Annotated in this window: 57 protein-coding genes (2 of these 57 cut by a window edge); 30 read left to right on the forward strand and 27 right to left on the reverse strand. The window is 66.7% G+C overall.

Translation table 11 applies throughout. From position 1 onward, the window contains the following. A protein-coding gene (locus tag F9K07_RS21680; RefSeq protein ID WP_159595391.1) for a LysR family transcriptional regulator crosses the window boundary here: on the reverse strand, window positions 1–589 show its 5' portion. 350 nt of this gene lie to the left of the window's left edge; the window shows 589 of its 939 coding nt (coding positions 1–589); the start codon lies at window positions 587–589; its stop codon lies off the left edge, out of view. Between the two features lie 133 nt (window positions 590–722). Between F9K07_RS21680 and F9K07_RS21685 the strand changes: the two genes are divergently transcribed. From F9K07_RS21685 to F9K07_RS21710, 6 genes are all read left to right on the forward strand, one after another. Then, window positions 723–1712: a zinc-binding dehydrogenase gene (locus F9K07_RS21685; protein WP_159595392.1), complete on the forward strand. Its 990-nt coding sequence runs from the start codon at window positions 723–725 to the stop codon at window positions 1710–1712. A gap of 77 nt (window positions 1713–1789) precedes the next feature. Then, complete coding sequence (locus F9K07_RS21690; protein WP_159595393.1) at window positions 1790–2776, forward strand: Bug family tripartite tricarboxylate transporter substrate binding protein; 987 nt, start codon at window positions 1790–1792, stop codon at window positions 2774–2776. After that, a complete protein-coding gene (locus F9K07_RS21695) occupies window positions 2773–4482 on the forward strand; it encodes a thiamine pyrophosphate-requiring protein (RefSeq protein WP_159595394.1) in 1710 nt (569 codons plus the stop codon). The genes F9K07_RS21690 and F9K07_RS21695 overlap by 4 nt, the downstream gene beginning before the upstream one ends. 15 nt (window positions 4483–4497) lie before the next feature. After that, window positions 4498–6048 carry an AMP-binding protein gene (locus tag F9K07_RS21700; protein ID WP_159595395.1) on the forward strand — a complete coding sequence of 517 codons (1551 nt, stop codon included), beginning with the start codon at window positions 4498–4500 and terminating at the stop codon, window positions 6046–6048. A 10-nt stretch (window positions 6049–6058) separates the two neighbouring features. Continuing rightward, complete coding sequence (locus tag F9K07_RS21705; protein ID WP_159595396.1) at window positions 6059–7228, forward strand: thiolase domain-containing protein; 1170 nt, start codon at window positions 6059–6061, stop codon at window positions 7226–7228. After that, window positions 7225–7647, forward strand: a complete 423-nt coding sequence (locus F9K07_RS21710; RefSeq protein ID WP_159595397.1) for a Zn-ribbon domain-containing OB-fold protein — start codon at window positions 7225–7227, stop codon at window positions 7645–7647. The genes F9K07_RS21705 and F9K07_RS21710 overlap by 4 nt, the downstream gene beginning before the upstream one ends. Window positions 7648–7676: 29 nt before the next feature. Here F9K07_RS21710 and F9K07_RS21715 read toward each other — a convergent pair whose 3' ends face one another. The 3 genes from F9K07_RS21715 to F9K07_RS21725 form a co-directional block, all read right to left on the reverse strand. Next, complete coding sequence (locus tag F9K07_RS21715; RefSeq protein ID WP_328793993.1) at window positions 7677–7940, reverse strand: helix-turn-helix domain-containing protein; 264 nt, start codon at window positions 7938–7940, stop codon at window positions 7677–7679. 243 nt (window positions 7941–8183) lie between these two features. After that, window positions 8184–8915 (reverse strand): aminoglycoside phosphotransferase family protein, encoded by a 732-nt coding sequence (locus tag F9K07_RS21720; protein ID WP_328793994.1) that lies wholly within the window; start codon window positions 8913–8915, stop codon window positions 8184–8186. Window positions 8916–9081: 166 nt separating this feature from the next. Beyond that, window positions 9082–9411: a polyhydroxyalkanoate granule-associated phasin gene (locus F9K07_RS21725; protein WP_442907448.1), complete on the reverse strand. Its 330-nt coding sequence runs from the start codon at window positions 9409–9411 to the stop codon at window positions 9082–9084. A 142-nt stretch (window positions 9412–9553) separates the two neighbouring features. Between F9K07_RS21725 and F9K07_RS21730 the strand changes: the two genes are divergently transcribed. From F9K07_RS21730 to F9K07_RS21775, 10 genes are all read left to right on the forward strand, one after another. Next, on the forward strand, window positions 9554–10234 hold the full coding sequence (locus F9K07_RS21730) for a TetR/AcrR family transcriptional regulator (protein ID WP_159595399.1): 681 nt from the start codon (window positions 9554–9556) through the stop codon (window positions 10232–10234). Between the two features lie 7 nt (window positions 10235–10241). Then, entirely contained in the window at window positions 10242–11393 is a 1152-nt protein-coding gene (locus F9K07_RS21735) for an efflux RND transporter periplasmic adaptor subunit (protein ID WP_159595400.1), read from the forward strand. Window positions 11394–11406: 13 nt separating this feature from the next. Further along, entirely contained in the window at window positions 11407–14580 is a 3174-nt protein-coding gene (locus F9K07_RS21740; RefSeq protein ID WP_159595401.1) for an efflux RND transporter permease subunit, read from the forward strand. Window positions 14581–14631: 51 nt separating this feature from the next. Then, window positions 14632–15330, forward strand: coding sequence for a protein-L-isoaspartate O-methyltransferase family protein (locus F9K07_RS21745; protein WP_159595402.1), 699 nt, complete (start codon window positions 14632–14634; stop codon window positions 15328–15330). Between the two features lie 13 nt (window positions 15331–15343). Further along, complete coding sequence (locus F9K07_RS21750; RefSeq protein ID WP_159595403.1) at window positions 15344–15694, forward strand: rhodanese-like domain-containing protein; 351 nt, start codon at window positions 15344–15346, stop codon at window positions 15692–15694. A gap of 82 nt (window positions 15695–15776) precedes the next feature. Further along, complete coding sequence (locus F9K07_RS21755; protein WP_159595404.1) at window positions 15777–17111, forward strand: TolC family outer membrane protein; 1335 nt, start codon at window positions 15777–15779, stop codon at window positions 17109–17111. A 76-nt stretch (window positions 17112–17187) separates the two neighbouring features. Then, a complete protein-coding gene (locus tag F9K07_RS21760; RefSeq protein ID WP_159595405.1) occupies window positions 17188–17928 on the forward strand; it encodes a glycosyltransferase in 741 nt (246 codons plus the stop codon). Between the two features lie 5 nt (window positions 17929–17933). Beyond that, window positions 17934–19937, forward strand: a complete 2004-nt coding sequence (locus tag F9K07_RS21765; protein ID WP_159595406.1) for a 3-deoxy-D-manno-octulosonic acid kinase — start codon at window positions 17934–17936, stop codon at window positions 19935–19937. After that, window positions 19934–21157, forward strand: a complete 1224-nt coding sequence (locus tag F9K07_RS21770) for an O-antigen ligase family protein (RefSeq protein WP_159595407.1) — start codon at window positions 19934–19936, stop codon at window positions 21155–21157. The genes F9K07_RS21765 and F9K07_RS21770 overlap by 4 nt, the downstream gene beginning before the upstream one ends. Then, complete coding sequence (locus F9K07_RS21775; RefSeq protein WP_159595408.1) at window positions 21154–22218, forward strand: hypothetical protein; 1065 nt, start codon at window positions 21154–21156, stop codon at window positions 22216–22218. The genes F9K07_RS21770 and F9K07_RS21775 overlap by 4 nt, the downstream gene beginning before the upstream one ends. A 6-nt stretch (window positions 22219–22224) precedes the next feature. On the opposite strand, the gene F9K07_RS21780 is transcribed toward F9K07_RS21775, so the two are convergent. Genes F9K07_RS21780 through F9K07_RS21810 form a run of 7 tightly spaced genes read right to left on the reverse strand, consistent with a single transcriptional unit; the run spans window position 22225 to window position 27919 of the window. Next, complete coding sequence (locus F9K07_RS21780) at window positions 22225–22572, reverse strand: RidA family protein (RefSeq protein ID WP_159595409.1); 348 nt, start codon at window positions 22570–22572, stop codon at window positions 22225–22227. A 33-nt stretch (window positions 22573–22605) separates the two neighbouring features. Then, window positions 22606–23400, reverse strand: coding sequence for an ABC transporter permease (locus tag F9K07_RS21785; protein ID WP_159595410.1), 795 nt, complete (start codon window positions 23398–23400; stop codon window positions 22606–22608). Continuing rightward, window positions 23397–24191, reverse strand: coding sequence for an ABC transporter ATP-binding protein (locus tag F9K07_RS21790; protein ID WP_159595411.1), 795 nt, complete (start codon window positions 24189–24191; stop codon window positions 23397–23399). Before F9K07_RS21790 ends, F9K07_RS21785 begins: the two co-directional genes overlap by 4 nt. Before the next feature lie 4 nt (window positions 24192–24195). Further along, complete coding sequence (locus F9K07_RS21795; protein WP_159595412.1) at window positions 24196–24993, reverse strand: ABC transporter permease; 798 nt, start codon at window positions 24991–24993, stop codon at window positions 24196–24198. Continuing rightward, window positions 24990–26063 (reverse strand): hypothetical protein, encoded by a 1074-nt coding sequence (locus tag F9K07_RS21800; protein ID WP_159595413.1) that lies wholly within the window; start codon window positions 26061–26063, stop codon window positions 24990–24992. Before F9K07_RS21800 ends, F9K07_RS21795 begins: the two co-directional genes overlap by 4 nt. Window positions 26064–26106: 43 nt before the next feature. Continuing rightward, on the reverse strand, window positions 26107–26922 hold the full coding sequence (locus F9K07_RS21805) for an alpha/beta fold hydrolase (protein ID WP_159595414.1): 816 nt from the start codon (window positions 26920–26922) through the stop codon (window positions 26107–26109). Beyond that, a complete protein-coding gene (locus F9K07_RS21810) occupies window positions 26912–27919 on the reverse strand; it encodes an ABC transporter substrate-binding protein (protein WP_159595415.1) in 1008 nt (335 codons plus the stop codon). The genes F9K07_RS21805 and F9K07_RS21810 overlap by 11 nt, the downstream gene beginning before the upstream one ends. 159 nt (window positions 27920–28078) lie before the next feature. On the opposite strand from F9K07_RS21810, the gene F9K07_RS21815 reads away from it, so the two are divergent. Beyond that, entirely contained in the window at window positions 28079–28849 is a 771-nt protein-coding gene (locus tag F9K07_RS21815) for an IclR family transcriptional regulator (RefSeq protein WP_159595416.1), read from the forward strand. Between the two features lie 3 nt (window positions 28850–28852). Here the strand turns inward: F9K07_RS21815 and F9K07_RS21820 are convergent, their stop codons facing one another. Continuing rightward, window positions 28853–29275, reverse strand: coding sequence for a MarR family winged helix-turn-helix transcriptional regulator (locus tag F9K07_RS21820; RefSeq protein WP_159595417.1), 423 nt, complete (start codon window positions 29273–29275; stop codon window positions 28853–28855). Between the two features lie 214 nt (window positions 29276–29489). Between F9K07_RS21820 and F9K07_RS21825 the strand changes: the two genes are divergently transcribed. Together F9K07_RS21825 and F9K07_RS21830 are read left to right on the forward strand one after the other, a co-directional pair. Further along, window positions 29490–29978, forward strand: coding sequence for a tripartite tricarboxylate transporter TctB family protein (locus F9K07_RS21825; protein WP_159595418.1), 489 nt, complete (start codon window positions 29490–29492; stop codon window positions 29976–29978). A 6-nt stretch (window positions 29979–29984) separates the two neighbouring features. Next, window positions 29985–31499, forward strand: coding sequence for a tripartite tricarboxylate transporter permease (locus F9K07_RS21830; protein ID WP_159595419.1), 1515 nt, complete (start codon window positions 29985–29987; stop codon window positions 31497–31499). Window positions 31500–31505: 6 nt separating this feature from the next. Here F9K07_RS21830 and F9K07_RS21835 read toward each other — a convergent pair whose 3' ends face one another. Genes F9K07_RS21835 through F9K07_RS21845 form a run of 3 tightly spaced genes read right to left on the reverse strand, consistent with a single transcriptional unit; the run spans window position 31506 to window position 34698 of the window. Then, window positions 31506–32408: a hypothetical protein gene (locus tag F9K07_RS21835; RefSeq protein WP_159595420.1), complete on the reverse strand. Its 903-nt coding sequence runs from the start codon at window positions 32406–32408 to the stop codon at window positions 31506–31508. Between the two features lie 35 nt (window positions 32409–32443). Then, window positions 32444–33313: a glycosyltransferase family 2 protein gene (locus F9K07_RS21840; protein ID WP_236581425.1), complete on the reverse strand. Its 870-nt coding sequence runs from the start codon at window positions 33311–33313 to the stop codon at window positions 32444–32446. 2 nt (window positions 33314–33315) lie between these two features. Continuing rightward, window positions 33316–34698 (reverse strand): phosphomannomutase/phosphoglucomutase, encoded by a 1383-nt coding sequence (locus F9K07_RS21845; protein ID WP_159595421.1) that lies wholly within the window; start codon window positions 34696–34698, stop codon window positions 33316–33318. 115 nt (window positions 34699–34813) lie between these two features. Between F9K07_RS21845 and F9K07_RS21850 the strand changes: the two genes are divergently transcribed. The 3 genes from F9K07_RS21850 (at window position 34814) to F9K07_RS21860 (ending at window position 37822) form a co-directional block, all read left to right on the forward strand. Next, window positions 34814–36319, forward strand: coding sequence for a DNA-3-methyladenine glycosylase 2 family protein (locus F9K07_RS21850; protein ID WP_159595422.1), 1506 nt, complete (start codon window positions 34814–34816; stop codon window positions 36317–36319). Next, window positions 36316–36825 (forward strand): methylated-DNA--[protein]-cysteine S-methyltransferase, encoded by a 510-nt coding sequence (locus tag F9K07_RS21855; protein WP_159595423.1) that lies wholly within the window; start codon window positions 36316–36318, stop codon window positions 36823–36825. The genes F9K07_RS21850 and F9K07_RS21855 overlap by 4 nt, the downstream gene beginning before the upstream one ends. A gap of 82 nt (window positions 36826–36907) precedes the next feature. Further along, window positions 36908–37822 carry a DMT family transporter gene (locus F9K07_RS21860; protein WP_159595424.1) on the forward strand — a complete coding sequence of 305 codons (915 nt, stop codon included), beginning with the start codon at window positions 36908–36910 and terminating at the stop codon, window positions 37820–37822. Window position 37823: 1 nt separating this feature from the next. Here the strand turns inward: F9K07_RS21860 and F9K07_RS21865 are convergent, their stop codons facing one another. Then, window positions 37824–38792 (reverse strand): LysR family transcriptional regulator, encoded by a 969-nt coding sequence (locus F9K07_RS21865; protein WP_159595425.1) that lies wholly within the window; start codon window positions 38790–38792, stop codon window positions 37824–37826. 169 nt (window positions 38793–38961) lie between these two features. On the opposite strand from F9K07_RS21865, the gene F9K07_RS21870 reads away from it, so the two are divergent. The 3 genes from F9K07_RS21870 to F9K07_RS21880 all read left to right on the forward strand — a co-directional run bounded on the left by F9K07_RS21870 (window position 38962) and on the right by F9K07_RS21880 (window position 42686). Next, window positions 38962–39921: a Bug family tripartite tricarboxylate transporter substrate binding protein gene (locus F9K07_RS21870; RefSeq protein WP_159595426.1), complete on the forward strand. Its 960-nt coding sequence runs from the start codon at window positions 38962–38964 to the stop codon at window positions 39919–39921. Between the two features lie 134 nt (window positions 39922–40055). After that, on the forward strand, window positions 40056–41210 hold the full coding sequence (locus F9K07_RS21875; RefSeq protein ID WP_159595427.1) for an iron-containing alcohol dehydrogenase: 1155 nt from the start codon (window positions 40056–40058) through the stop codon (window positions 41208–41210). A gap of 3 nt (window positions 41211–41213) precedes the next feature. Further along, complete coding sequence (locus tag F9K07_RS21880; RefSeq protein ID WP_159595428.1) at window positions 41214–42686, forward strand: aldehyde dehydrogenase; 1473 nt, start codon at window positions 41214–41216, stop codon at window positions 42684–42686. A gap of 6 nt (window positions 42687–42692) precedes the next feature. Here the strand turns inward: F9K07_RS21880 and F9K07_RS21885 are convergent, their stop codons facing one another. The 7 genes from F9K07_RS21885 to F9K07_RS21915 form a co-directional block, all read right to left on the reverse strand. Continuing rightward, window positions 42693–43274 carry a hypothetical protein gene (locus tag F9K07_RS21885; protein ID WP_159595429.1) on the reverse strand — a complete coding sequence of 194 codons (582 nt, stop codon included), beginning with the start codon at window positions 43272–43274 and terminating at the stop codon, window positions 42693–42695. A gap of 109 nt (window positions 43275–43383) precedes the next feature. Continuing rightward, window positions 43384–44790 (reverse strand): TRAP transporter large permease, encoded by a 1407-nt coding sequence (locus tag F9K07_RS21890; RefSeq protein WP_159595430.1) that lies wholly within the window; start codon window positions 44788–44790, stop codon window positions 43384–43386. Next, window positions 44791–45381 (reverse strand): TRAP transporter small permease subunit, encoded by a 591-nt coding sequence (locus tag F9K07_RS21895; protein WP_159595431.1) that lies wholly within the window; start codon window positions 45379–45381, stop codon window positions 44791–44793. Window positions 45382–45387: 6 nt separating this feature from the next. After that, window positions 45388–46458, reverse strand: a complete 1071-nt coding sequence (gene dctP / locus F9K07_RS21900; RefSeq protein ID WP_159595432.1) for a TRAP transporter substrate-binding protein DctP — start codon at window positions 46456–46458, stop codon at window positions 45388–45390. Beyond that, window positions 46455–46829, reverse strand: a complete 375-nt coding sequence (locus F9K07_RS21905; RefSeq protein ID WP_159595433.1) for an NIPSNAP family protein — start codon at window positions 46827–46829, stop codon at window positions 46455–46457. The genes dctP and F9K07_RS21905 overlap by 4 nt, the downstream gene beginning before the upstream one ends. Before the next feature lie 10 nt (window positions 46830–46839). Continuing rightward, complete coding sequence (locus tag F9K07_RS21910) at window positions 46840–47634, reverse strand: hypothetical protein (RefSeq protein WP_159595434.1); 795 nt, start codon at window positions 47632–47634, stop codon at window positions 46840–46842. A 12-nt stretch (window positions 47635–47646) separates the two neighbouring features. After that, complete coding sequence (locus F9K07_RS21915) at window positions 47647–48099, reverse strand: cupin domain-containing protein (RefSeq protein WP_201451464.1); 453 nt, start codon at window positions 48097–48099, stop codon at window positions 47647–47649. A gap of 123 nt (window positions 48100–48222) precedes the next feature. Between F9K07_RS21915 and F9K07_RS21920 the strand changes: the two genes are divergently transcribed. From F9K07_RS21920 to F9K07_RS21940, 5 genes are read left to right on the forward strand one after another with little or no spacing between them, the layout of a single operon-like run. After that, window positions 48223–48966 carry a maleate cis-trans isomerase family protein gene (locus F9K07_RS21920; protein WP_159595435.1) on the forward strand — a complete coding sequence of 248 codons (744 nt, stop codon included), beginning with the start codon at window positions 48223–48225 and terminating at the stop codon, window positions 48964–48966. 14 nt (window positions 48967–48980) lie between these two features. Next, window positions 48981–49640, forward strand: a complete 660-nt coding sequence (locus F9K07_RS21925; protein WP_159595436.1) for a GntR family transcriptional regulator — start codon at window positions 48981–48983, stop codon at window positions 49638–49640. Next, a complete protein-coding gene (locus F9K07_RS21930; protein ID WP_159595437.1) occupies window positions 49627–50238 on the forward strand; it encodes an isochorismatase family protein in 612 nt (203 codons plus the stop codon). Before F9K07_RS21925 ends, F9K07_RS21930 begins: the two co-directional genes overlap by 14 nt. Before the next feature lie 14 nt (window positions 50239–50252). Then, the gene (locus tag F9K07_RS21935; RefSeq protein WP_159595438.1) at window positions 50253–51449 is read left to right on the forward strand and encodes a CaiB/BaiF CoA transferase family protein; all 1197 of its coding nucleotides are present in this window, start codon (window positions 50253–50255) and stop codon (window positions 51447–51449) included. Beyond that, the gene (locus tag F9K07_RS21940; protein ID WP_159595439.1) at window positions 51446–52384 is read left to right on the forward strand and encodes a hydroxymethylglutaryl-CoA lyase; all 939 of its coding nucleotides are present in this window, start codon (window positions 51446–51448) and stop codon (window positions 52382–52384) included. The genes F9K07_RS21935 and F9K07_RS21940 overlap by 4 nt, the downstream gene beginning before the upstream one ends. Window positions 52385–52399: 15 nt before the next feature. Here F9K07_RS21940 and F9K07_RS21945 read toward each other — a convergent pair whose 3' ends face one another. From F9K07_RS21945 to F9K07_RS21960, 4 genes are all read right to left on the reverse strand, one after another. Beyond that, window positions 52400–52813, reverse strand: a complete 414-nt coding sequence (locus F9K07_RS21945) for a nuclear transport factor 2 family protein (protein WP_159595440.1) — start codon at window positions 52811–52813, stop codon at window positions 52400–52402. Window positions 52814–52818: 5 nt separating this feature from the next. Beyond that, on the reverse strand, window positions 52819–53592 hold the full coding sequence (locus F9K07_RS21950) for a ferredoxin--NADP reductase (protein ID WP_159595441.1): 774 nt from the start codon (window positions 53590–53592) through the stop codon (window positions 52819–52821). A 68-nt stretch (window positions 53593–53660) separates the two neighbouring features. Beyond that, the gene (locus F9K07_RS21955; protein WP_159595442.1) at window positions 53661–54188 is read right to left on the reverse strand and encodes a nuclear transport factor 2 family protein; all 528 of its coding nucleotides are present in this window, start codon (window positions 54186–54188) and stop codon (window positions 53661–53663) included. Further along, a protein-coding gene (locus tag F9K07_RS21960; RefSeq protein ID WP_159595443.1) for a Bug family tripartite tricarboxylate transporter substrate binding protein crosses the window boundary here: on the reverse strand, window positions 54185–55137 show its 3' portion. The gene runs 46 nt beyond the window's last position; 953 of the gene's 999 nt are visible here — the last part of the coding sequence; its start codon lies off the right edge, out of view; its stop codon occupies window positions 54185–54187. Before F9K07_RS21960 ends, F9K07_RS21955 begins: the two co-directional genes overlap by 4 nt.

Below are 55137 nucleotides of genomic sequence, written 5' to 3' on the forward strand. Positions count from 1 at the left end.
TCTGCAGAAACGCCGGCATCGTCAGACCGCCTTCGATCAGCGGATGGTCGTGCATGGCCACGCACACATAGTCCTCCGAAAACAGATGCTGGAGGGAGAAACGCGTGGGGTGATCGCCATTGGCCACCACCGCCAGATCCAGCTGGCCCGTGTCGAGCCGATCGCGCGCCTCTTCCGGCCCCGCGTGACTGGTTTCGATGTCGATGCCTGGCGCTTCGCGCTCCAGCCGATGCACTAGGCGCGGCAGCAGCACCGATGAGGCGTAATCCGTCAGGCTGATGCGCAGCTGCATCGTGGCGGTCTCGGGGTCGAATCCGTTCGCCGCGTTCAAGGCCTGCTGAACCGCCGCCACGGCGGGCGAGATGAGGCCGGAAAGCTGCACGGCTCTGGGCGTGGGCGTCAGCCCATGGGGTGCCCGCACGAAGAGCTCGTCGTCGAACAACACACGAAGACGCCCCAGCGCATGGCTGGTTGCCGATTGGGTCAGGCACAGAAAACTGCCTGCACGGGTGAGGTTGCGCTCCCGGTAGATGACGTCGAACACCCGAAGGAGGTTCATGTCGACGGTGGTGATATTAATTTCACGCATCTCGCTGTCTCGAAAAATGAGGTGGCTTCGTGGTCTGCAGCTATCGATACTAGGTTCTCTTGAATGTTCCACCCAACCGATAGGAGCCCCGAATGTCCCCGAGACCCGCCGACCCCACCACGGAGATTTCCCCATGAAGGCCTGGACGATTCGCGGCGATGCGGCTTCGCCTGAGCTGGTCCTGGGCGAGAGTCCGCGGCCCGAAGCGGGCCCGAAAGAGCTGCTCGTGCGGGTGCGCGCCATCGGCGTCAACCGTGCCGATCTGGCGCGCCGCACCGGTCACTACGAACAGCTGCAGCGGTTGTCGGATGCGCCGATTCCCGGCCTCGAACTGGCCGGCGAAGTGGCCGCCGTGGGTGCGAACGTCACAGGCTGGCGTGTGGGCGATCGCGTGATGGGCCTGCCTCCAGCCGCGTATGCGGCCTTCGCGCGCCTGCCGGCGGACATGGCGATCCGTGTGCCCTCCTCGCTGAGCTGGGAGCAAGCCGCCGCGCTGCCCATGGCCTACCTCACCGCGCACAACGCGCTCGTCACCGAAGGGCGCTTCGCGCGTGGGGATCACCTGCTGGTGCACGGCGTCTCCAGTGGCGTGGGCTTGGCGACGGTCCAGATCGCACGGCTGCTGGGCGCGGGCGTGATCGCCGGGACGGCGTCGCCGCAGAAGCATGCGGCGCTGGCGCCCTACGGCGTCGATGTGCCACTCGCCCATGGCGACGCGCAGGCCGCGGAACGCATCGGCATCGCGACCGGCCAACACGGCGTGGACGTGATCGTCGACATGGCCGGCGCATCGGCAGCCCAGCTTTCACAACAGGCCGCTGGTCTGCGTGCCCGGTGGGTGCAGGTGGGTCGGCTGGGCGGCGCCAAGGCCGACATCGACCTGGACTTGCTGGCGCGAAAGCGCCTGTCGCTGATCGGGGTGACGTTCCGCACGCGCAGCGTGGAAGAGATCGCGGCGCTGGTGCAAGCGGCCGCGCACGACCTGACCGAGGCCTGGGGCTCCGGACAACTGTCCATGCCGATCGCCAAGGTCTTCCCGTTCGAGCAGGCCGATGCGGCACAGGCGTTCATGCGACAGAACGCCCACGTCGGAAAGATCGTGATCGAGGGTTGCCCGGACTGAGTCCACGCCCCGGTTCGCGTCACCCAGGGCCGCGCCTCGCTCGGCCCCGTTCACAACAGTTCAAAAGGAGACTTCACATGCCGTCATCGCACAGAAGAATTGCGCTTGCCACCGGCCTCGCCGCACTGGTGTTGGCCACCACAGCCACGTGGGCGCAAACCGCATCGTCCTGGCCCAACCGCCCGGTGCGCATCGTCAACCCGGCCAGCCCCGGCGGCACCGCCGATGCCTTGACGCGCATCGTGGCCGACAAGCTGAGCGCGGACCTGGGCCAGCCCTTCATTCTGGATTTCCGCGCGGGGGCCAACGGCATCATCGGCAACGACCACGTAGCCAAAGCATTGCCCGACGGCTACACGCTGCTGCTGTGCAATTCCGCGATGGTGGCCAACGCCTCGCTGTACACGAAGCTGCCTTACGACACGGCCAAGGACTTCGCGCCCGTGTCGCACTTCTTCGAAACGCCGTACTTCCTTTTCGTCAGCACCAAGCTCGAAGCGCGCAGCTTGCGCGAACTCGTGGCCCTGGCGCGCAACGCGCCGGGCAAGCTCACCTATTCCTCGTCCGGCATCGGTAGTACCCCGCACCTGACCGGCGTGCAGTTCGCCCAGAAGGCAGGCACGTCGCTGATGCATGTGCCGTACAAAGGATCGGCACCGGCAGTGACCGCGACCGCGTCGGGCGAGACCGACCTGCTGTTCATGAGCCTGCCTGCCACCCGCAAGCTCGTCGAAGACGGCCGGCTGCGCCTGCTGGGCACCACCTCCGCCGAGCGTTCCTCGTTCGCGCCCGAAGCCCCGACGATCGCCGAAGCTGGCCTGCCCCCGCTGGTGGCCAGCGCCTGGTTCGGCTTCTGCGCACCAGCGGCCACACCCGTGGACGTGCAGGAGCGGTTTGCCGCCGCGCTGGTGCGCGCGATGGCGCAGCCCGACGTGCGGCAGCGTTTCCACGACGCGGGCGCCGTTCCCACGGCGAACAACCCTGCGGCGTTCCGCGCCTTCTTCCAGAAAAGCATCACCGACACCGCATCGGTGGTGAAAGCCTCGGGCGCGCGGCTCGAATGACGCCACGCCCTTCACCCTTTCTCGAACCACACCACCCAAGGAAAATCACAATGCAAGTCATGGACGTCATCGCCGAGATGCTCAAACGGGAGGGCATCGACACGATGTTTTGTTACCCCACCACACCGGTCATCGAGGCCGCCGCGCGCGCCGGCATCCGCCCGGTCTTGTGCCGGCAGGAACGTGTTGGCGTGGACATGGCCAACGGCTACACCCGCACACGCAACGGCAAGCCCTTCAGCGTGTTCGCCATGCAGTACGGGCCGGGCGCGGAGAACGCGTTCTCCGGTGTCGCCACGGCGTACTCGGACTCCGCGCCGATTCTTCTCCTGCCCCTGGGCCATCGGCGCGAAGTCGCACAGGTGCCGCCCACGTTCCGCTCCTCGCGCACCTTCTCGACCGTGACGCGATCGGCCGAGGAGTTGCTGGAGCCCCACGAGATCGGCAACGTCATGCGCCGCGCCTTCAACCACCTGAAGAACGGCCGGCTCGGCCCGGTGATGGTGGAGTTGCCGATGGACCTGGTCGAACACGAGCTGGGCGACTTTCCGATCGTCTATCAACCGGTTCGCGCGACCCGATCGGCGGCCGATGAACGCGACGTCGACGATGCGGCGCGGCTGCTGCTCGACGCGCGCTGTCCCGTCATCCAGGCCGGCCAGGGCATCCTCTACGCACAAGCCTGGGACGAACTGCGGGAGCTGGCCGAGCTGACCTCGATTCCCGTCATCACCACGGTCGAAGGCAAAGGCGCCTTCCCGGAGAACCATCCGCTGTCGCTGGGCACGACCGGCGCGGTACTGACCGGCCACGGCCACCACTTCATGGGCGAGTGCGACCTGCTGTTCGGCGCCGGCAGCAGCCTGACGCGGCACTTCCTGACCAACCGGGTGTTGCCGGTGTCGGGCCGCAAGGTGATCCAGGCCAGCAACGACCCGCGCGATTTCTACAAGGGGTACGAAATGGACGTCGCATTGCTGGGTGACGCCAAACTCGTGCTGCGGCAACTGGTCGAGGCGGTTCGGGACCGCTTGAACGGCAAGCCGCGGGTGAACGACACGCCGCATCAGATCGCAAAAATCAAGCAGAGCTGGCTCGCGGAGTGGGCGGCCAAGCTCACGAGCAACCAGACCCCGATGACGCCCTACCGCGTCGTCGCGGAGTTCAGCAAAGTCGTGGACCACGACAAGACCATCGTGACGCACGACTCCGGCAGCCCGCGCGATCAGATCCTGCCGTTCTACGAATGCACCGTGCCCAACGGCTATCTCGGCTGGGGCAAGTCCCACGCGCTGGGCACAGGGCTGGGCTTGACGATCGGCGCCAAGCTGGCCGCACCCGACCGCTTCTGCGTCAACTTCATGGGCGATGCGGCGTTCGGCATGACCGGCCTGGACTTCGAGACTTCGGTGCGGGTCGATGCGCCGATCTGTACCGTCGTTCTCAACAACTCGACCATGGCGATCGAGACGCGCGCCATGAAGCTCTCGCATTCGATCTACCGCACGCGCGACATCGGCGGCAGCTACGCGGCACTGGCGCGCGACCTGGGCGGCTGGAGCGAAAAGGTCGAAGACCCCAGCCAGATCGCAGCGGCGTTCGAGCGCGCGCGCGAGCAGAACGAGAACGGACGTGCCGCCTTGCTGGAGTTCGTGACCAACGAAGAGACCGACTTCTCCTTCCGCCGCACCCACTTCAGCCACTGAGCACGCAGGCGCGCCATGCATCTCATCGACTGCTTCGAACGCGGCCATCGGCTGGCGCCGCACGCCCCCTGCTTCGTCGAGCCGGACGGCCGCACGCTGACCTACCGGGAAACGGCCGACCTGTCCCACCGCGTCTGCAACGGCCTGCACGCCGCGGACGTGCAGCGCGGCGACAAGGTGGGCCTGCTCGGCGTCAACCACCTGCTGACCTTCCCGGCGGTGCTAGGCGTGATCCGATCCGGCGGCGTGTGGCTGCCGGTGAATGCCCGCAACACGATCGAAGAAACCATCAACATCTTCGCGCGCAGCGGCTGCCGGTTCCTCTTCGTGCACAGCGCGTTCGCGGAACACTTCGCCTTGCTGCGGGCCTCGCTGCCTTTGCTGGACATGGTGTGCATCGACGGACCTTGCGCCGGCGTGCAAGGCCTGGAGGCATGGGCAGCGCCCTACGACAACGCATCGCCGCCGCCCACGGCGCAGCCCGACGACGTGATCGCCATTCGCGGCACGGGAGGGACGACGGGCCTTCCCAAAGGCGTGCAAGCCACGCACCGCATGTACCGCGCCATGCTGGCCAACTGGTTCGCTTCCATGCCCGTGGTGGAAGCCCCGGTGCATCTGGTGGTGGCGCCCATGACGCACGCGGCCGGCACCATCGTCCTGCCGACCTTGATGTACGGCGGCTCGAACATCATTGCCCGCTCCACGGACGCGGCGGAAATCCTGGGGCTGATCGAGCGCTACCGCGTCACCCAGCTGTTCCTCACCCCGACGCTCGTCTACCGCCTGCTCGATCACCCCGGCATCGAAGACAGGGATCTCAAGTCGCTGCGGTACCTGGTCTACTCCGCCGCGCCCATGTCGGTCCACAAGCTGCGCCAGGCATTGCGCATTTTTGGCCCGGTGATGGTGCAGCTGTACGGGCAAACCGAAGCCCCCCTCACGATCACCTGCCTCACCGCGTCGGAGCACGTGACGCACGGGGACGCGCGGCGCGAGGAACGCCTGGCCAGTTGCGGTAGGCCTTGCCCCTTTGTCGACGTCGAGATCCTGGGGCCCGATGGGCGCTTCCTGGGCACGGGAGAGCGCGGTGAGATCGTGGTCAAGGGCGAACTCGTGATGGGGGGTTACCACGACAATCCGCAAGCCTCGGCCGCCGCGCTGAAAGACGGCTGGCTGCACACCGGCGATGTCGGCTACCGGGACGAGGAGGGTTACCTGTACGTCGTCGACCGCTTGAAGGACCTCGTCATCTCCGGCGGTTTCAACATCTCGCCCAGCGAGATCGAACAGGTGTTGCTCGGCCACCCCGCCATTGCGGATTGCGCCGTGATCGGCGTTCCCGACGAGACCTGGGGCGAGGCCGTCAAGGCCGTGGTGGAACTCAAGGCCCATGCGGCCTGGGACGAGCAGGCGGCGCTTGCCACCTTTCGCGCTCAGTTGGGCGGCATGAAGACACCCAAATCCATCGAAGTGTGGGAACAGTTGCCCCGCAGCGCCGTGGGCAAGGTGCTCAAGAGCGAGATCCGCAAACGCTATTGGGACGCCACAGGGCGCCAGGTATGAGGACGCCTTCATGACCCACGCCGGCCAGGCCTTCGTCGTCGGCGCATTCGAGCATCCACAGCGCCACGCGCCCGACCAATCGGTGGCGCAATTGCACGCGGAGTGCGCCCAGGGTGCCCTGCGCGACGCCGGTCTGCAGCTGTCCGACGTCGACGCCTACTTCTGTGCTGGCGATGCGCCCGGCGCGTCACCTGCGTTCATGGCGGACTACCTGAACCTGCGCTTGAAGCACGTCGACGGCACGGAAGTCGGTGGCTGTTCGTACCTGTCGCACATCGGCCATGCCGCCCAGGCGATTGCGCAAGGGAGCTGCAACGTCGCGTTGATCACGCTGGCCGGCAAACCCCGCAGTTCGGGCCAGCGGACCGGCACCGAGCGGCGGCACATGCCGGTCGACCGCCCGAACGCCGCCTGGGAAGCGGCGTACGGATGGACCGTCGGAACGCTCTACGGCAATCTCGCGATGCGCCACATGCACCTGTACGGCACCACCCCCGAACAACTGGCCTGGATCAAGGTGGCCGCCTCCGTGCACGCCCAGCACAACCTCCATGCCTTGCTGCCGAACGTCGTCACGGTGGACGAGGTGCTGGCCTCGCCTCTGGTCGCAGACCCCCTGCACCGGCTGGACTGCTGCGTCATCACCGATGGTGGCGGGGCGCTGGTGATCACCCGGCGGGAGATCGCAAAATCCCTCGACCGGCCCTTGGTGCGGGTGCGGGGCTGCGGCGAAACGGTGAAGACCAGCGGCGGCGGTTACGGCGACATGCTGCAGACCGGCGCGGCGCAGTCCGGTGCCGAGGCTTTCCAGCAGGCGGGCGTGCGACCGCAGGACATCCAATACGCCTCGATCTACGACAACTTCACCATCATGGTGTTGCTGCAGTTGGAAGACCTCGGCTTCTGCGAAAAAGGTCGGGGTGGTCGCTTCGTCGAAGACGGCGGCCTGATCGCCGGGCAGGGCCGCCTGGCCTGGAACACCGATGGTGGTGGACTGTGCAACAACCACCCGGCCAACCGCGGTGGCATTACCAAGGCGATCGAAGCGGTGAGGCAGTTGCGCGGTGAGGCGGCCGCGCCGCTGCAGGTGCCCGGCTGCAGCCTGGCGCTCGCGGCCGGGCCGGGCGGCGTCCACGGGCTGGGCCATTCTCATGCGACAGTGATCATGGAGCGCATATGAGCGCGGCGTCGATCGTTGATGAGTTTGCGGATCCGTATGTGGCGGCATTTCCCGAGACCGCGCCCTTTTGGGAAGCTTCCCGTCGCGGTGCACTGGTGTTGCCCTGGTGCGAGGACTGCGGGCGCAGCCACTGGCACCCACGACCGTTCTGTCCCTTGTGCGGGGCATCCCGGCTGGTGTGGCGTCTCTCCACGGGGCGCGGCCAGCTGTATTCCTTCAGTGTCGACAGGAAGGCAGCGGTACCGGTGGTCGTGGCCTATGTCGCTCTGGACGATGGCCCCCTGCTGATGACGAACATCGTCGGTACCGACCCCGGCGAATTGCAGATCGGGCAGGCGGTGCAAGTCGCGTTCCGCGCAGCGCCTGAGAGTCGGATGGTGCCGGTGTTTGAGGTTTTCCCACAATCATCACCCGATTGACGTCCGGCTCAAGACCTCTTATCGACGCTCTAAAGCCGAGCTTCCAGCATCAACTCCGCCGCCGTCAAGTCCAGCATGGCGGCGATCTTGAACAGCGACATCGCGCCCGGGTTCTGCTTTCCCCGCTCGATCGAGCTCATGTACGCGCGATCGATATCGCAGCGATTGGCAAGCTCTTCCTGAGAAAGATTTCGCTCCGTGCGAAGCCGGCGAATCGCGTCTCCCAAGGCAACCAGGGATGGATCGTCAGCGTACCGGGGTGAGGATGAAGGCATCCCGGGATGTTTTTTCATTGATGACGATTTGACTACGGACGATCGTCCACATACACTTTGAATCACCCACTCTTCACCATCAACAATCCATCACATGACCCATCACGGCCGCACGCGAAACCAAGAAACGTTGACCACTTCGCCTCGAAAAGATCTGGCTCTAGAGGCGACACAGTTGCTGATGGTGTTCAGGACCCTATCGATACACCATCAAAGCCTCACGATGGAGCTTTTGAGGGCCTTGCAACAAGCGAAAGCAGCTCAATCCAAAGCCTGCCGCGCCAGCCCCGCCACCACCAACTCCTTGTCCGCCTGATCCCGCTCGCCATCCTCCAGAAACCAGGCGGCCGACAGCGCCGCGTGCGCCATCACCCACTGCAACAAACGACGGCGATCCAGCCCGGCGGTAACGACCACGATGTCAACCTGACGCGCAAAGCGCACCGGGTCGGTACAGGTTTCCAAATCGGGGTTGCACAACACGTTGACGTGGTCGTAGCACCGCTCGCCGGTCACGCGCTTGGGATCGATCGCCAGCCAGCCGCGTTCGCCGAAATCCAGGATGTTGCTGTGGTGCGCATCGCCATGCAGCACCACGTGCTCGCGCTGCGAGGCGAGCAGCTCGTCGGCCACTACCGCGCACTCGGTCATCAGGCCGCCTTCGCGGCGCGCCATGGGTGCCAGCGATTCGAAGAAGCGCGTCAGCGGCAGCAATTGCTCGGGCGGTGGCGTGGACCGCTTCAGGTGCAACCGTTCAAGGGTGCGGCACACGATGCGTGTGGCCGCGTCGTCTTCACCCTTCATGGCCATGTTCAGGAGGCGTCTTTGACCGGTGGCACGCTCCATCAACATCACGCCCGCGTTCCCGTCGAGGGCATAGATGCGCGCCGCACCGTCACCTTCCCACCAACGCATCACTTCACCGCCGATACGCTCATCGACGTGCTGTGCGATCTTGATCATGGCAGGGCGGCCATCGTGGCGGACCGGCATCAGGTGGCCGGAATGCGTGGCGAAGGGTTCGCCGTCGGGCTGAGCGTTCCAGCGTTGAAGATAGGGTTCGAACAGGCTTGCGTGGCGAAGGCTTCCAGCAAGTCGCTCTGATAGGTCTCTCACCACGGGCGCAGATCCGCACCTGGAATGTCATCGAACCACACGCTCAACGAAGCTTCGTCCGCCCCAAGCGTTTCGCATTCGCCACGGCCTTGCGATGAATGGGCGCAAGCCCCGCAGCGGTGATGCGAGACGCAGCCTTCTTCGCCTGCGCAGAACGCTGGCGGGACGTGGCCGGCAGCCACATCGATAACGCGAGCTGCTGCTGCAAACGCACGCCCTCGGCGAACATGTTCATCCATGACTGCGCAAAGGCGACCTGTTTCTCGACCACCATCCCGGTGAATTCCTTGCGGTCGCGCGCGTTCGGCGCCCCCCCGGCCAACGCCATGCGGGTGACCCGGTGTGCAATCACTTGCGAAGCGGCCACGGACATTTCAGCGAGCTTGGCCGTGGCGGACGTGGAACGGGGGCGTTTGGCTTTGGGCATGCGCCCACTGTAGCGCGCACAGGGCAATGGCAAACGCCACCCGCCGCCTCGGTTACAGTAATAACCCGCCGGTCATTAGCCAGACGCCATGCCTTCCGCCCCACCCACCCCTTCCTCCGACCACGACGCCGCGCCGCGCCAGCGCCGCGCCCGTCGCAAGGAGGCGCGCCCGGGTGAACTGCTGGACGCTGCCCTGCAGCTGTTCGTGGAAAAAGGCTTCGCCGCCACACGGGTCGAGGAAGTGGCCGCCCGCGCCGGCGTGTCCAAGGGCACCTTGTTCCTTTACTTCCCCAGCAAGGAAGAACTGTTCAAGGCCGTGGTGCGCGAGAACCTCGCCGGGCGCTTTCCCGAATGGAGCGAGGAGCTGGACCAGTTCGAAGGCCACAGCGCAGAGCTGGTGCGCTATTGCCTGCACACCTGGTGGGAGCGCGTGGGCATGACGCCCGCCTCCGGCATCACCAAGCTGGTGATGAGCGAGGCCGGCATGTTCCCCGAGATCGCAGCCTTCTACCAGCAAGAGGTGATCGAGCCCGGCCACGCGCTGCTGCGCCGCGTGCTCCAGCGTGGCATGGACCGGGGCGAAATGCGCGTGCTGGACCTCGACTACGCGGTGTACAGCCTGATCGCACCCATGATCTTCCTGTTGATGTGGAAACACTCGATGGCGCCCTGCTGCGCCGCCTCCGCACAGATCGAACCGCTCACCTTCATCGACAACCAGGTCGACCTGCTGCTGCACGGCATGCTCGTCCCTGGCCCCACGCCCTGACCCGCCCATGAACGCTGCCCGCTCCCGCTCGACCTGGATCCAATGGTTGCTGTTGGCCGCGCTGGTGATCGCGATCGCGCTGGGCGTCGTGCGTGCGCTGGACAAGCGCAAGACCACCGCCGACAACGCCCGCGCCGCCGCCGAAGCGCTCAAGACGGCGCCCGTGTACACGCTCTCCGAGCAGGACGTGGTGACGGTGCAGGCGCTGGAGCTCACGCAGACCGTGGCGATTTCCGGCTCGGTGCAGGCGCTGCAGACCGCGGCCATCAAGGCCCGCACGGCGGGCGAGATCCAGGGTCTGAACAAGCGCGAGGGCGACAGCGTGAAGGCCGGCGAGGTGGTCGCGCGCATCGACAGCACCGAGGCCCAGGCACGCGTGCGCCAGGCCGAGCGGCAGGCCGCATCGGCCCAGTCGCAGACCGCGATTGCCCGGCGCACGTTCGAGAACAACCAGGCCCTGGTGAAACAAGGCTTCATCTCGGCCACGGCGCTGGAAACGGCCACCGCCAACCTGGCCGGCGCCGAGGCCACGCACCAGGCCGCGCTCGCCGCGCTGGACATCGCGAAAAAGGCCCTGGCCGACACCACCCTGCGCTCGCCGCTCACCGGCCAGATTTCGGCGCGGCTGGTGCAGAACGGCGAACGCGTGGGCGTGGACACGCGCGTGTTCGACGTGGTCGATCTCTCCGCCTTCGAGATGGAAGCGGCGATCACCCCGGCCGATGCCGTGGCGGTGAAGGTCGGCCAGGCTGCGCAACTGCGGGTTGAAGGCTTGGGCCAGCCCGTGCAGGCCACGGTCTCGCGCATCAACCCGAGCGTGCAGGCCGGCAGCCGCAGCGTGCTGGTGTACCTGCGCATGCCGCCCGCCGATGGCATGCGCCAAGGCCTGTTCGCGCAGGGCCAGATCGCTACCGGCACGGTCACCGCGCCGGCGGTGCCGCAGTCGGCGGTGCGCAACGACAAGCCGCAGCCCTATGTGCAAGTGCTGCGCGAGGGCAAGATCGCGCACCTGACGGTGGAAGGCGGCGCCACCGGCCTGCGCGGCACCGAGCCGATGCGGGAGGTCAAGGGCCTGAGCGCGGGCACGCAGGTGCTCAGCGCGCAGGCCGGCGCACTGCGCGAAGGCACGGCCGTGCGCGCTGCGGCCTCCCCGAACTGATTGGCACCAGCGTATGTGGTTCACCCAGGTCTCGCTGCGCAACCCGGTCTTCGCCACCATGGTGATGGCCGCCTTCGTGGTGCTCGGTCTGTTCTCGTTCAACCGCCTGCAGGTCGACCAGTTTCCGAACATCGACTTTCCCGTGGTCGTGGTGCAGGTGGCCTACCCGGGCGCATCGCCCGAGATCGTCGAGTCCGAGGTGACGAAGAAGGTGGAAGAAGCGGTCAACGCGATCGCCGGTGTGAACACCCTCACCTCGCGCAGCTACGAGGGGCAGTCGCTCGTCATCATCGAGTTCCAACTCACGGTGGACGGTCGCAAGGCCGCCGAGGACGTGCGCGAGAAGATCGCCATCCTGCGCCCGGTGTTCCGCGACGAGGTGGAAGAACCGCGCGTGCTGCGCTTCGACCCGGCGAGCCGCTCGATCTGGTCGGTGGCGGTCATCCCGCAAGAAGTGGATGGCAAGACGCCGAGCGCCGTCGAGCTCACGACGTGGGCCGAGCAGGTGCTCAAGAAGCGGTTGGAGAACGTGCGCGGCGTGGGCTCGGTGAACCTGGTGGGCGCCACCCGGCGCGCGATCAACATCGAGCTCGACCCGTCCGCCATGGAAGCGCTGGGCGTGACGACCGAGCAGATCAACACCGCCGTGCGCAACGAGAACCAGGACCTGCCGGTGGGCACGCTGAAAACCGGCGCGGCCGAGCGTGTGGTGCAAATGCTCTCGCGGCTGCAGAACCCGCAGGATTTCGAGCAGATCATCGTCGCGCGCCGGGGCGGCCAGGCGGTGCGGCTGGGCCAGGTGGCGCGTGTGAGCGATGCCACGCAGGAAGTGGAGAGCCTGGCGCTCTACAACGGCCAGCGCACGCTGCTGCTGCAGGTGCAGAAGGCGCAGGACGAGAACACCATCGCCGTGACCGACGGTCTCAAGGCGGCCGTGGCGGGGCTGGGCGCCGAGCTGCCGCCAGGCATGCGGCTGGAACAGATCGCCGATGGCTCGCGGCCGATCCGCGTGTCGGTGGAAAACGTGCGGCAGACCCTGATCGAAGGCGCGCTGCTCACGGTGCTGATCGTGTTCCTGTTCCTGAACTCGTGGCGCTCCACGGTGATCACTGGCCTTACGCTGCCCATCGCTTTGATCGGCACGTTTTTCTTCATGAACCTGTTTGGGTTCACCATCAACATGATCACGTTGATGGCGCTCACGCTCTCGGTGGGTCTGCTGATCGACGACGCAATCGTGGTGCGCGAGAACATCGTGCGCCACGTGCAGATGGGCAAGAAGCCTTTTGATGCGGCCATGGACGGCACGCAGGAGATCGGCCTGGCCGTGCTCGCCACCACCTTGTCCATCGTGGCGGTGTTCCTGCCCATCGGTTTCATGGGCGGCATCATCGGCAAGTTCTTCCACGAGTTCGGCATCACCATGGTGGCGGCCGTGCTCATCTCCATGTTCGTGAGCTTCACACTGGACCCGATGCTCTCCTCGGTGTGGCACGACCCCGAAATTGAAAAGCACGGCAAGAACAACGCTCCGCGCAGCGTCTACGACAAGACCATCGGCCGCGTCACCGCCTGGTTCGACCGCGTGCAGGACGACCTGAGCCACACCTACCAGGGCACGCTGCGCTGGTCGCTCAAGCACAAGCTGGCCACCCTGGGCGTGGCGCTGGCGACCTTCGTGGGCAGCCTGTTCATGATGCCGCTGCTGGGCACCGAGTTCGTGCCCACGGCCGATTTCTCGGAAACCTCGCTGAGCTTTCACACCCCCGTGGGCTCCTCGCTCGAAGCCACCGAGGCCAAGACGCGCGAGGTCGAAGCCATCCTGCGCGAATTTCCCGAGGTGCAGTACACCCTGTCCACGCTCAACACCGGCAACGCGCAGGGCGCCATGTACGCCAGCATCTACGTGCGCCTGACGGACCGGCACGCGCGCACGCTCAGTGCCCTGGACATGTCGGCCCGCCTGCGCGAGCGGCTGCGCAGCGTGCCCGGCATCACGGTCACGCACGTCGGCCTGCTCGACGCGGTGGGCGGCAACAAGCAGGTGGAGTTCTCGCTACAGGGCGACGACCTGGCCGAGCTGGAGCGCCTGACGCAACTGGTGACGGAGCGCATCCGCCCCATCGTGGGCCTGGTCGACCTGGATGCCAGCGTCAAGCCCAACAAACCGACGGTGGACGTGCGCCTCAAGCGCGAACTGGCGTCCGACGCGGGCGTGAGCGTGGCCGCCGTGGGCGCGAGCCTGCGCACGCTGGTGGCCGGCACCACGGTGGGCAACTGGCGCGCGGCCGACGGTCAGAGCTACGACGTGAACGTGCGCCTCGCCCCCAGCGGTCGCGAGCGCGCGAGCGACCTCGAACAACTGCCGCTGGTGATCGGCACCGAAGCCGATGGCAGCGCCCGCGTGGTGCGCCTGGGCCAGGTGGCCGACGTGGTGCCCGCCACCGGCCCGAACCAGATCAACCGGCGCAACCTGAACCGCGAGGTGTCGATCAACGCCAACGTGTATGGCCGCTCGCCGGGCGAGGTGTCCAACGAGATCCGCCAGGTGCTCGACGGCATCGCCTTCCCGCCCGGCTACCGCTACGAGTTCGGCGGCTCCACCAAGAACATGCAGGAGTCGTTCGGTTATGCGCTCTCGGCGCTGGCGCTGGCGATCATCTTCATCTACATGATCCTGGCCAGCCAGTTCCAGAGCTTCCTGCAACCCCTGGCGCTCATGAGCTCGCTGCCGCTCACGCTCATTGGCGTGGTGCTGGCGCTGCTGATGTTCGGCTCGAGCATGAGCATGTTCTCGGTGATCGGCATCGTGCTGCTGATGGGCCTGGTGACGAAGAACGCGATCCTGTTGGTGGACTTCGCGATCCGCGCGCGCGAAGGCCGCGCCGGCCAACCGCCGATGGACCGCGAAAGCGCGCTGCTGCTGGCCGCCAAGGTGCGGCTGCGCCCCATTCTCATGACCACCTTGGCCATGGTGTTCGGCATGGTGCCGCTGGCCTTCGCGCTCACCGAAGGTTCGGAGCAGCGCGCGCCGATGGGCCAGGCCGTCATCGGTGGCGTCATCACCTCGTCCCTGCTCACGCTGGTGGTGGTGCCGGTGGTCTATTGTTACCTGGACGACCTGACCCTCTGGCTGCGCCGCCGCTTGGGCCTGCCACCCACCCACCACGCGGACCCGACTCCTTAAAATCGTCCAGTTCCGCCTTCCAGAAACACCGTTCTTCAGCGAGTTGATGCCATGACCACCTCCCCCACCGACCTCGGCCTGAACCAGGCCCGCTTCAACATGATCGAGCAGCAGATCCGCCCCTGGGAAGTGCTGGACGCGCGCGTGCTGGAACTGCTGAACCACGTGCACCGCGAGCACTTCGTGCCCGCCGCGCACAAGGCACTGGCGTTTGCCGACCTGGAACTGCCGCTGACCTCGCCAGCGGTCGAGGGCCAGGTCATGCTGGCGCCGCGCGTGGAAGCGCGCCTGCTGCAGGACCTGCAGCTCAAAGCCACCGACAAGGTGCTGGAGATCGGCGCCGGCAGCGGTTTCATGGCCGCCCTGCTGGCCAGCCTGGCGCAGCGCGTGGTGTCGATCGAGATCGACGAGGCCCTGGCCCGCACGGCGCGCGAGAACCTGCAGAAAGCCGGCATCGCCAACGCCGAGGTGCGCTGCGCCGACGCCACCGCCAACGGCTTTGCCGCCTGCGGCGCCGAGGGCCCGTTCGACGCCATCGTGCTCAGCGGCTCGGTGGCCGAAATCCCCGCCGCGCTGCTCAACCTGCTGGCCCCGGGCGGCCGCCTGGCCGCCATCGTCGGCTTCGAACCCATGATGCGCGCCACCTTCGTCACCCGCACGGGCGACGCCGCGTTCCAGACCGCACAGCCTTGGGACACGGTCGCGCCGCGCCTGCGCAACTTCCCAGCACCCTCGCCTTTCAAATTCTGATCACGAGGCTGCCATGAACGCCATTTCCCCAGGTCAACTCAGCGACTGGCTGCAACACCACACCGACGCGAACGCGCCCGAGGCCCTGCCCGTGGTACTGGACGTGCGCGAGCCCTGGGAGCTGCAGACCGCATCGGTCAAGCCCGAGGGCTTCGAACTGGTCGCCATGCCCATGCGCAGCGTGCCCGCGCGCGTTGCCGAGCTGGACCGTGATCGACCCATCGCCTGCCTGTGCCACCACGGCGCGCGCAGCGCGCAAGTCGTGCAGTTCCTCGAAGGCCAGGGCTTCACCCACGTCGTGAACATCCACGGCGGCATCCACGCGTGGTCGGCGGAGCGCGACCCTGGCGTCCCTGTTTATTGACCCGTCCCGGCCTACGCCCTTTGAAGACCCCCGTATGAACGCTGCCCCGACCGTACGCCTCCCCTGCACCTCGAACCGCTCGATGGCACCGCGCCATCGCGCCCTGGCCGTGGTGCTGGCCATGTCGGGTCCGTTCTTCGTCGGCGGCGCGCAGGCACAAAGCCTGGTCGAGCTCTACGAAGCCGCGCGCGGCTTCGACGCCACCTACCTCGCTGCCCGCTCGCAGTACGACGCCAGCCTGGCCCAGGCCGCGCAGGCGCGCGCCGGCCTGCTGCCCCAGGCCGGCCTGGGCGTGGCGGCCAACTGGGCGCGGCGCGAGGTGCCGCAATACAGCGCACTCGATGGCAACAGCAACAACCAGAGCGCCACACTCTCGGCCAGCCAGCCGCTGTACCGCCCGATCAACAAGCTCACCAACGACCAGGCCGTGCTCAGCACCGACATCGCCCAGGCGCGCCTGGTGCAGGCCGAGCAGGACCTGATCGTGCGCAGCTCGCAGGCGTATTTCGACGTGCTCGCCGCGCAGGACACGCTGGCTTTCGTGCAGGCGCAGAAGTCCGCCGTGGCCGAGCAGCTGGCGGCCGCCAAGCGCAATTTCGAGGTCGGCAACGCCACGGTGACCGATTCGCGCGAAGCCCAGGCGCAATACGACCTGGTGCAGGCGCGCGAGATCGCCGCCGCCAACCAGCTGCGCGTGAAGCAGCTCGCGCTGGACCAGCTGGTGGGCCGCAGCGGCGTGTCGCCGCGCCCCTTGGCCGCGCCGGTCGCGCTGCCCGAACTCACGCCGGCCGACCCGCAGGCCTGGGTCAACCGCACGGCCGAAACGCACCCGGCCATCCTGCAGGCCACGCGCAACCTGGACATCGCCGAACTCGAAACCCGCAAGGCCGAAGCCGGGCACAAGCCCACACTGGACCTCGTGGGCCAGTACCAGGTCGCCAAGGGACCGTCCACCGTCCTGCCCGTCACCGCGGGCAATGTGCGCACCAACACCGCCAGTGTGGGCCTGCAATTCAACCTGCCACTGTTCGCCGGCTTTGCGGTGCAGAACCGCGTGAAGGAAACGCTGGCGCTGGAAGACAAGGCCCGCACCGACCTGGAAGCGGCGCGGCGCAACGTCGACCTGGCCACGCGCAGCGCCTACCTGGGCGTGGTCTCGGGCCAAGGCCAGGTGAAGGCGCTGGAAGCCGCCGAGGCCTCCAGCCAGAGCGCGCTGGACGCCAACCGCCTGGGCTACCAGGTGGGCGTGCGCATCAACATCGACGTGCTCAACGCGCAAAGCCAGCTGTTCCAGACCAAGCGCGACCTGGCCCAGGCGCGCTACGACGTGCTGGTGAACCAGTTGCGCCTGCGCCAGGCCAGTGGCTCGCTGCTGCCCGAGGACCTGCGGCCGATCGACGCGCTGCTCGCCAAATAGACCATCCAGGCGCTCCGCTACACTCGACCGCCGGGTGCGCGCCAGCCCACCCCCGTGCACCGCATCAGAGGAAGCCATGCAAACCGTCAACGTGTTGTGCATCAAATGGGGCAAGAAATACGGCCCCGACTACGTCAACAAACTCCACAGCATGGTGTCGCGGCACCTGCACCGGCCCTTCCGTTTCGTCTGCCTGACCGACGACGGCGCCGGCATCGACCCGAGCGTCGAGGTCAAGCCGATTCCCATGGTGGGCTTTGACGAGTTCGACCATCGCAAGCCCTGGAGCTTCGGCCACGGCTGGCTCAAGCTCACCAGCTTCACCGAGCCGCTGTACGACCTCACCGGCCCCACGCTGTTCCTGGATCTGGACATCGTGATCGTCGGCAGCCTGGACGAATTCTTCGAACAGCCGGGCGAGTTCATCGTCATCAAGGAATGGGACAAGAAGGACGGCACGGGCAACACCTCGTGCTACCGCTTCACCATCGGCGCGCACACCGACGCGCTGGAACACCTGAAAAACGGTTACCCGCAGTCGATCGCCGACGTGCGCAACGAGCAGGAATACATCACCGGCTTCCTCAACCAGCAGGGCAAGGTGAGCTACTGGCCCGAGGCCTGGTGCCGCAGCTTCAAGCGCCACTGCATGCGCCGCGGTCTCATGGGCTGGTTCTCGCCGCCCACCATTCCAGCGGGCGCAAAGATCATCGTGTTCCACGGCAAACCCAACCCGCCGGACGTGATCGCCGGCGTGAGCGGCAAGTGGTACCGCCGCGTGCTGCCCGCCCAATGGGTGTCCGACCATTGGCGCTGAGCGCCGTGTCCTGGCCCCAGCGGGCCTATCGACTGGCCAGCCGCGCACTGGCCTTGCCCTTGCTGGGCTGGTTGTGGTGGCGCGGACGGCGCGAGCCCGGCTACCGGCAGAACTTGCGCCAGCGGCTGGGCTTCATTCCCATCGAGCCCGAATCCTTCGGCTGCATCTGGGTGCACGCGGCTTCGGTGGGCGAGGTGCAGGCGGTGCAACCGCTGCTGCATGCGTTGCTGAAGGAATGGCCCGCGCACGCCATCGTGGTCAGCACACAGACCCCCACCGGCGCGCGCGCATTGCACGCGCATTGGGGTGAGCGCCTGCGCCACGTATTCGCCCCGATCGACACACCCGGGGCCATGGCGCGGTTTCTCAACCGCCTGCAACCCCGCCTGCTGGTCCTGGTGGAGCGCGAGCTCTGGCCCGAATGGCTGCAGCAGTGCCGCGCGAACGCGGTGCCGGTGGCGCTCGTCAACGCGCGGCTGTCCGAGCGTTCGGTGCGCACGTATTCGCGGTGGCGCGGGCTGATGCAGCCGGTGTGGGCGCAGCTCACGGTGCTGGCCGCGGACCCCGAAAGTGCGGCGTGCTTTCGCGCACTGGGTGTGCCCGAAGCCCGGTTGCACGAGACCGGCAACCTGAAGTTCGACATCGCCGCGCCCGGCGCGCCTGCGGCATTGCCCAGCGCCTTCGACGGCCGCACGCTGATCGTCGCGGGCAGCACGCACGAGGGCGACGAAACCGCGTGGCTGGACGCCTGGAAAGAACTCGCGTCCGAGCATCCCCAATGGTTGCTGGTGCTGGTGCCGCGCCACCCGCAGCGCTTCGACGCGGCCGCACAGCTCGTGCAAAGCCGCGGTTTCTCCTTGGCGCGGCGCAGCCGTGGCGAAACGCCCAGCGCCGCCACCCAGGTGATGCTGATCGATGCCATGGGCGAACTCACGCATTGGTACCAGCACGCCGCTCTGTGCTTCGTCGGCGGCACGCTCGCGCCCATCGGCGGCCACAACCCGCTGGAGCCCATGGCGGTCGGCCAACCCGTGCTGTTCGGCCCGCACACGCACAACGCCGCCGCGCTGTACAGCGAAATCGAGCGCACGGGCGCAGGGGTCTGCGTGCGCGATGCGCAGGCGCTGGCCCATGCGGCGCGTCGGTGGTTGACGCAGCCGGCCACGCAGGCGGCGCATGCCGACGCCGCGCGCGCCCTGATCGCGCAACACCAGGGCGCGGCCGAGCGCAGCCTCGCGCGGTTGCAGCCACTCTTTCGGCCTGCGGGCATCCCGAATGTGTCGCGGGTCGCCACCGCCACGATGGGGAAGAGCACGGCCTGGTTCGACCCCGCCCTGCTGAACGCGGTGACCGAACAGACCTTCGATCCGCAAGCGCGTGCTGGGAGCACCGCGCTGGCCACCGGCAGCGGCCGTGGCCAGGTCTTGCGGATCGGCGACGGCGAGCGCGGCCAGGTGCTGCGCCACTACCGGCGCGGCGGCCTGATGGCCAAGCTCAGCAAGGACCGCTTCTGGCGCACCGCGCCGCACGAGAGCCGCGCCATGCGCGAGTTCGCCCTGTTGCGCCAGATGCGCTCGTGGGCATTGCCGGTGCCCGCGCCCGTCGCCGCCAGCCACCGCCCTCGCGGTGCGTGTTTCTATGAAGCCGACATCGTGGTCGGCCTCATTCCCGACAGTGCCAACGCCGTGCAGCTGCTGCAGCAACGTGCGCTCACCACCACCGAATGGGCCGCCCTCGGCCAGGCCATCCGCCGCATCCACGAGCGCCAGGTGTTCCATGCCGACCTGAACGCGCACAACCTGCTGCTCGATGGCGCGGGCCAGGCCTGGGTGGTCGACTTCGACAAGTGCGAGGTCCGCGCCGGCGAGGACTGGAAGGCGCGCAACCTCGAGCGCTTGCTGCGCTCGCTGCGCAAGGAAGCGGGCCGCGTCACGCCCTACCACTGGACCGAAGCCGCCGATTGGGCCGCTTTGATCGGCGGCTACCAAAGCATTTCTACATTCCCATGACGGTGTCCTCCTTTCTTCAAACGGCCGCCAAAGCCTCGTTGGTGTTGGTGTTCTTCGCGTTTCCGGTCTCGGTCGCGCTGGCCAATGTCGGCTTGTTGTTCACGCTGCTGTTCTGGCTGCTCGGCTGCGTGTGGGGCACCTCGTGGCGCGACACCCGCGCGGCGCTCTCCAACCCCGTGGCAGTGCCGGCGCTGGCGCTGTTCGCGTGGATCGCGCTGGCCGCGCTGTGGTCGCCCGCCGAGGGATCGCAGATCGGCGCGGCGCTGCAGAAGTACACCAAGTTCCTGCTGCTGCCGCTGTTCATCGGCCTGTTGAACGACGCCAGCACGCGCCGCCGTTGCTGGCAAGGTTTCGCGCTGGCGATGTTGCTCACGCTCGTGGTCACCTGGCTCAACGTCTGGTTCGACTTCTCCTGGACGCGCACGCACAACCAGGGCTTCGGCGAAGACCACACGGTGTTCAAGGACTACATCTCGCAGGGTCTGCTGATGTCGCTCTTTACCATCATGGCCCTGCACCATGCCATGAACGCACGCACCCGGCGAGTTCGTGTGCTGGCGGCGGTCATCGCGGGTCTGTCAACGTTCAGCGTGTTGTTTCTATCGTCTGGGCGCACCGGCTACCTGGCCTTGCTGGTGGCCCTGCTGGTGTATGCAGTGTTCGCTTTTGGGCGGCAATGGCGCAAACTCCTGACCTCCATTGCGGCGGTTGTCCTATTGGCGGCAGCGACCATCCTCACGTCCACCCAACTGCAATCCCGCATGCAGCAGGCTTGGCAGGAAGCACAGGCCAGTAGCATCCACGTTCCGGTGACATCGACCGGCTCGCGTGTCGAGATGAGCCGATTTGTGCTCCAGAGCTCGCTGGAGAAACCCTTGCAGGGCCATGGCACGGCCTCGTACCCTTCATTGGCCAAGGGCCATTTCACGGGCTTCGGCTGGTGCGCCGTGGTCTGCGTGCACCCGCACAACCAGTTCGCGTTCTTCCTGTTCGAGCAAGGCGTGATCGGCCTGCTGCTGTTCCTCTGGTTCATGGCCGCCATCGCTCGCCAGGCCTGGCGCGAAGAGGTGCCGCAACGCGCCCTCATGCTGGCGTTTCTGGCCATCATGGCCGCGGCGAACCTGTCGCACAGCTCGTTCTGGCTCTCGACCGAGAACCACTTCTTCATCCTGATGACCGCGCTGCTCATGGCCGCCGCGCGCCCCCGGCAGCCGGCATGAAGAAGACCATCGCCTTCCACTCCAATCAGCTGTCGATCCGCGGCACCGAGGTCGCGCTGTACGACTATGCGCTGCACAACGAGGCGGTGCTGGGCCACCGCAGCGTCATCGTCTACAACACCACGAGCCCGCACAACGACGCGGCGGCACTGGCGAAGTTTCAAGCCCGCTTTCCCGTCGCGGGCTACCGCGATCGCAGTGAGCTCGATCCGCTGCTGGCGCAACACGGGGCCGGTCTGCTCTACACGATCAAGGCCGGCAAGGACGATGGCCTGTGGTCGCGCACGGTGCCCACCATGGTGCATGCGGTGTTCCCCACGAACCCGTCGCAAGCGCACGGCGCGTCCTACGCCTTCATCTCGGAATGGCTGAGCCGGCACTGCTCGAACGACAAGATTCCCTGTGTGCCGCACATCGTGGACCTGCCCGACGTGGATGGCGACCTGCGCGCCGAACTGGGCATTCCCGCCGAGGCGAAGGTGCTGGGCTGCTACGGCGGTGCGCACAGCTTCGACGTGCCCAGCGCCATCGAGGCGGTGCGCCAGGTGCTCGATCGCACGGCCGACACCTGGTTCGTCTTCCTCAACATTGCCCGCTTCGTCGACCACCCGCGCGCGCTGTTCCTGCCGGGCAGCAGCGACATGAACACCAAGACCCGCTTCATCAACACCTGCGACGCGATGCTGCACGCGCGCCTGCAGGGCGAGTCCTTCGGTCTGGCCTGCGGCGAGTTTTCGATCCGCAACAAGCCGGTGCTCACCTATGCGCGCAGCAAGCACCGGCACCACATCGACGTGCTGGGCGATGCGGCCTTCCTGTACACCGACGCGGCGTCGCTGGTGCAGATCATCGAGAAGCTGGACCCGGTAGCCCTGCAGCAACGCTCGTGGGACCGCTACTCAGCCCGCTACAACCCCGAGGTGGTCATGGACCTGTTCGACCAGCACCTGATCCAGCCCGCGCTGCGCAACCCCGGCCGCGCCAAGCCCCAGCTGGACTTGCGTTGGGGCGATCGCATTTCTTACTACCGGCTCAAACTGCGCATGCGCCTGGGCAGTTGATACGCCTCAGCGGTGCGCGATCACGTCGATGACGCACTTGCCGCCATAGGGATTGGCGGCCACGCCCACCACGGTGCGTGCGGGCCGAGGGTCCTGGAAGCGCGTCTCGAACTGGCGGTTCGCATGCTCGCGCAGGCCCAGGTCCACGAGGAAATAAGTGGCTTTGACGATGTGGCGCAGTTCGAGACCCACGCTGCGCAGGCGGCGCTCCACCTCGTCCAGCGCGGCATCCACGGCCTGCGCGTCACCTTCGACGGGCTGGTGTGTCGCGTAGTCGATCGATGTCGCACCCGAGATGTAGACCACACCGTCTTTTTCGAACGCGAGGCTGTAGGGATGTTGGCTGGAGCTCATCGGAATTCCTTGAGGGGAAGTTGAAGAATGCGGTCAGTGGCCCGCCGTCGCCACGGCCGGCCGCCACGCCAGCAGGCGCCTGGACAGCATGCCCAGCAGGCCGTCACTGGACAGCACCAGCGCGGTGACGACCACCAGGCCGGCGTACACACCCACGGTGTCCGAGGTCTGGCGTGAGTGTTCGATGTAGTAGCCCAGGCCGCTCTCGGCCACCAGGAATTCGCCGACCACCGCCGCACTGATGGCGCGCGGTATGGCCACCTTCAAGCCTGCCAGCAGATAGGGCGTGATGGACGGCAGCAGCACTTCGCGGGTCGCTTGCCAGGACGACGCGCCCATCAGCCGCGACATCTGCAGCAAACGGCCATCGACCGCCCGCAAGCCCGAGATGGCCGTGATGAACACCACGTAGAACACCATCAGGGTCACGACCACCGCCTTGGGGGCATCGCCGATGCCGAACCACAGGATGAGCAGGGGCGCCAGCGCGAATTTCGGCACCCCCATGGAGGCCATGATGTAAGGCTCCAGTGCGGCGGCCAGGCGTGCGCTGCGCGCCATGGCCAGGGCCACGAGCAAACCTGCGCACCAACCCGCCACCAGACCGATGGCCGACACCCGGGCGGTCGACACCAGGTGCTGCCACACGGTACCGTCCTGCGCCATGTCCCACAGGCGCTCGAACGTGTCCAGCGGCGAAGCGATGGTGTATGGACCCAGCCACCGATGCGCGCCCTGCCACAGGAACAGCAACACAAGCAGCATGGCCCAACGTCCCGCCACCACCGACCACGTTCCACGTCCGGTGTTCGTCGCAGCGCTGCTCATTGCACCTGCGCCCGGATGCGTTCGTGCAGGTCCGTGAAGCCGGGCTGCCCCAGCAGCGACTCCAGCGCCCGGGGCCGAGGCAGATCCACCACGTGTTCGCTGGCGATGTGTGTCGGCGCGCGCGACAGCACAAGCACCCGGTCGGCCAGGCCGATCGCTTCGATGATGTCGTGCGTGACGAACAGGATGGTCTTGCGCTTGACCGTCCAGAGCTTGAGCAGGTCGCTTTGCAGGTGCAGCCGGGTCTGCGCGTCCAGAGCGCCGAAGGGTTCGTCCATCAGGATGATGGGCGGGTCGTACACCAGCGTGCGGATGACCGATGCCCGCTTGCGCATGCCGCCCGAGAGCTCGTGCGGGTAGTACTTCTCGAAACCCAGCAATCCCACGGCGTCGAGCAATTCGCGCGCGCGTTCCAGGCCCTGGGCGTCCAGGCGGCCCTGCACCTTCAGCGGGAACACCACGTTGTCGAGCAGGTTGCGCCAGGGCAGCAGGTTGTCGTCTTGCGTGACGTAGCCGATGCGGCAGTTCAGGCCCGGGCTGGCCAGCGGCAGCGAAGCGTCGGACACGCGCTCTCCCGCCAGCCAGATCTCACCCTTCGAAGGCAAGTCGATCTGCGACAGCAGATTCAGCAAGGTGGACTTGCCCGATCCCGATGGTCCGATGATGGTGACGAACTCGCCCTCGGCCACCGAGAAGTTCATGTCCTCGATCACCCAGCGCACCGATTCTGCGGCGTCGCGCGTCTGGAACGCGCGTCCCAGGGTTTTGACTTCAAGCAGCGCAGGGGTCATGGCTTCATCCGATGGAAGAGATCTTGTGGGCATCCGAAGAGACGGGCGGCCGCCAGGCGAGCAGCCAACGCTCGAGCAGCGCCACGCAGACATTGGCCACCAGCGAGATCAATGTGATGGCCAGGAGCGCGACGAAGACGCCGCGCGTGTCGAAGTCGGTCGCGCTGGCCTGCACGAGATAGCCCAGCCCCCGGTTCGACGAAATCAGCTCCGTGATGACCGCGCTGCTGATGGCGTACGGCACCGCCACGCGAAAGCCGCTGAGCACATAGGGCAGCGCGCCGGGAAGCGTCACGTGCCATGCCACATGGCGCCCGTTGGCCCCCGCGATGCGCGCCATGTTCACCAGGTTGCGGTTCGCCGACTCGATGCCCGCACGCGTGCTGAACAGCACGATGAAGAACACCGCGCTGGCCACCACGGCAATCTTCGATTCGATGCCGATGCCGAAGACCACGATGAACAAGGGCGCGATCGCCACCTTGGGAATACCGTAGCCCGCGACGAGGTAGGGCTCCAGCATGTCTTGCAGCTTCGGCCAGTGCTGCAGCAGCAATGGCACGGCGATGCCCGGCACACCACCGAGCACGATGCCCACGAGCGTGGCCTGCAAGGTGTAGCTGGCCTGGAACGCCAGGGTGCCGTTCGTGGCCACCTCGACGAAGCCCTGCACCGTTGACCATGGCGACGCCACCCAGTATCTGCCGGCGGCCCAACTGGCCACTTGCCAGATGGCCACGAGGGCGACCAGCACCCACACGCGGTCCCAGGTGGCCTGCCGCAACCAGGCGCGCTTGCTCATACGGCCGTCGCAATGCCAGTGGCGAGATTGAGAACGGGATCGTGGAAACGCCCTCGGTCCATGAGGACTTCGCCATCGAGGTGCACCGTGCAGTCGCACATAGGCATGTCGATGTGCCCCTTGGTGTCGCGCTTGCCACCCATGTCGGTGTTCGGCCCGGTGGAGAACAGAAAGTTGCCCGAGAACACGCGCGCCATGATGTGCAGTTCGTCGAAGTCGTTGCCGTGCCGGATGATCTGGTCCCAATGTCCACCGGGGTGCAGACCCACACCGAGGTGCGACACCGCATACGGGTCCAGGTCGTCTTCGGCGCGCTTGTTGCTGTCGAGCCAGTAGCGGAAGGCCTTGGCGTCGAGCCCACCGTCCACGCTGCGGATGAAGCCATCGCGCACCTCGAGCCGCACCGGGTTCTCCACCGCACGGATGTACGGCAGGATCCACATGTCACCCGGTTGCAGCACCACGGTGCCGTTGGCCGAGCCTTCGTCGGGGAAGTTGGTGATGTGGCCCGCGCCCCAGGCATCGAAGCGCCCCGCCTCCTCGGAGAAGCCGTACTGCTCCTTCACACGGAACTCGCCGCGGCTCCACGTCAGGTCGGTGCCGGCATCGGAGGTCAGGCGGATGTGCTTCGCCGCGCCCCAGAGCGCGGACGCCCGCTTCACAGCCTCCTTCAATCCCGGTGGCGACTGCAGCTTGGCCAGCACCTCGGGCGAATCGGCAATGGACAGCACACGGGCACCGGCCGCGCGCACCGTCTTCTGCCAGCCACTGAAGTTGGGCGGGTGGAACACGCAGATCAGATCGGCACTGCTGAGCGCCTCCAGCATGCCCTTGGCCTTGCCCACCACTTCGACGCCGATGCGCAACCAGTCGGGCGAGTTGCTCATGCCGATCTCGTAGGCATTGGCACCCAGGTCTTCGGCAGCGGCAAAGCCCGCCTGCACGTAGTCGCGCCGGGTGCTGCCATCGGTGAGCAGCACCACGGTCTCGCCCGGCGAGACGCGGCAGAGCTCGAACTGCTTGCGAAACAACGCAGGGATGCGAGCGGGGTTGATCTGTTGTTTGCTCATGCGATCTCTTGTCCTCTCATGCAATGGTGCAAGCCACGGTTCGTCACGGGTTCAGATGGGCTTCGACGGCTTGCGCGAACTGCACCGGCTTCTCCAGAAAGGACCAATGCCCCGCGCCCTCGATGGCGCGGTACTTGGCGCCTGGAATGGCTTGTGCGATGCGCTGGTTGAGCGGCTCGGGCGTAACGCCATCTTCGGTGCCGCAGATCACGGCGGTGGGCGCTTCGATCTGACCGGCAAAGGCGAACAGGTCCGACCCCGCCACCATGCGCGCCGCCTGGCCAAAGCCCGGCTGCCGCAGCCGCGCCAGCATCGCGCTGGCATGCTCCAGCAGCTCCGGCGATGCCGAAGCAGAAAGCAACTTCGGCGCCCTCGCCCGGGCATAGACCCAGGGATCGCTGGCATCCTGCGTGAGACGCGTCGACAGGATCTGGCTGCGCTTTTGCTCGTCGTAGCCCAGGTGACCCGAAGAACAATCGGCCAACACCAGGCGGGCGACGCGCCGCGGCCAGAGACTGGCCAAGCGCGCGGCGATCAAGCCCCCCATCGAGTGCCCCAGAACGTTCGCACGCTCCAGACCCAGGGCATCCAGCAAGTCCAAGGCCGCGCGGGCGTAATCGTCCAGCGTCGGGTCCGGCACCGCAAACGGCGTCGATCCGCCATAACCCGGCGCGTTCCAGGCCAGCAGACGCCGCCCCTGGCCCAGCGCCGAGAAGACGATGTCCCAGGCGTCTGTGCCGCCCCCCACGCCGTGCATCAGCAAGAGCGGCTCCCCTGTACCTTCGTCCCGAACCTCGACATCGCCTCCGCGCGACAAGCCCACACGGCGCAAGACTGGCGCTGCGGTTTCAACGGACATATTGGTTGTTGAAAAGGGTTTCGTATTCCTTGGAGCGGTCTGCTTCCTTGAGCAGGCCCGCGCGCACGTTGTAGAGCTCGACGTTCTTGAGCTGGTCCACGTTCACCAGGGGCACCTTGGGCGTTGCGCGCTTGAGGTATTCGACCGATTGCGCCAGCACGTCCTTGGACAGCGCGGGGAAGCGCTTGGCCAGAATGGCCTGCGTCTCGGCCGGCTTGTCGTGGATGAAGGCAGTGGCCTCCGCGAACACCTTGCCCATGGCTTCGCACAGCTGCTTCTTCTCGGCGCACACCTCGGGACGCGTGACGACAAGTTCGTGCGCGAAGGGCATGAGGTCGGAGGGGTCGCCATCGGCGCCGCTGGCCAGCATGACAGCCTTCTTTTCCACCACGGGCGGCAACGCCCACGGCAAGGTCATGCCGAATGCATCGATGCGTCCCGACTCCAACGCGGTCTGCATGCTGCTCGGGTCCATGGGCACCACCCGCAACGTGGCCGGATTGATGCCGCCGGCCTGCGCCACCAGCATCACATACGCATGGGCGATCGAGTTGACCGCGTCCACCGCAATGGTCCTGCCGGCGAGCAGCTTGGCCCGTTGTGCCAGCGGTTGCGAAGCCTGGAAGCCGGCCGCATCGGCGAGATCCTTGCGGAAGGCGATCTGCACGATCGGCCGATCGATCGTGGTGGCGATGGCCAGCATCCGCTGCCCCCGCGCAGCGGCCCGCGTGAACGAACTGCCTGAAGACTGCGTGAAGTCCGTGGCCTTGGAGACCACGGCGTTGAAGGCGCCCACGCCCTTGATGACGGTCGTCTTCACCGACATGCCGTGCTTGCCCCACAGATCGAGGTCGTCGGCGATGTAGCTCACCGTGAAGGCGAGACTGGTCGCGGGAATGGCCATCGTGGTCTCCTCGGCAGCGCTGGCCGCGTGAGGCACAAGAACACCCCCCAACAGACAACCCGCCGCCAGCCACATGCTGCGCAATAGATTCATGTCAACACCTCCATCCACAAAGGAACAAAAAAAATGGACCACGAACAACGCCAGGAGAAATCAGTTTCCGGGATCATCGTAGACCAGATAATGGGACACAGCAACAACTGAGTTACGATCGTCCCAATTTTTGAGACATCTCCTTTTCGCGTTCACACCATGTCCGATTCGCCCATACTCAAGAAAGGCCTGGAGGCCGTACAGATCGTCGCGCTGCGCGGAGAGGTTTCAGCCCGCGAACTCGCCGATGCGATGAACCTGCCCAAGAGCACGGCGCATCGGCTGCTGACCAACCTGGTCGGTGTGCGCCTGCTGCAGATGGCGCGCCGCCCCGAAGGCGACCACTACGCCCTGGGCTCCCTGGTCGGTGAACTCAGCGGCGCCGCGTTCATGTGGCGCCCTTTGGTGCAACACGCCAAACCCGAGCTGGCCGCGGTGCGCGACGACACCGGTGAGACCGTGGCCATCCACATGCTGTACGGCAACCGCCGCGTGCTGCTGGACCAGGTCGTGAGCTACCACCAGTTGCGCTGGGTCTATGGACATCACATGGCGCCCATGCCCTTGAAGGCCGGCGCCACCGGAAAGATGTTCCTCGCGATGCTCGAGCCGCACGAGCTGGAAGAGGTGCTGCGGCGCGAACTCGGCCAAGCGCAGAAGCGCGATCAGGCCAAAACCCTGGAAGCCTTGCGCGCGAAGATCGACGCCATCCGATCGCAGGGCTATTCGATTTCTGCCGATGAACTCAACCCCGGCATCACGTCCATCGCCGTCCCTGTCGTGCAACAGCAGACCGATTCGCTGCCGCGCGCAGTGATCAGCCTGGCGGCACCGAGCCTGCGCGTCACCGACGCTGCCTGCAAGCAATACGTGCGCCGGCTTCGCCAGGCCGCCAGACGCATCGCAGCATCCATGGCGGCCGCTGCCTGAGCTTCAGGTCACGCCGTCCACGCTCGACGCCAACGCCACCGCCTCGTGCAAGGCCGCCAGCTGCGCCGAGTGCTGCGCGGCCAGTTTCGCCAACTTGCGACGCCCCGCCGGCAACAGATGCACTTCCACCTGCCGGCGGTCGTGCTCGCTGGGCTTGCGCACCACCAGCCCGTGCTCCTCGCAACGCGTCACCAGCGCCACCGCGCCGTGTACCTGGGTCTGAAGGCATTCGGCCAGCTCTGAAATGCTCGCCCACTGGCGGCCCGCAAAGCCCTGCGTGTGCAGCATGAGCTGGTATTGAAGCGCGGTAATGCCTTCTTCTCGCGCCGCGTCTTCGCTGAAGCGCAAGAAACACCGCAGCTTGTAGCGGAAGTCGGACAAGGCTTCGTAACGGTGCTTTTCCAGGGATCGGTCTTTCGGGGGCATGGTCCTTCCTCATCCACGAGCCGCCGGACTATATCAGCGCGCCCGAAAAAGTTCCCTTGGCGCGCACCAGGGAAATTACTCATGTCATGATGCAATTTAGTTCATATCATGATGGACCTGACCAGAACCTGACTCAGCTGTGCACCACAGCAGCAGGTGCCTCCGCAAGCGCCCGACCCAACGGGCCGCTCTTGTTCACCCATTCCCCTCCACCATGCAAATCAAAAGCCGCAAAGACTTTGCCTCCGGCCTGATGTTCATGTTGATCGGTGCCAGCTTTGCCATCGGCGCGACCAACTACACCATCGGCAGCGCCGCCCGTATGGGCCCCGCCTACTTCCCCTTGATGCTGGGCATTCTTCTGTGCGTACTGGGCGCAGGCGTGGTCTTCTTCTCGCTGATCAAAGGGCGGGAGGACGGCGCGCCCATCGGCCGCATAGCCTGGAAACCCGTGCTGCTCATCATCGGCGCGAATCTGCTCTTCGGCATCCTGCTCGGCGGCATTCAAACCCTGGGCGTGCCGGCCGTGGGGCTCATCGGCGCCATCGTCGTGGCGGTGGTCATCGCCAGCATGGCGGCCAGCGAATTCCGCTGGCGCGCCGCCCTGGTGCTGGCCGCGGTTCTGGCCGTGGGCAGCTATCTCGTTTTCGTGCTTGGGCTGAACCTTCAGTTCCAAGTGTGGCCCCATTTCCTCGCAGGTTGAACCACCATGGAATTGCTTGACCACCTCGCGCTGGGTTTTGGTGCCGCCTTCACGCTGCAGAACGTGCTGTACGCGCTCATCGGCTGCCTGCTGGGAACGCTCATCGGCGTGTTGCCCGGCATCGGCCCGCTGGCGACCATCGCCATGCTTTTGCCCACCACGTACGCGCTGCCACCGGTGGCGGCCTTGATCATGCTGGCCGGCATCTACTACGGCTCGCAATACGGCGGATCCACGACCGCGATCCTGGTCAACCTGCCGGGCGAGTCGTCGGCGGTGGTCACCGTCATCGATGGCCACCAGATGGCCAAGAAGGGCCGCGCCGGTCCGGCGCTGGCAGCGGCGGGCATCGGCTCCTTCTTTGCCGGCAGCGTGGCCACGCTTGTGCTGGCCGCATTCGCCCCGCCGCTCACCGAGCTCGCCCTGAAGTTCGGCCCGACCGAGTACTTCGCGCTGATGGTGCTCGGCCTGATCGGTGCGGTCGTGCTCGCCTCCGGCTCCCTGCTCAAGGCGATCTGCATGATCATCACCGGCCTGCTGCTGGGCCTGGTCGGCACCGACGTGAACTCGGGCGTGGCCCGCTTCTCCTTCGACATTCCCGAGCTCACCGACGGCATCGCCCTGGTCGCCATCGCCATGGGCATCTTCGGCTACGGCGAGATCATCGCCAACCTGGCCAAACCGGAAGAGCACCGCCAGGTCTTCACGGCCAAGGTCAAGGGTCTGTTCCCGACCGCGCGCGACTTCCGCGACATGGTGCCGGCCATCCTGCGCGGCACCGCGCTGGGCTCCGCGCTGGGCATTCTTCCTGGTGGCGGCTCGCTGCTGTCTTCCTTCGCGTCATACACGCTGGAGAAAAAGATCAAGAGCCGCCCGGACGAGGTGCCGTTCGGACAAGGCAACATCCGTGGCGTGGCAGGCCCCGAATCGGCCAACAACGCGGGCGCGCAGACCTCGTTCATTCCCCTGCTCACGCTCGGTATTCCCGGCAATGCGGTGATGGCGCTGATGGTGGGCGCGATGACGATCCACAACATCCAGCCGGGTCCGCAGGTGATGACCAGCAACCCCGAACTGTTCTGGGGCCTGATCGCCTCGATGTGGATCGGCAACGCGATGCTGATCATCCTGAACCTGCCGCTGATCGGGGTCTGGGTCAAGCTGCTGACCGTGCCTTATCGCTGGCTGTTCCCCGCCATCGTGGTGTTCTGCGCCATCGGCGTCTACTCCACCAACAACAACACCTTCGACGTGTGGATGCTGGGCTGGTTCGGCATCGTCGGCTACATCTTCCACAAGCTGGAGTGCGAGCCCGCGCCCTTGCTGCTCGGCCTGATCCTGGGTCCGATGATGGAAGAGTATTTGCGCCGCGCGCTGCTCATTTCACGCGGGGACTGGAGCGTGTTCGTCACCCGCCCGATCTCGGCCACGCTGCTGGCCGGTGCGGTGTTACTCGCGCTGATCGTGCTGCTGCCCAGCGTGAAGCAGCGCCGCGAGGAGGCATTCAAGGAAGAAGGTTGATCCTCTTCACCATGCGTTCCACAAGCGCAGCTTGAGCTTCTCCCAACCCGACGCCTTGCCGCGGCGTCGGCGTTCGGCCAACACCACCGCCACATCGTCCACCGGTCGGATCGCGGCCGGTGAAAACAGCTCGGGCCGCTGCGCGAACCACTGCGCCACCACGGCATTGCCGAAGTCGCCCATGTGCACCCGGCCCCAGCGCTTGGCCCGGCGGTAGATGTCCTTGCCCGCGTAGATGCGGGCCAGGTTCTTCTCGCGGTCCTTGTACTTGGGCTTGTTCAGGTTCTGGTGCGAGAAGCGCTCGAGCTTGCGCTCGATCATCTCCATGCCGCCGAGGTAGCTGAAGTGCCAGCCGGCGTCCGGCACGTCGACGACTTCGGCAGCGGCGTCGCGCAGCTCGCCGCTGTTGCGGATGTCTTCGGCCTCATGCGCCAGCGCATAGGCGCCGCTGACCGCCACGGCCTTGCACCAGAACGGCTCGGAGACCATCAGGTAGTCGCAGTAGAAGTAGAGCATCAGCATCTCGAACACGTGCACGCTGCCGGGCGCGACCGCGCCGATCTTCTCCGGGCGGACGATCTCGTCAACGTCGGCGATGATGACCACGTCGTGCGCCGCCGCGTCGGCGTAGCCACGGCGCAAGGCATTGCGCTGGAAGCGCTCGCGGTCCCACGCGGTCTTGCAGTCCGCGAACTCGGCCGCCGACAAGCTGATGTAGCGGATCTTCGAACGGGCCCAGGCGTATTGCCCGGGATCGAACTGCAGCGCCTTGGGCGTGCCCGCGAAGGTCAGTTCGGCCTCGACGATGACGAAGTGGTCCACGCGGTCCCAATGGGTGCGCAACCGCAAGTCCAGGCAGTCCTCGCCGTCGAAGGTGAAGCAGTCGTAGACCTTGTAGGAAGTGGGCATGGGTGGTTCGAAAGCCATTCAGAGAAAAGCGCCGATCAGTCGCGCTGCCGCCACTGGACCAACCCCATCCAGCGCCCGGCCATGCGCGCTAGCAGGCGCGGCGACCACGCGATCGCGCGCAGCGGCAGGGCTACGGTGGTGCCCAGCAACACCGACCAGCGCTGGCGCCGTGCCTGCTCATGCGAGCGGTGCTTGGCGGTGTAGATCAGCTTGGACTGCGCGTGGTGGTAGCCGCGCAGGTACTCGCTCTTCCACGGCGTCTTGCCCTTGACCGAGCCGCGCGCGCGGTGCACCGCCGCCACGCCCGGCCACACCACGATGGGCCGGCCGTTCTGGAACAGGCGCAGGCACAGGTCGTCGTCCTCGTAGTAGAGGAAGAAGCGCTCGTCGAAGAAGCCGATGCCTTCGAAACGCGACAGGCGAAACAGCATGGCCGCGCCGACCACGAAGCCCACGCAGGCTGGCCCATCGGCCCCGGGTCCGCGCGAGGCCCAGGCGGTGCTCGGCCAACGGTAGTTCACATCGGGCTTGCCCGGTGTGCCTTCCAGTTGCGGTGCGACGATGGCGGCATCGGGCATGGCCTGGGCCGCGCGCACCAGCTCGCGCAGGCCATCGGGCGTGACCTCGCAATCGGGGTTCACGAGGAACACGAACGGCGTCTTGGCCACGGCGATGGCGCGGTTGTTGGCCGCACCAAAGCCCAGGTTGCGCCCGTGCTCCAGCACCGTCGCCTGCGGCCAGCTCGCGCGCGCCTGCCCTGGCGTGCCGTCGGTGCTGCCGTTGTCGGAGATCACCACGTGCGGGCAGTGCGCAAGCAGGTTGTCGAGCGCGGGCAGACAGTGCGCGCTGTGGAAGGTGACCAGCACCACCGTGACCTGTTTCAGCAGGTCGGCGTCGTTGCTCATGTTCAGTGCGCGCTCGCGCCAAGGACCGCGTCGGGCTTCACCTGCTTCAGGAGATCCAGCATGACCGCCTCGATGCGGTGCAAGGCTTCAGGCGTGTGGCCTTCGAAGCGCAGCACCAGAACCGGCGTGGTGTTCGATGCGCGGATGAGGCCGAAGCCGTCGGGCCAGTCGATGCGCACGCCATCGATGGTGGACAGCCGGGCCGGCGCGTCCACCTTCGCCAGGGCCACGAGTTTTTCCACGGCCGCATGCGGCTCGCCTTCGGCGCAGGCCACGTTGAGCTCGGGCGTGCTGTGGCTGGTGGGCAGCGCGTTGAGCACGGCGCTGGCATCGGGGCTGCGGCTCAAGATTTCCAGCAGGCGCGCGCCCGCGTAGGTGCCGTCGTCGAAACCGAACCAGCGCTCCTTGAAGAAGATGTGGCCGCTCATCTCGCCACCGAGCGGGCTGTTCAGCTCCTTCATGCGCGCCTTGATCAGCGAGTGGCCGGTCTTGTAGATGTGGGCCACGCCGCCGGCCGCTTCGATCGCAGGCGCCAGGCGCTGTGAGCACTTCACGTCGAACACGATGTCGCCACCGGGCACGCGCGAGAGCACGTCCTGCGAGAACAGGATCATCTGCCGGTCGGGGTAGATGGTCTGGCCGTCCTTGGTGACGATGCCCAGGCGGTCGCCGTCGCCGTCGAAGGCCAGGCCGAGCTCGGCGTCGGTCTCGCGCAGCGTGCGGATCACGTCCTGCAGGTTCTCGGGCTTGCTCGGGTCCGGGTGGTGGTTGGGGAAGTTGCCATCGACTTCGCTGTAGAGCTCGATCACCTCGCAGCCCAGCGCGCGGAAGATGCCCGGGGCGGACGCGCCGGCCACGCCGTTGCCGCAATCCACCACCAGCTTCATGGGGCGCGCGAGCTTCACGTCGGAGACGATGCGGTCGCGGTACGCGGCCGACACGTTGACCAGGCGCACACGCCCGCCCTCGGCGCGCACATGCGATTCGGCTTCCATGGTCTTGCGCAGGGCCTGGATGTCTTCGCCATAGATCGCGCGGCCGGCCAGCACCATCTTGAAACCGTTGTAGTCGCGCGGGTTGTGGCTGCCGGTGACCTGGATACCACTGTGGCACAAGGTTGCCGCTGCGAAGTACAGCATGGGCGTGGTAGCCAGGCCGATGTCGATCACATCCACCCCGGCGGCCACCAGGCCCCGGATCAGCGCCGCCGAGAGGCCCGGGCCGCTCAGGCGGCCATCGCGCCCCACGGCAACGGTTTTTTCACCGAGCTTCATGGCCTGGGTGCCGAACGCCAGCCCCAGGGCCTCGGCCACCCCTTCGTTGAGGGCGGTGGGCGTGATGCCCCGGATGTCGTAGGCCTTGAAGATGGAGGCTGCAACTTGCATGGAATTCCTAAAGTCGGGCAAAAAAGGCATTGTAGGAGGGGGTATTCACCCGCCTTGAAGGACATGTCCGAAAACGGCCAGTCAAAGCGCGATCCCGGGCCTACCATGGCAATCCATGAGCCTGACCCACCGCATCGACGACGACGCCTGCTACCGCGCGCTGTGCGCGCACGACGCACGCTTCGACGGCCGCTTCTTCACCGCCGTCACCTCCACCGGCATTTATTGCCGGCCGGTCTGCCGCGTGCGCACGCCCCGGCGCGAGAACTGCCGCTTCTTCGAGCACGCGGCACAGGCCGAACATGCGGGTTTTCGCCCCTGCCTGCGCTGCCGCCCCGAACTCGCGCCGCTGGAGCGGCACTGGTCCACCGAGGACGCCTCCGCCATCCTGGCCCAGCAGGCCACGCGCTGGCTGGACGACCCGCAGCACTGGCAGGACGACGACGCTGCTCCAGTGAGCGAACGCCTCGCCGCCCGCCTGGGCGTGAGCGACCGCCACCTGCGCCGCGTGTTCGAGGAACGCCTGGGCGTCTCGCCGCTGCAATACCTGCTCACGCGCAAGCTGCTCACCGCCAAGCAGTTGCTGGCCGACACCGGCCTGCCCATCACCCAGATCGCGCTGGCCAGCGGGTTTGCCAGCGTGCGCCGGTTCAACGCCGCGTTTCTGGAGCACTACCGCCTGAACCCGACGCAGCTTCGGCGCGAAAGCGTCCGCGTGGAAACCGACGCCGGCACCCCGGTGCGCCTGGGCTACCGGCCGCCCTACGACGTGGCGGCCACCCTCGCCTTCTTCCGCCAACGCATGATCGAGAGCGTGGCCTTTCTGGACGGCACCTTGCGCCTGGGCCAGACCCTGCGCATGGACATGGCCGGCCGCACCCACACAGGCTGGCTGCTGGCCACGTTCGACGAAGAGCGCCACCAGCTCGTGCTGCGCGTGAGCGACTCGCTGCGCGAGGTACTGCCCCAGGTGATCCACCGGCTGCGCGCCGCGCTCGACCTGGATGCCGACCCGGGCGCCATCAACGCCGTGCTGCACAGCGCGTTCCCGCACGGCGACGGCCTGCGCGTGCCCGGCGCGCTCGACGGTTTCGAGCTGGCCGTGCGCGCCGTGCTCGGCCAGCAGATCACCGTGGCCGCCGCGCGCACGCTGGCGCAGCGCCTGGTGAACCGCTTTGGCGAACCGATAGACACACCCTTCGCCCCGCTCACACGCCTCTTTCCCACGCCCGCCGCGCTGGCGCAGGCCGAAGGCGATGCGCTGGGCCAGTTGGGCATCGTCAAGCAACGCCAGGCGGCCATCGTGGCGCTGGCGCGGGGCGTGGCCGAACAAGGCCTGGTGCTCAACGGCAGCGCCGACGTGCCGGCCACGCTGGCCGCGCTCAAGGCCATGCCCGGCATCGGCGACTGGACCGCGCAGTACATCGCCATGCGCGCGCTGCGCTGGCCCGATGCGTTCCCCGCCGGCGACGTGGCCCTGCACAAGGCGATGGGCGTGCAAGGCCTGAAACAACCGGCCCGCGAGGCCGAAGCCCTCTCATTGGCCTGGAAGCCCTGGCGCAGCTACGCTGTGGTGCGCGCCTGGGCGGCAGGGCAAGTATCTTCTGGAGTTCAAGCATGAAACACGATCCCCTCACCGTCTTCACCACCTGGCAAGGCCCGCTGGGCGCCATGGTCCTCGCGGCCACGCCGCGCGGCCTGAGCGGCGTCTGGTTCGACGGCCAGCGCCACGGGCCCGACACCTCGGGGTGGCGGCGCGATCCGGCGCATCCGGTGCTGCTGCAGGCCATCGAGCAACTCGCCCAATACTTTGACGGCCGGCGCACGCAGTTCGAGCTGCCGCTGGACCTGCAAGGTGGCACGCCCTTCCAGCAGCAGGTGTGGCAGGCGCTGCTGCGCATCGCACCGGGCGATACCACCAGCTACGGCAGCCTGAGCGCGGCCATCGGCAAGCCAGCGGCGGTGCGCGCGCTCGGCGCGGCTGTGGGGCGCAACCCGATGAGCATCGTCGTGCCCTGCCACCGCGTGCTGGGCGCCAACGGTTCGCTCACCGGCTACGCGGGCGGGCTGGAGCGCAAGACCGCACTGCTGTCGCTCGAAGGCGCGCGCACGCTTGAAGCGCATTGAGTCGCGGCCCTCATCAATGTCCCGCCGATCCGGCATCAATGCGCCCCAGGCCTGGCCCGGGAGCGCGTGCACAATTTGACGCATGAGCCCCCTCCTCGCCCTGGAATTCCTGTTGCTGGCCGCCCTGTGGGGTGCGTCGTTCCTGTTCACGCGGCTGGGAGCGGCCGAGCTGGGCGCGGTGCCCACGGCGGGCATGCGCGTGGCGCTGGCGGCGCTGTTCCTGCTGCCGGTGTTCCTGGTCAAGGGGGTGTGGGCCGACTTCCGCCAGCACGCCGGGCGCATCCTCTACATGGGCTTGTTCAACTCGGGCCTGCCCTTCGCCTTGTACGCCTTCGCGGTGCTGCACATCACCACGGGCTTGAGCTCCATCCTCAACGCCACCGTGCCCCTGTCGGGCGCGCTGGTGGCCTGGCTCTGGCTCAAGGACCGGCCCACCCGCTCGCGCATGCTCGGGCTGGCGGTGGGTTTCGCGGGTGTCACGCTGCTGGTCATGGGCAAGTCGGGCTTCAGCGCCACCGGCGTGGCCGGGCAAGGCGACAGCGCCATCACGCTGCTGGCCATGGGCGCCTGCGTGCTCGCCACGCTGAGCTACGGCTATGCCGCCAGCTTCACCAAACGCTACCTCACGGGTGTGAACCCCCTGGCCACCGCCACCGGCAGCCAGATCGGCGCGGCGCTCGGCCTGGCCATCCCCACCGCGTGGCTGTGGCCGAGCCAGGCGATCAGCGCCACGGCCTGGGGCGCGCTGGTGGCCGTGGGCCTGCTGTGCACCGCCATCGCCTACATCCTGTTCTTCCACATCATCGCCAAGGCCGGCCCGAGCCGCGCGCTGGCGGTCACGTTCCTGGTGCCGGTGTTCGCCTTGTTCTACGGCGTGGTGTTGTTGGGCGAGGCCATCACGCCCTGGATGATCGGCTGCGGCGTGGTGATCGTGTGTGGCACGGCGCTGTCCACGGGCCTGGCGAAAGTGCGCTGGCTGGACGCGCGCTCGACCTGATTCACTTCACCGCACGCGATTTCGCGCGGCCCTTGCCCAACGCACCCGCACCCGGCAAGGCCAGCGCCACCTCCTCGATGTACCGGGCCAGCACCTGCGCCTCTTCGCTCAAGGGGCGGATGGCCGAGCGGTAGATCTCGGTCCAGAGTTCCACACGAGGCCGGAACGGGCGCGAGACGATGTCTGGAAAGATGCCCGTGGACAGCAGCATCGGGTTGATCAGGCCGATGCCCACGTTCTGCTGCACCAGCGCGCACACGCCCATGGACGTGCTGGCCACGATGCCCTTGTCCGGCTGCACGCCGGCTTCCTGCAAGGTCGCGCGCAGCAACAAGGACGTCGGCGACTCTTCGGGCAGCGCGATCACGTCCAGGCCCACCAGGTCCTCGGGCCGCACGGTGCTGCGGGCCACCAGCGGATGGCGCCGGTGCATCACGGCCACCATCAGGTCTTCGGAGATGGTGCGCCGCTCGCACATCTGCACATAGCTGATGGTGTTGGGTGCGGGCGGGTTGGTCACGCCCAGGTCCACCTCGTGGTGCGCCACCTGCTTGAGCACCTCCGGCGGCCCCACCACCTGCACGCGCACGTTGACATGCGGATGCGACACCTGGAAACGCTGGATCGCCTTGGGCAACAGCGCCATCAGGGGCGGCGCGTGGGCCGCCACGGTCACGGTGGGCGTGGAGGCCTGCGCGAGCGCGGTGGCTTCTTCCAGGGCCCACGCGAGGTGGTTGGCCGCCTGCTCGGCGCGCGGCAGCAAACGGCGCGCGGCGGCGGTGGGCACCAGCCGGCCGTGCTCGCGCGCGAACAGCGCCACACCGGTCTCGCGTTCCATCAGGACCAGCGTTTTGCTCACGGCTGCCTTGGAAATGCCCAGCTTGAGCGCCGCCTCGGCCAGCCCGCGGCTGCGCATGACGGCGGTGAAGATCTGGAAATGGCGGCCGTTGAGCAAAGAGGAATCGGGCATGGCGCTTGCAAGTCGAAGAGGAATCCGACGGCAAAAACCGTCAACCGCAGGTTAACAAGAAAACCCACGTCGAAACACGGTGCTCCCTAGAATTTCCTGTCATCACGCCGTCACGGGCAGTTGTGCCAAGCGACGTGCCACACCCTTCCAACGAACGAGAAAGCCTTCCGTGATCCGCCATTTGATTCCCGCCCTCGCCTTGTCCGCCTGCGCCACCGGCGCTTTCGCACAAGCCTTCCCCAACAAGCCCATCACCATCGTGGTGTCGGTGCCCGCCGGCGGCACCATCGACGCCATCGCGCGCATGGTCGCCAAGGACATGGGCGAAGCCCTGGGCCAGCCGGTGGTGATCGACAACCGCGCCGGCGCCAACGGCAACATCGCCGCCGACTTCGTGCGCCGCTCGCCCGCCGACGGCCACACGCTGCTCATGCTGGCCTCCAGCACGCTCACGCTCGGCCCCTACGTGATGGACAAGGTGCCCTTCGACCCGGTGAAGGACTTCGCGCCCGTGGCCATGACCGCCGGCCTCAACATGGCCTTGATTGCCCACCCCAAGGTCGGCGTGAGCGACGTCAAGGGCCTGGTTGCCGCCATGAAGGCAGCGCCCGGCAAGCTGAACTTCTCCTCCACCGGCAACGGCTCGTTCCCGCACGTGGCCGGCGCGCTGCTCAACCTGGAGACCAACACCACGGCCACCCACGTGCCCTACAAGGGCCTGGCACCCTCGATCCAGGATCTGCTGGCCGGCGTGGTCGACTTCACCTTCGACTCCGGCAGCGCCATCCACGTGAAGAACGGCAAGCTCAAGGCGCTCGCGGTCATCGGACCCAAGCGCGCCGCCGCCCTGCCGGACGTGCCCACCTTCCGCGAACTCGGCCTGCCCGAGCTGGAGAAGGTGAGCGGCTGGCACGGCGTGTTCGCGCCCGCCGGCACGCCAGCGGCCGTGGTGAACCGCCTCAATGCCGAGATCAACAAGAGCCTGAAGAAGCCCGAGTCCGTCGAGCGCGTGCAGGCCATGGGCTTCGAGAGCGTGAGTACCACGCCGGCCGAACTCGGCTCGGTGCTGCAGCGCGACTTCAAGACCTTTGGCGAGCTGATCACCCGCACCAAGATCAGCGTCAACTGAGCGGCCTCTTGCCCGCTCGCACCGAGGGCAGCAGCCCTCGGTGATCTGTCCTTCTCCCCCCCTCCTTCCTTCACATCGCAGCCCGCCTGCGAGGGGCTTCCTCGCGCGTGGGCTGCGCTCCTTTTTGCCGCGCCATGCTCCGATTCCAGTTCGACTCCCCACCCCGCCTCGTCTGCCAGCGCGGCGCGGCCCTGGCGCTTGCCCCGTGGTTGCAGGCCAGGGCGTGCATGCATGCCTTCGTCGTGACCGACCCGGGCCTGGTGCGCGCCGGCGTGGTCGGTGCGCCGGTGGACGCGTTGCGCGCCGCGGGCCTGCGCGTGACGGTGTACGACCAGGTCGAAGCCGACCCACCCGAGCACGTGGTGCTGGCCGCCGTGCAAGCGGCGCGTGACGCGGGCGCGGACGGCGTCATCGGCCTGGGCGGCGGCAGTTCGCTGGACACGGCCAAACTCGTGGCCCTGCTGGCCGCCACCCCGCAGGCGCTGCCCGACATCTACGGCCCCAACCGGGCGCGAGGACCGCGTTTGCCGCTGGTGCAAGTTCCCACCACGGCGGGCACGGGCTCGGAAGCCACGCCGACGTCGGTGGTGTCCACGCCGGACCACCAGAAGCGCGGCGTGATCAGTCCGCTGCTGCTGCCCGACGTGGCCGTGCTCGACGCCACCCTGACCCTGGGCCTGCCGCCCGCGCCCACGGCCATGACCGGCATCGACGCCATGGTGCACGCCATCGAGGCCTACACCACGCGGCACTTGAAGAACCCGGTGTCCGACGCGCTCGCGGTGCGCGCGCTGCAGTTGCTGCACACCCACCTGGGCCGCGCGGTGCAGCACGGCGACGACCTCGACGCCCGCGAAGGCATGCTGCTGGGCTCCGCCCTGGCCGGCATGGCGTTCGCGAACGCACCGGTCGCGGCCATCCACGCACTCGCCCACCCCTTGGGAAGCCACTTCCATGTGCCCCATGGGCTGGCCAATGCCCTGGTGATGGTGCCGGTGCTGCGCTTCAACCTGCCGGTGGCCGGCCACCTGTACGCGGAACTGGCCCGCGCCCTGGACCCGGCATGGCTGGGCAAGGGCGAGGCCGTCGCGGCCGACGCCTTCATCACCCTGATGGCACAACACGTGTCGCAAGCCCCGATCCCGCAACGCCTGCGCGACGTGGGCATTGCCGCGCCCGAGGTGCCGACCTTGGCGCAGGCGGCCATGGACGTGCGCCGCCTGCTCGACAACAACCTGCGCGACGTGCAAGAAAGCGATGCGCTGGCCCTCTATTCAGAAAGCTTCTAAGCCATGACCGAACCTCTCAAAGCCTTCATCGCCGGCCAATGGCGCGACGCCAGCGGCCCCGAATACACCACCGAATACCCGCACGACGGCAGCGCCGTGGCCCGCCTGCACGCGGCCACCGCCGCCGATGTGGACGAGGCTGTGCACGCGGCCGAGCGCGCGCGCCAGCAACCCGCCTGGGCCAAGCTCAAGCACCACGAGCGCGCCGCCATCCTCTACCGCATCGCGGGCGGCATCCGCGAGCGCAGCGAAGACCTCGCCCAGCTGCAACGCCTGGACAACGGCAAGCCCATCAAGGAATGCCGCGCCCTGGTCGCCAGCGCTGCCGGCACCTTCCAGTTCTTCGGCGCCGCCGCCGAAACCTGGGAAGACACCATCACCCCCTCGCGCGGCGACTTCCTCAGCATGAGCGTGAACGAGCCGCTGGGCGTGGTCGGCGCCATCACGCCCTGGAACAGCCCCATCGCCAGCGAAGCGCAGAAGCTCGCCCCGGCGCTTGCCGCCGGCTGCGCCATGGTCTTCAAGCCCGCCGAGATCACGCCGCGCATGGCGCTTGAACTCGCCAAAATCGCGCAGCAGGCCGGCGTGCCCGACGGCATCATCAGCGTGCTGCCGGGCAAGGGCAGCATCGTCGGCGATGCGCTGGTCAAGCATCCCCTCATCAAGCGCATCGCCTTCACCGGTGGCACCACCGTGGGCATGGGCATCCAGCGCCTGGCGGCCGAGAAGTTGATGCCGACCTCGCTGGAGCTCGGCGGCAAGTCGCCCATCATCGTCATGCCCGATGCCGACCTGGACCACGCCGTGGCCGGTGTGCTCTACGGCATCTTCAGCTCCTCGGGCGAGTCCTGCATCGCCGGCTCGCGCGCCTTCGTGCACGAGAGCGTCTACAACGAGTTCAAGGCGCGCCTGCTCGAAGGCGTCAAACGCCTGCGCGTGGGCGACCCGTCGAAGGAAGAGACGCAGATGGGCCCGCTGGTCAACCTGGGCCACCGCGCCTCGGTGGAGAAGTACGTGCAACTGGGCCGCGACGAAGGCGGCACCGTGCTCTGCGGTGGCGAGCGTCCCAGCGGCGGCTTCTACGACGGCGGCAGCTACTACCTGCCCACCATCTTCGAAGGCCTGCCCAACAGCGCGCGCATGTGCCAGGAAGAGATCTTCGGCCCGGTGCTCGCGCTGCTGCCCTGGAAGGACGAGGCCGACCTGATCGCGCAGTGCAACGACAACATGTTCGGCCTGGCCTCGGGCATCTGGACGCGCGACTTCAAGAGCGCCTGGCGCATCGGGCGCGCGCTGCAGACCGGCACGGTCTGGATCAACACCTACAAGGTCTTCTCCATCAGCACGCCCTTCACCGGCGTGAAGATGAGCGGCTACGGCCAGGAGAAGGGCCGCCTGGGCATCCTCGAATACACCAGCCAGAAGAGCTTCTACTGGGGCCTGAACGAAGCGCCCATGCCCTGGGCCACGGCCTGAGAGACGTCAGTTCTTGATTGGCGGCGTGGACGAAGGATCCAAGGGCTCCAGCAAGCTCTTGGGCGGGTTGCGCTTCATCTCGTCGGCCATCGTGAGCTGCTCGGGGCTCATGCATTCGTCGGCCAGGCGCGCGCCCAGCTTCTGGCTCATGAGCATGGACTTGTTGCCCAGCTGCAGCCACATGGCACCGCGCTTGGGGTCTTCCAGGCGGATGGCGCCGGTGCGGCTTTCCACCGGGTGCATGTAGTAGCCGCCGCGCTGGTTCTTCACGCGGACGATGAAGAACCCTTGGCGCTTGGCGGGCTCGATCTTCACGGAAGCACCGAGCTCGCACGGAATCGCACCCAGGTACACGCGTTGCGCAACCGCCAGATCGGCCTCTGAGAGAGAGACATTGCTGTCCTCCTCGATCGGCGTCACCTCTTCCACGGCCTTGGCGGCGGAGCGCGCCAGGGGCGCGCGCTTGGTGGTCTGCGTTTTCGCAGCGGACTTGGCGGCGGCAGGCTTGGGTGTGGTGGTCTGTGCCACGGCAGCGGTGCACACGAGGGCCGCAGCGCTCAGCGAAAGAACGAGGGAAATGGGTTTCATGGGCTTCCTGGAAAACGGATCAGCAGCAAGTCTGCCCGCACCGGGGTCGAAAGGGTGTTCGCAAATGTTTCACCCCCGGCGCGAGACAGATTTTCGCCGAAGCCCCCGCTCACCGGTTCGCCGTCACCAGCCACATCGCGATGTCCGGGAACACCAGCAGCAGGCACACCGCCAGAATGTAGACCAGCATGAACGGCATCACACCCGAAAACACGTCGGTGATGGGCCCGGCTTGTCGTCGCATGCCTTGCAGCACGTAGAGCACCGTGCCGTCGGGTGGGCTGATCATCGCGATCTCCACCAACATGGTGATCACGACACCGAACCAGATCGGGTCGTAGCCCAGCGCCACCACCACGGGAAAGATCAGCGGGATGGTGGTGATCACCATCGCCATGCCTTCCATGAACGTGCCCATGGCCAGGTAGAAGCAGATGATGATCAGCATGACGCCCCATCCTGGCAGCGGCAGTTCGGTGAGGAACTTTGCGAGCATCTGCGGCACGCCGAGCGAGGACAGGATGTAGTTCAGGAAATACGCACCGTAGAGGATGAGCGCGATCATGGAGGTCGTGCGCGCCGTGGCGCGCATCGAGTCCATCATCATCGACCACTTGAGCTTGCGGTCGACCAGTGAGATGACAACCGCGCCCGCCACGCCCAGGGCCGCCGATTCGGTGGGCGTGGCCCAGCCGGCGTAGATCGAGCCGAGCACCAGCGCGATCAGGATGACGGTGGGCAACAGATCCGCCAGCGACGCGATGCGGTGCCGCCAGTCGACGCGCTGCTTCTCGTCCGTGTCTTCGTAGCTTTTGTTCCGGCTGTGGATCAGGATCACCGCCGTGAACAACAGGATCACGAGCAGGCTCGGCCCCACCGCCGCCAGGTAGAGATCGCCCACGGAGGTCTCGGTGATCAGGCCATAGATGATGAAGGTGATGCCGGGCGGAATGAGGTTGCCCAGGGCGCCGCCGGCGGCCAGGGATCCCAGCACCATCTTGGGTGAGTAGCGGCTCTTCTCGAAGTACGGCAGGGCCACGGAGCCCATGGTCGCCGCCGTGGCCACGCTCGATCCGGCGATGGCCGAGAACACGCTGCAGGATGCAATATTGGTGTGCAGCATGCCGCCCGGCATGCGTCCCATCCAAATGTTGAGCGTGCGGTAGAGCTTCTCGGAGATGCCCGCACGCAACATCACCTCACCCATCAGCAGAAACAGGGGCACCGAGACCAGCACGAAATTGTTCGACGGCGCCCACAGCATGTCGCCGATGGAATTCCAGAACGGCCGGTCTGACAGGCCAAAGCCTGCCAGCAGGCCCAACAGACCGAGTGCGGCGCCCACGTACACGCCACCCCCGAAAAACACCACGAAAGCCGCGAGCACCGCCCCCAGCGCCCACCAGGGGACCGCGGTGGCCGCGCTGGCGGCGGCACCGGCATTGGGCGCAGCACCAAAAAGAGACGCGATGCCCACCACCAGGCCCACGATGACAATGAATCCAATGGCCAGCATTTACAAACCCTTGTTGTCCACACCACGGCCCTGCCCGACCGCTTCCAACGTTTCCGTGGCTTCGTCCACGTAGCTGCGCGCCACGAGCAGTCGGTCGATACCGTCGTAATCGCGATTGCACATGAGCGAAGCGGCGCGCGCGATGAGCGCCAGCACCCCGAGCAGCAACAACGCGAAGCCCGCAGCCCAGACACCCTGAGGAATGGCCAAGGGGATATGCCAGATCGACAGATCGGTCGCGCCGATCTCGTAGGTGTCTTTCACCAGGAGCAGCGCGCCCCAGGCCATGAACGCGCCGAAAATCAGCAGCGCGGCAATCGCCACGCCGTGCAGCCACACACGCACCGACAGGGGTGTCTTCTGTACCAGCACATCGATGCGCACATGGGCGCGTTCGATGAGCGTGCCGGCCAGACCCCAACTCATCGCGGCTGCCATGAGATAGCCGGTGAGCTCGGTGGTGGATTCGGTGGAGAAGCCGAGCAAGCGCCGACCCACGACGTCAAAACAGATCAGTAGCGTGATCGCCAGATAGGCAAACCCCGCGACGGTCAGCGCATGGCTGCTGAGCCAGGTGATGAGACGCAGCATGCTTGCTCAACGCGGTGTGTAGGGGATGCCGGTCACCGGCGCGATCACTTCCTTGTAAGCGGCCAGGCACTTGTCCCCGCAGCGCTTGAACCAGCCCGGCAGCACCGATTCGGTGAGTTGCTGGTGAACGGTTTGGATGGCTTCGGCCTGCGGCTTGTTCTCCACCATCGGCTTGCGCACCGGCTTGTGGATCTTGCAGTCGGCATTGCGTCCCACGTTGCAGGCGATGCCATCGGTGTTGGCCTCCAGGCCGAGCGCCCACTGCGCGTTCTGCACATCGGCAAAGGTCTTTTCCATGAGCGCGCGAACACCCGGATCGAGCTTCTCCCACCAGGCCAGGTTGACGAAGTATCCGGCCACCGACCACGACAGCGGCAGAGAATACAGGTGCGAACTGACCTCGGCCCAGTTGGCGCTGCTGCCCGCGCTCGCGCCAGACACGCTGCAGTCCAGCGTGCCGCGTTCCAACGCGGTGTAGACCTCGCCGAAGGCTATCGAGACCGGCTGCGCGCCAATGCCCTTGAGCAGATCGGAGGTCGACGGGCCGTTGGTGCGGATGCGCAGGCCCTTCAAGTCGTTCAGGCTGTTGATCGGCTTGCGGCAATAGAACATTTGAGCCGTGAACGGAAAGGTTGCCACCAGCTTGATACCCAGGCGCTGCAGCTCCTTGTTGGCCAGCGGCATCATGCCGTCGGCGATGCGGCGCGCCTTGTGGATGTCGGTGCTCAAGCCGGCCAGATCGATGCCATCGAGAATGGGCACATCGCCCGACACCGTCGTGAGCGGCGAGGTGGAGATGTCGATCTGGCCCGATCGCACCAGACGCAGCACTTCGGGGCCGGACACGTTGCGCTCCGGCCAGGTCGAGAGCACCACTTCGATGCGCCCGTTGGAGGCTTTGGCCAAACCATCGCGCAGGATTGGCTGGTCCACGCGGGTGTATTGCGGCAGCGTGGGCGTGGCCTGCGTCACGGCCTGGATCACCACTTTGGGTCCCGGCGCGAGCTGGGCAATGGCTGCGCCGGGCAGCAAGGTGGCGGCGAAGGCAAGCGGGAGAAGGGTTTTGAGGTGCTTCATGTGCGTACGTCCGTTGAGGTGGGGCCCATCCCGTCGCTGGCGTTGTCCGCCGCCAGTGCGATCGGCGGAGAAAACGGCGCGGGAACCAAGATTTCGTTGTGCATATCCCTGATGAGTGGCAACACGGTCGGCACGAAGGCCTGCCATTGCGGGTCCGCGTAGAGGTTTCGCCGCCGCCGCGTTCGCTCGTCGTGCGACTCGAACGCCCAGAGGTGCATCACCTTGTTGATCGATCCGAATTCGGTGGAATAGAAACCCAGAAGACCGCCCAGATGGCGCTTCTCGATCTCGATGCCACTCTCGGCCATGAGCTGCATGAAGCGTGCCACTTGACCCGGATGCAAGACGTAGGTGCGGGATTCGACGATCATGGCGCGCGCCTCACGACCAGAGCACCAGTTCGCCATCAGGCATGCGCCCGACAAACGATCCGATGGAGATGCGGCTTCCGCCCGGCTGGGGCGTGCCGCCCGCGATCTCGTGCGGATTGCGGGTGTTGAAGATGACCACGTCTCCGGCCGAGGCCTTGTACACCGCCTTGGGCGCTCCTTCGACCAGTTCGCGTGAGAGTCCGTAGCTCTGCGGAATTTCTTCCTCGTCCACCTCCGGGTCCCACGGTGCGTTGTGCACCGTCGTCTCACCGCCGGACTGCAATTCTTCGGCAAAGAAGTTCCAGCCCAGCTGGCCGTCGATGCGGCCGATGGCGTAGTGCGGCGAGTTCACCGGCGCCCAGTCCACATGCAGATCCACCCCTTCGCCGGCGAAGCGGATGATGCCCGCGTAGTATGAACCGAGATCTTCCCGTGCCACGTGCACCGGGTTCGGCCACACCGCCTGCAAGCGGTCGATCAGGCGCTGCAGGGGATCGAACGTGCAGCGTTGCACGACGTCGACCAGATCGCGATCCGCCTGGGGAACGGCGGCGAAGAAGTCTTCCTTCTGCCGTCCCCAGCGGTACTCGAACTGCGCCATGCCGATGTAGCCAATGCGCTTGGCCACGCTGTAGTACTTGATGTTCCCGGTGCGCGCGGCTTCGGTGAAGCTCTTGCACTCGGCGAGCGTGGCAAATCCGGGGATGCGGATCACCGCGATCCGGTTGTCCAGCAACAGGCGCAGGTTGTCCTGCGTCAGCCCGTGCTCGCCTTCGGTGGTCCAGGTGGGTGCGGTGGAGGCCATGGCTTGCGCTCCTCAATCCTGCGACACCCAGGTCTTGCGGACCGGCGATTTGATCTCGAGCTGCTCGCAGTCCTCCAGCGCCTCGCTGAAGTGCGGCACACCACGGGGATGCCGCCAGGAGGTGCCCGGGCCTGCGATGAACTCCTCGCCCCCGATCACCAGACGGAGCTTGCCGCGGATCAGGTAGGCCACGGTCTCGTGGTCGTCGTGCTGGTGCACCGGATCGATCAAGCCCTTCTCGCGCAGCACGTGGAGCATGAGGATGTCCTCACCCACCATGGCGCGTCGCACTTCGACGACGCCCTTGGGCTTGACGCCCTCGACGGCGGCAAGGCGCTCGGGCGCGATGGCCGCCAGGGTGGTGAAAAAGCTCGCGGTGGGCGCGATGTAGCGGGGGTCGGTTGCCGTGGTCATCGTGGTGTCGTGCATCGGATTGCAGAAGCCCGCAGCGTAACAGCGATGCATTCAATTGTCGACAATCAACGGCGATTTTTTTGAAATCGCTTTTCATACTCCCTTGAACCACATCAAAACGGAACTTGATTGTGTACAATTCGACCAAATTTTCCGACGTCTCAGGAGAACACTTTGGGCGACTCACTCGGCTGGCGGCAGAAGTTCGCCGTCCTCATTCCCTCCACCAACACCAGCGTGCAACCCGAGTTCGATGCCATGCGCCCGGTCGGCGTCACGAACCACATCAGCCGCATCCGCATTCCCAACATCGCGTTGAACGGCGACGCCGATTTCCAACGCCTGATCACCCTGATCGCCGATGCCCAGGACGAAGCGGTGGACGCCGTGATGTCCTGCGAACCCGACCGCCTGGTGCTGGGCATTTCCGCCGAAACGTTCTGGGATGGCCTCAAGGCCAGCCGCGATCTGAAAAAGCACCTGGAAGAGCGCACGAAGCTGCCGGTTTCCATGGGCTCCGAAGCCTGTGCCGCCGCGTTCGCCGCCTTGGGAATGCGGCGCCTGGGTGTGATCACGCCCTACCAGCCCGTGGGTGACCGCAACGTGCTGCGTTTTTTCGAGGAATCGGGATTCGAGGTCCGACGCATCAAGGGCCTGAAGTGCGAGAGCCCGGTGAAGATCGCTCACGTGACAGAGACCGAGCTGCGCGACGCCCTGATCGAAGTGGACGGCGACGATATCGACGGTATCGTGCAGGTCGGCACCAACCTGGCGATGGCGCGTCTGGCGGCCAGCGCGGAGATCTGGCTCAAACGCCCGGTGGTCGCCATCAACACCGCCATCTATTGGCACGCGCTGCGCGAGTCCGGCATCACCGATCGGGTGAGCGGCTTCGGCGCTCTGCTGGAACGACACTGAAAGTAGCCGCGAGCATGACCATGGAAACCGTTGCAGGGCGTATCTACGGCGCCATCAAGGAAAAGATCATCGATGGCCGCTACCCGCCCGGAGGCCGCATCACCGAGCAGCAGGTCGCGGCCGAATTCAACACCTCTCGCACTCCCGTGCGCGAGGCCATGCGCCAACTGGTCGCCGATGGCTTCGCGCGTTTCAAGCCCAACAGCGGCACCGTGGTACGCGAGTGGTCGGCCGAAGAAATGCGCCAGATTTTCGAGCTTCGGGTGTTGATCGAAAGCGAAATCGCCGGATATGCCGCCACACGCATCACCGCCGAAGAGCTGGCGGAGCTGGTGCGCATCCAGGACGACATCGAACGCAACGGGCCCGACATCGGCACGGAGAACACTGCGCGCATCGGTCGGCTCAACCGCGAGTTCCACCGCATCGTCGCCCAGGCCAGCCGCAACGAACGGCTGGTGTCCATGCTGGCCAGCGCGATCGAGGTGCCCATCGTGCAGCAGACCTTCCGCCAGTACACCAGCAAGCGGCTGGCGCGCAGCTTCGGCCATCACCGCGAACTCATCGACGCCTTCCAGACCCGGGACAGCGCATGGGCGCAAAGCGTGATGAGCAGCCACATCCACTCGGCCAAGCAGACCCTGCTCGCGGAGAAGCTCCATGACAACGCCTGAGGCCACTTCCAGCGCCTTCGGCGCCTCCGTGGGATATGGCAGCCGCCAGGCGTTGTTGATGATCGACTTCGCGCAGGCCTACTTCATGCCGGATTCGCCCTTGTTCGCCAACTGCCCCGCGGTGGCCGAGCAGGCCGCGCGCCTGCTGGCCTGGGCTCGCGCGCGACGGATGCTGGTGTGCCACACGCGCGTGAGCTACCGCGCGGACGGTCTGGACGGCGGCGTCTTCTTCCGAAAGATCCCGGCCCTGCGCGTGTTCTGCGAAGGCCATCCGCTCGCCGCCTTCGTGCCCGCGGTGGCCCCGCGCGACGACGAACCCGTGGTCACCAAGCAATACGCCAGCGCCTTCTTCGGTACCTCGCTGGCGAGCCTGCTGCGGGCACAAGGCGTCGACGCCGTGTTGATCGCAGGCATGAGCACCAGCGGCTGCGTGCGCGCTAGCGCGGTCGATGCCATCCAGCACGGCTTCATGCCGGTGGTGGTGGGCGATGCCTGCGGCGACCGCCAACCGGCGCCTCACGAAGCCAACCTGTTCGACCTGGACGCGAAATACGCCGATGTGCGCACCCTGGCCCAGGTCCAGACCTCTCTTTCCTGAACACCCTTCGACCCATGGCACTCGAACACATCACCGTCCTCGACCTGACCCACATGCTCTCGGGGCCTTACGGCACCATGCTGCTGGCCGACCTGGGCGCACGCACGATCAAAGTGGAGCCTCCCGGTTCGGGCGAAGGCACGCGCCGCCTGCTGGAGCACGACCCGGACTATTCGCGCCATGGCATGGGGGCCTATTTCCTCACGCTCAATCGCAACAAGCACAGCGTCTGCATCGACCTCAAGAGCGAGGGCGGGCGCGCCGTTTTTCTCGATCTGGTGCGCCATGCCGACGTGGTGTTCGACAACTTCAGCGTCGGCGTGCCGCAGCGCCTGGGCATCGACCATGCAACGCTCGCGGCGGTGAACCCGCGCATCGTCACCTGCAGCGTCACGGGTTTTGGCGAAACAGGCCCCGACACGCAGCGGCCCGCTTTCGACCAGGTGGTGCAGGCCATGGGCGGCGGCATGTCCATCACCGGCACGCCCGAAACCGGCCCCGTGCGCAGCGGCATTCCCATTGGCGACCTCGGCGGCGGACTCTTCGGCGCCATCGGCGTGTTGTCCGCCCTGGCCGAACGCGAGCGCACCGGCTTGGGTCAGCATGTGGACGTGTCGATGCTGGACGTGCAGATCTCCATGCTCAACTACATGGCCACGATGCACCTCATGTCGGGCCACGTGCCCGAAGGCATCGGCAATGGCCACTTCGTGCACGTGCCCTACAACTGCTACCCCACCTCTGACGGTCATGTCATCGTGGCCTGCATCGGCGACGCCTTCTTCGAACGCTTCGCCGCCTTCAGTGGCATTCCCGAGCTGCAAGCCCCCGCCCTGAAAAAGCAGCCAGCGCGCTACGCCGCCAAGGCGCGCATCGACGCCTTGATCACCGAGCAGTTCCGCCAGCAGCCCACGGTGCATTGGGTGGCCCGCCTGCAGGAAGCGCGCATTCCGTGTGCACCCGTCAACAACTTCGCGCAGGCCTTGTCCGACGCCCAGGTGCGCGCGCGCGAGATGGTGAAAGACGTCACCCTGCACACCGGCGAGGTGCTGCCGATGCCGGGAAATCCGATCAAGCTCTCGGCCGCCCAGCCAGGCGAGTGGACCGCGCCGCCCACGCTGGGCCGCGATACCGATCGCGTGCTGCACGAACTGATGGGCTATGACGCGCAACAAGTGGCCGCGCTGCGCGCCGCTGGCGCGGTGGGATGATGGAGCGCATCCACATCACCGACGTCGCCCCCCGCGACGGTCTGCAGAACCAGGCGGTGCCGGTTTCCACGGCGCAGAAGCTTGCGCTGGTGGAACGCCTGGTGGCCGCCGGTGTGAACAGCGTGGAGATCACCAGCTTCGTCTCGCCCAAGGCCGTACCCCAGATGGCCGATGCGGCCGAACTGCTGCCGCAGGTGCTCGACCGGTTTGGCGCCTTGCGCAGCTCCGTGCTGGTGCCCAATCTCAAGGGGCTCGAGCGCGCGCATGCCGCGGGAGCGCGCGAGATCGCGGTGGTGCTCTCGGCCACCGAGACCATGAACCGCAAGAACATCAACATGGGCCTGGACGAGGCCACCGCGGTGAGCGAGCAGACCCTGCAAGCGGCGCTGGCGCTAGGCCTTCGCACACGCGCCTACGTGGCGGTGGCGTTCGACTGCCCCTTCGAAGGTGAGACACCGCTGGAGCGTGTCATCGCGCTGTCGCGGCGCATGGCCGAGGCCGGCGCCCACGAAGTCGTGATCGCCGACACCATCGGGGCCGCCTCTCCCGGCATGGTCAAGGAGCGCCTGAACGCGCTCACCCAAGCCATGGCGGCCGACCAGCTCGCGGTGCATTTCCACGACACGCGCGGCATGGGCGCCGCCAACGCCTGGGCCGCGCTGGAGGCCGGCATCCGCCGCTTCGACGCCAGTGTGGGCGGCATCGGCGGCTGCCCGTTCGCACCCGGTGCGGCGGGCAACCTCGCCACCGAAGACCTGGTGCTGCTGGCCGAGCGCAGCGGCTTTTCCACCGGCGTGTCGCTCCCCGGCCTGCTACAGGCGATCGATCTGGCGCAGGACGTCTTGCAGCGTCCGCTGGGCGGACGTTCCATGGCCTGGTTGCGCCGGCAACAGGCGCATGCGCGCGACGGCGCAAAAGGCGCCACCACCCGCTGAGCATCACGGAGTTCGTCAGGCGGCTGGCGCGCGCCGGGATGTTTCTGGTGGCGGCGTCAATCCCAGCTGCACCTCGATGCTGCGCGCGTCGAAGTAGTCGCGCTGGCGAAACATCTTGCCGTCCTTGAACTCGATCACCGAGGTGTACGGCAGCGTCACGTGGTGGCCGTTCTTGTCGTAACTCTCCACGCCTTCGCAGACCAGCACATCGCCCTGGCACAACAGGTTGAGCACCGTGAGGTGGTGGTTGCTCATGCCCTTGCCGAACCACTCGAAGAACTTGCGCCGGTCCTGCTTGCGCATCACGCGGTCGTAGGGCATGTTGCGGTACTCGACGTCGTCGTGCAGCTCGGCGATCAGCGCGTCGGCGTCGCGCCGGTGCACCGCGTCCATGTAGCGGTGGAAGGTGTCCAGATGGGATGGCGACATGGTGTTCATTTCTCGGCGAAGGCGCGCTCGATGACGAAGTCACCCGGCGTGCTGGTGTTTCCCTCACGAAAGCCCCGCCCCTCCAGGATGTGCTTGAGGTCCGCCAGCAGGCCCGGACTGCCGCACAGCATGACGCGGTCTTCGGCTGGATCGAGCGGCGGCAACCCCAGGTCGGCACTGAGCTTGTCCGTCTCGATCAACTCGGTGACGCGCCCCTGGTTGCGGAACACCTCGCGCGTGACGGTGGGGTAGTACAGCAGCTGGTTCGCGATCGTCTCGCCCAGCAGTTCGTGCCGCGGCAGGTGGTCGGTCACCAGGTCGTGGTACGCGAGCTCATCCACCTGGCGCACGCCGTGCACCAGCACCACCTGTTCGTATTTCTCGTAGGTGTCGGGGTCGCGGATGATGCTCATGAAAGGCGCCAGGCCGGTGCCCGTGCCGACGAGGTAGAGGCGGCGGCCCGGCAGCAGGTAGTCGATCAACAGCGTGCCGGTGGGCTTGCGGCCGACGATGACCGTGTCGCCCACCTGCACGTGCTGCAGGCGCGAGGTGAGCGGTCCGTCTTCCACTTTGATGCTGAGGAACTCCAGGTACACCTCGTGGTTGGGGCTGACGATGCTGTAGGCGCGCAACAGCGGCTTGCCGTCCACACGCAGACCCAGCATGGTGAAGTGGCCGTTGGAGAAGCGCAGACTCTCATCGCGCGTGGTGGTGAAGGTGAACAGGCGGTCCGTCCAGTGGTGGACGGACAGCACCTTTTCTTCGCTGAAGGCGCTCATGGAGTACCTTCGCCCTGCGGGCTGCGGGCTGCGGTGCGAGCTTGCTTGGGAACGGCCCGGCGCTGCGCTCATATCTGTGGTCGGGCGGTGTAGAGCAGATCGTCGGGCTTGCGCCGGCCGCGCACCAGCTTCTCTGGCGCGGGAGCCACCAGGCCGCGCCCCCAGGTCTCGGTGAACGGCATCTCGTGGTTCCAGTCGTAGGCGACGCGGTGCACCGCGATGCGCCATTCGCCGCCGCGCCGCTCGAAGCGGTCCACGAAACGCGACATGGTGAGTGTGTCGAACTTCTCGCCGTCCTTCTTCAAGCGGGTGAAGTTCAGCACGTGCGCCTCGGCGTGCGCGGCGTCGCCATCGATCTCGATCAGCACGTTGCTCAGCGAATGCGTCACCACGCGCGCCGGATGCACGATCAGCGCGGCCCACTTCTCGATGTACTCGGCCATGGGCAGGCGCGTGTGCCCTTCGTCGCGCACGGCGTCGGGGTGGAAGCAGGCGCGCATGAGGTCCAGGTCGCCCCGGTCCGAGGCACGCGCGTAACGGTAGAACACCTCGGTGATGGCCTGCTTGTCCAGCAGCGCCTGCACGGGGTCCGTCACTTGAGGCCGCTGCGCTTGATCAGCGCGCCCAGTTGTGCCGAGTCGTTGCGTCCGAGTTCGGCGAACCGGGCTTCGGTGAGCGTACCGGGGTCGTAGCCCATGGCGAACAGTTTCTCGACGACGCTCGGTTGCGCCAGCACCTTCATGGTCTCGTCGGCCACGCGTTTGACCACTTGCGGCGGTGTCTTCGCGGGCATGAACAGGCCGGCCCACGAATACGTGGTGAAACCCGGGTAGCCCGATTCGCCGAAGGTCGGTACCTGGGGCATGGCTTTGGAGCGCGCCGCGCCCGAGACGGCGATGAGCCTGACCTTGCCCGCGTCCACCATGGGCTTGATGCCGGCGAGATCGAGAATGGCCATCGGTATCTGGCCGGCCCCGAGATCGGTCGCCGCCGGTGTCGCGCCCTTGTAGAGCACGTGTTCCAGGCTCAGTCCCGCGGTCTCGGCGAGGTTGAAGCCCATGAGGTGGCCCAGCGAGCCCTTGCTGGCCGAGGCATAGAAGCGCATTTGCGGATCGCGCTTCATGTGTGCGATGAGTTCGGCGACCGTGGTGGCGTCGGTGCGCGCGGTGCTCACGCCCATCCACAACTGCGCCTTCACCATTTCGGCCACGGGCGCGAAATCGTCCAGCGGCTTGTAGGGCAGCGTGTCGTTGAGAAACGCGTTGAGCAGCAAGGCCTGGTTGTTGAGCAGGATGGTGTGGCCATCGGGCGCGGCGCGCGCCACGTATTCGCTGGCGATGATGGTGCTCGCACCGGGCTTGTTCTCCACCACGATGGGCTGGTTGAACACCGGGCGCAACCCGTCGGCCAGCAGGCGGCCCAAGGCGTCGCCGCCGCCACCGGCCGCGAACGGCACGACCAGCTTGATCGGCTGGCTGGGCCAGGCGGTCTGCGCGGCGGCGGGTCCACGCGCCAGGCCACTGGCCGCGAGCGCGGACCAGGCCA

Origin of the sequence: Hydrogenophaga sp. BPS33 (assembly GCF_009859475.1) — a bacterium.
GTDB lineage: Bacteria > Pseudomonadota > Gammaproteobacteria > Burkholderiales > Burkholderiaceae_C > Hydrogenophaga.

Coding starts and splice junctions, on each gene's coding strand:
- F9K07_RS21875 (WP_159595427.1), top strand. CDS start 40,056: ATGCTCCGATTCCAGTTCGACTCCCCACCCCGCCTCGTCTGCCAGCGC.
- F9K07_RS21810 (WP_159595415.1), bottom strand. CDS start 27,919: ATGAATCTATTGCGCAGCATGTGGCTGGCGGCGGGTTGTCTGTTGGGG.
- F9K07_RS21855 (WP_159595423.1), top strand. CDS start 36,316: ATGAAACACGATCCCCTCACCGTCTTCACCACCTGGCAAGGCCCGCTG.
- F9K07_RS21715 (WP_328793993.1), bottom strand. CDS start 7,940: ATGAAAAAACATCCCGGGATGCCTTCATCCTCACCCCGGTACGCTGAC.
- F9K07_RS21915 (WP_201451464.1), bottom strand. CDS start 48,099: ATGCATCGCTGTTACGCTGCGGGCTTCTGCAATCCGATGCACGACACC.
- F9K07_RS21720 (WP_328793994.1), bottom strand. CDS start 8,915: ATGCCGGTCCGCCACGATGGCCGCCCTGCCATGATCAAGATCGCACAG.
- F9K07_RS21685 (WP_159595392.1), top strand. CDS start 723: ATGAAGGCCTGGACGATTCGCGGCGATGCGGCTTCGCCTGAGCTGGTC.
- F9K07_RS21860 (WP_159595424.1), top strand. CDS start 36,908: ATGAGCCCCCTCCTCGCCCTGGAATTCCTGTTGCTGGCCGCCCTGTGG.
- F9K07_RS21730 (WP_159595399.1), top strand. CDS start 9,554: ATGCCTTCCGCCCCACCCACCCCTTCCTCCGACCACGACGCCGCGCCG.
- F9K07_RS21760 (WP_159595405.1), top strand. CDS start 17,188: ATGCAAACCGTCAACGTGTTGTGCATCAAATGGGGCAAGAAATACGGC.
- F9K07_RS21930 (WP_159595437.1), top strand. CDS start 49,627: ATGACAACGCCTGAGGCCACTTCCAGCGCCTTCGGCGCCTCCGTGGGA.
- F9K07_RS21825 (WP_159595418.1), top strand. CDS start 29,490: ATGCAAATCAAAAGCCGCAAAGACTTTGCCTCCGGCCTGATGTTCATG.
- F9K07_RS21945 (WP_159595440.1), bottom strand. CDS start 52,813: ATGTCGCCATCCCATCTGGACACCTTCCACCGCTACATGGACGCGGTG.
- F9K07_RS21755 (WP_159595404.1), top strand. CDS start 15,777: ATGGCACCGCGCCATCGCGCCCTGGCCGTGGTGCTGGCCATGTCGGGT.
- F9K07_RS21805 (WP_159595414.1), bottom strand. CDS start 26,922: ATGTCCGTTGAAACCGCAGCGCCAGTCTTGCGCCGTGTGGGCTTGTCG.
- F9K07_RS21790 (WP_159595411.1), bottom strand. CDS start 24,191: ATGACCCCTGCGCTGCTTGAAGTCAAAACCCTGGGACGCGCGTTCCAG.
- F9K07_RS21830 (WP_159595419.1), top strand. CDS start 29,985: ATGGAATTGCTTGACCACCTCGCGCTGGGTTTTGGTGCCGCCTTCACG.
- F9K07_RS21800 (WP_159595413.1), bottom strand. CDS start 26,063: ATGAGCAAACAACAGATCAACCCCGCTCGCATCCCTGCGTTGTTTCGC.
- F9K07_RS21700 (WP_159595395.1), top strand. CDS start 4,498: ATGCATCTCATCGACTGCTTCGAACGCGGCCATCGGCTGGCGCCGCAC.
- F9K07_RS21935 (WP_159595438.1), top strand. CDS start 50,253: ATGGCACTCGAACACATCACCGTCCTCGACCTGACCCACATGCTCTCG.
- F9K07_RS21735 (WP_159595400.1), top strand. CDS start 10,242: ATGAACGCTGCCCGCTCCCGCTCGACCTGGATCCAATGGTTGCTGTTG.
- F9K07_RS21690 (WP_159595393.1), top strand. CDS start 1,790: ATGCCGTCATCGCACAGAAGAATTGCGCTTGCCACCGGCCTCGCCGCA.
- F9K07_RS21950 (WP_159595441.1), bottom strand. CDS start 53,592: ATGAGCGCCTTCAGCGAAGAAAAGGTGCTGTCCGTCCACCACTGGACG.
- F9K07_RS21850 (WP_159595422.1), top strand. CDS start 34,814: ATGAGCCTGACCCACCGCATCGACGACGACGCCTGCTACCGCGCGCTG.
- F9K07_RS21745 (WP_159595402.1), top strand. CDS start 14,632: ATGACCACCTCCCCCACCGACCTCGGCCTGAACCAGGCCCGCTTCAAC.
- F9K07_RS21840 (WP_236581425.1), bottom strand. CDS start 33,313: ATGAGCAACGACGCCGACCTGCTGAAACAGGTCACGGTGGTGCTGGTC.
- F9K07_RS21820 (WP_159595417.1), bottom strand. CDS start 29,275: ATGCCCCCGAAAGACCGATCCCTGGAAAAGCACCGTTACGAAGCCTTG.
- F9K07_RS21780 (WP_159595409.1), bottom strand. CDS start 22,572: ATGAGCTCCAGCCAACATCCCTACAGCCTCGCGTTCGAAAAAGACGGT.
- F9K07_RS21895 (WP_159595431.1), bottom strand. CDS start 45,381: ATGCTGCGTCTCATCACCTGGCTCAGCAGCCATGCGCTGACCGTCGCG.
- F9K07_RS21770 (WP_159595407.1), top strand. CDS start 19,934: ATGACGGTGTCCTCCTTTCTTCAAACGGCCGCCAAAGCCTCGTTGGTG.
- F9K07_RS21740 (WP_159595401.1), top strand. CDS start 11,407: ATGTGGTTCACCCAGGTCTCGCTGCGCAACCCGGTCTTCGCCACCATG.
- F9K07_RS21750 (WP_159595403.1), top strand. CDS start 15,344: ATGAACGCCATTTCCCCAGGTCAACTCAGCGACTGGCTGCAACACCAC.
- F9K07_RS21775 (WP_159595408.1), top strand. CDS start 21,154: ATGAAGAAGACCATCGCCTTCCACTCCAATCAGCTGTCGATCCGCGGC.
- F9K07_RS21910 (WP_159595434.1), bottom strand. CDS start 47,634: ATGGCCTCCACCGCACCCACCTGGACCACCGAAGGCGAGCACGGGCTG.
- dctP (WP_159595432.1), bottom strand. CDS start 46,458: ATGAAGCACCTCAAAACCCTTCTCCCGCTTGCCTTCGCCGCCACCTTG.
- F9K07_RS21885 (WP_159595429.1), bottom strand. CDS start 43,274: ATGAAACCCATTTCCCTCGTTCTTTCGCTGAGCGCTGCGGCCCTCGTG.
- F9K07_RS21890 (WP_159595430.1), bottom strand. CDS start 44,790: ATGCTGGCCATTGGATTCATTGTCATCGTGGGCCTGGTGGTGGGCATC.
- F9K07_RS21725 (WP_442907448.1), bottom strand. CDS start 9,411: ATGTCCGTGGCCGCTTCGCAAGTGATTGCACACCGGGTCACCCGCATG.
- F9K07_RS21865 (WP_159595425.1), bottom strand. CDS start 38,792: ATGCCCGATTCCTCTTTGCTCAACGGCCGCCATTTCCAGATCTTCACC.
- F9K07_RS21880 (WP_159595428.1), top strand. CDS start 41,214: ATGACCGAACCTCTCAAAGCCTTCATCGCCGGCCAATGGCGCGACGCC.
- F9K07_RS21835 (WP_159595420.1), bottom strand. CDS start 32,408: ATGCCCACTTCCTACAAGGTCTACGACTGCTTCACCTTCGACGGCGAG.
- F9K07_RS21785 (WP_159595410.1), bottom strand. CDS start 23,400: ATGAGCAGCGCTGCGACGAACACCGGACGTGGAACGTGGTCGGTGGTG.
- F9K07_RS21795 (WP_159595412.1), bottom strand. CDS start 24,993: ATGAGCAAGCGCGCCTGGTTGCGGCAGGCCACCTGGGACCGCGTGTGG.
- F9K07_RS21705 (WP_159595396.1), top strand. CDS start 6,059: ATGACCCACGCCGGCCAGGCCTTCGTCGTCGGCGCATTCGAGCATCCA.
- F9K07_RS21815 (WP_159595416.1), top strand. CDS start 28,079: ATGTCCGATTCGCCCATACTCAAGAAAGGCCTGGAGGCCGTACAGATC.
- F9K07_RS21845 (WP_159595421.1), bottom strand. CDS start 34,698: ATGCAAGTTGCAGCCTCCATCTTCAAGGCCTACGACATCCGGGGCATC.
- F9K07_RS21940 (WP_159595439.1), top strand. CDS start 51,446: ATGATGGAGCGCATCCACATCACCGACGTCGCCCCCCGCGACGGTCTG.
- F9K07_RS21710 (WP_159595397.1), top strand. CDS start 7,225: ATGAGCGCGGCGTCGATCGTTGATGAGTTTGCGGATCCGTATGTGGCG.
- F9K07_RS21695 (WP_159595394.1), top strand. CDS start 2,773: ATGACGCCACGCCCTTCACCCTTTCTCGAACCACACCACCCAAGGAAA.
- F9K07_RS21905 (WP_159595433.1), bottom strand. CDS start 46,829: ATGATCGTCGAATCCCGCACCTACGTCTTGCATCCGGGTCAAGTGGCA.
- F9K07_RS21925 (WP_159595436.1), top strand. CDS start 48,981: ATGACCATGGAAACCGTTGCAGGGCGTATCTACGGCGCCATCAAGGAA.